Source organism: Terrabacter sp. R4-6, from assembly GCF_057529065.1.
Genome location: NZ_CP197224.1, coordinates 2,434,319 through 2,490,778, shown reverse-complemented (window position 1 = coordinate 2,490,778; position 56,460 = coordinate 2,434,319). Strand labels below are relative to the sequence as shown.

General features: G+C 70.8%; 50 protein-coding genes, 3 rRNA genes and 1 pseudogene (2 of these 54 only partly in view). 24 read left to right on the top strand and 30 right to left on the bottom strand.

The window, feature by feature from the left end; translation table 11 throughout:
• Positions 1-102 carry the end of an alpha/beta fold hydrolase gene (locus tag ACSSS0_RS11645; RefSeq protein ID WP_487228078.1) on the top strand. The gene continues 750 nt to the left of window position 1, outside the view, so 102 of the gene's 852 nt are visible here — the last part of the coding sequence; the start codon falls outside the window, past its left edge; it ends in the stop codon at positions 100-102.
• Positions 103-203: 101 nt separating this feature from the next.
• Here the strand turns inward: ACSSS0_RS11645 and ACSSS0_RS11640 are convergent, their stop codons facing one another.
• Positions 204-419, bottom strand: coding sequence for a hypothetical protein (locus tag ACSSS0_RS11640; protein ID WP_487228077.1), 216 nt, complete (start codon positions 417-419; stop codon positions 204-206).
• 128 nt (positions 420-547) lie between these two features.
• Here ACSSS0_RS11640 and ACSSS0_RS11635 point away from each other — a divergent pair, with 128 nt between their 5' ends.
• Positions 548-1,837 (top strand): threonine/serine exporter family protein, encoded by a 1,290-nt coding sequence (locus ACSSS0_RS11635; RefSeq protein ID WP_487228076.1) that lies wholly within the window; start codon positions 548-550, stop codon positions 1,835-1,837.
• A 137-nt stretch (positions 1,838-1,974) separates the two neighbouring features.
• A complete protein-coding gene (locus ACSSS0_RS11630) occupies positions 1,975-2,781 on the top strand; it encodes a hypothetical protein (RefSeq protein WP_487228075.1) in 807 nt (268 codons plus the stop codon).
• 30 nt (positions 2,782-2,811) lie between these two features.
• On the opposite strand, the gene ACSSS0_RS11625 is transcribed toward ACSSS0_RS11630, so the two are convergent.
• The 4 genes from ACSSS0_RS11625 to ACSSS0_RS11610 form a co-directional block, all read right to left on the bottom strand.
• Positions 2,812-3,738 (bottom strand): NAD-dependent epimerase/dehydratase family protein, encoded by a 927-nt coding sequence (locus ACSSS0_RS11625; RefSeq protein WP_487228074.1) that lies wholly within the window; start codon positions 3,736-3,738, stop codon positions 2,812-2,814.
• Between the two features lie 43 nt (positions 3,739-3,781).
• The gene (locus tag ACSSS0_RS11620; RefSeq protein WP_487228073.1) at positions 3,782-5,359 is read right to left on the bottom strand and encodes a phospholipase D family protein; all 1,578 of its coding nucleotides are present in this window, start codon (positions 5,357-5,359) and stop codon (positions 3,782-3,784) included.
• 87 nt (positions 5,360-5,446) lie between these two features.
• Positions 5,447-6,325, bottom strand: coding sequence for an RNA polymerase sigma-70 factor (locus ACSSS0_RS11615; protein ID WP_487228072.1), 879 nt, complete (start codon positions 6,323-6,325; stop codon positions 5,447-5,449).
• Positions 6,322-6,906 carry a carboxymuconolactone decarboxylase family protein gene (locus ACSSS0_RS11610; RefSeq protein ID WP_487228071.1) on the bottom strand — a complete coding sequence of 195 codons (585 nt, stop codon included), beginning with the start codon at positions 6,904-6,906 and terminating at the stop codon, positions 6,322-6,324. Before ACSSS0_RS11610 ends, ACSSS0_RS11615 begins: the two co-directional genes overlap by 4 nt.
• A gap of 144 nt (positions 6,907-7,050) precedes the next feature.
• Between ACSSS0_RS11610 and arr the strand changes: the two genes are divergently transcribed.
• From arr to ACSSS0_RS11595, 3 genes are read left to right on the top strand one after another with little or no spacing between them, the layout of a single operon-like run.
• Entirely contained in the window at positions 7,051-7,998 is a 948-nt protein-coding gene (gene arr, locus ACSSS0_RS11605) for an NAD(+)--rifampin ADP-ribosyltransferase (RefSeq protein WP_487228070.1), read from the top strand.
• Positions 7,999-8,031: 33 nt separating this feature from the next.
• Positions 8,032-8,595, top strand: coding sequence for a GNAT family N-acetyltransferase (locus tag ACSSS0_RS11600; protein ID WP_487228069.1), 564 nt, complete (start codon positions 8,032-8,034; stop codon positions 8,593-8,595).
• Positions 8,592-9,407 carry an isocitrate lyase/PEP mutase family protein gene (locus tag ACSSS0_RS11595; RefSeq protein ID WP_487228068.1) on the top strand — a complete coding sequence of 272 codons (816 nt, stop codon included), beginning with the start codon at positions 8,592-8,594 and terminating at the stop codon, positions 9,405-9,407. The genes ACSSS0_RS11600 and ACSSS0_RS11595 overlap by 4 nt, the downstream gene beginning before the upstream one ends.
• Positions 9,408-9,518: 111 nt before the next feature.
• Here ACSSS0_RS11595 and ACSSS0_RS11590 read toward each other — a convergent pair whose 3' ends face one another.
• Entirely contained in the window at positions 9,519-9,863 is a 345-nt protein-coding gene (locus ACSSS0_RS11590; protein WP_487228067.1) for a DUF2200 domain-containing protein, read from the bottom strand.
• Between the two features lie 107 nt (positions 9,864-9,970).
• Between ACSSS0_RS11590 and ACSSS0_RS11585 the strand changes: the two genes are divergently transcribed.
• Positions 9,971-10,330 carry a VOC family protein gene (locus tag ACSSS0_RS11585; RefSeq protein WP_487228066.1) on the top strand — a complete coding sequence of 120 codons (360 nt, stop codon included), beginning with the start codon at positions 9,971-9,973 and terminating at the stop codon, positions 10,328-10,330.
• Positions 10,331-10,365: 35 nt separating this feature from the next.
• Here ACSSS0_RS11585 and xylA read toward each other — a convergent pair whose 3' ends face one another.
• The gene (xylA, locus tag ACSSS0_RS11580; protein WP_487228065.1) at positions 10,366-11,544 is read right to left on the bottom strand and encodes a xylose isomerase; all 1,179 of its coding nucleotides are present in this window, start codon (positions 11,542-11,544) and stop codon (positions 10,366-10,368) included.
• Between the two features lie 66 nt (positions 11,545-11,610).
• On the opposite strand from xylA, the gene ACSSS0_RS11575 reads away from it, so the two are divergent.
• On the top strand, positions 11,611-12,801 hold the full coding sequence (locus ACSSS0_RS11575; RefSeq protein WP_487228064.1) for an ROK family protein: 1,191 nt from the start codon (positions 11,611-11,613) through the stop codon (positions 12,799-12,801).
• 21 nt (positions 12,802-12,822) lie between these two features.
• Here ACSSS0_RS11575 and ACSSS0_RS11570 read toward each other — a convergent pair.
• The 16 genes and pseudogenes from ACSSS0_RS11570 to ACSSS0_RS11495 form a co-directional block, all read right to left on the bottom strand.
• Positions 12,823-13,400 (bottom strand): annotated as a pseudogene (locus ACSSS0_RS11570) (dihydrofolate reductase family protein).
• Between the two features lie 158 nt (positions 13,401-13,558).
• Positions 13,559-13,675: ribosomal RNA gene (gene rrf, locus ACSSS0_RS11565) — 5S ribosomal RNA — on the bottom strand.
• A gap of 82 nt (positions 13,676-13,757) precedes the next feature.
• A 23S ribosomal RNA gene (locus tag ACSSS0_RS11560) occupies positions 13,758-16,889 on the bottom strand.
• Between the two features lie 394 nt (positions 16,890-17,283).
• Positions 17,284-18,805 (bottom strand): 16S ribosomal RNA (locus ACSSS0_RS11555).
• The 16S, 23S and 5S rRNA genes sit together here, the layout of an rRNA operon.
• 638 nt (positions 18,806-19,443) lie before the next feature.
• A complete protein-coding gene (locus tag ACSSS0_RS11550) occupies positions 19,444-21,282 on the bottom strand; it encodes an ABC transporter substrate-binding protein (RefSeq protein ID WP_487228063.1) in 1,839 nt (612 codons plus the stop codon).
• Positions 21,283-21,401: 119 nt separating this feature from the next.
• Positions 21,402-21,815, bottom strand: a complete 414-nt coding sequence (locus ACSSS0_RS11545; protein ID WP_435988017.1) for a hypothetical protein — start codon at positions 21,813-21,815, stop codon at positions 21,402-21,404.
• Positions 21,816-21,912: 97 nt separating this feature from the next.
• Positions 21,913-23,160 (bottom strand): Gfo/Idh/MocA family protein, encoded by a 1,248-nt coding sequence (locus ACSSS0_RS11540; protein ID WP_487228062.1) that lies wholly within the window; start codon positions 23,158-23,160, stop codon positions 21,913-21,915.
• A 41-nt stretch (positions 23,161-23,201) separates the two neighbouring features.
• Positions 23,202-24,065, bottom strand: a complete 864-nt coding sequence (locus ACSSS0_RS11535; protein ID WP_487228061.1) for a carbohydrate ABC transporter permease — start codon at positions 24,063-24,065, stop codon at positions 23,202-23,204.
• The gene (locus ACSSS0_RS11530) at positions 24,058-25,089 is read right to left on the bottom strand and encodes a carbohydrate ABC transporter permease (RefSeq protein ID WP_487228060.1); all 1,032 of its coding nucleotides are present in this window, start codon (positions 25,087-25,089) and stop codon (positions 24,058-24,060) included. The genes ACSSS0_RS11535 and ACSSS0_RS11530 overlap by 8 nt, the downstream gene beginning before the upstream one ends.
• Before the next feature lie 11 nt (positions 25,090-25,100).
• Positions 25,101-26,390 (bottom strand): ABC transporter substrate-binding protein, encoded by a 1,290-nt coding sequence (locus tag ACSSS0_RS11525; protein WP_487228059.1) that lies wholly within the window; start codon positions 26,388-26,390, stop codon positions 25,101-25,103.
• 279 nt (positions 26,391-26,669) lie between these two features.
• Complete coding sequence (locus tag ACSSS0_RS11520; protein WP_487228058.1) at positions 26,670-27,674, bottom strand: serine hydrolase domain-containing protein; 1,005 nt, start codon at positions 27,672-27,674, stop codon at positions 26,670-26,672.
• A 13-nt stretch (positions 27,675-27,687) separates the two neighbouring features.
• Positions 27,688-30,090 carry an ATP-binding cassette domain-containing protein gene (locus tag ACSSS0_RS11515; protein ID WP_487228057.1) on the bottom strand — a complete coding sequence of 801 codons (2,403 nt, stop codon included), beginning with the start codon at positions 30,088-30,090 and terminating at the stop codon, positions 27,688-27,690.
• Between the two features lie 167 nt (positions 30,091-30,257).
• Positions 30,258-30,986 (bottom strand): esterase family protein, encoded by a 729-nt coding sequence (locus ACSSS0_RS11510; protein ID WP_435988010.1) that lies wholly within the window; start codon positions 30,984-30,986, stop codon positions 30,258-30,260.
• A gap of 28 nt (positions 30,987-31,014) precedes the next feature.
• Entirely contained in the window at positions 31,015-32,166 is a 1,152-nt protein-coding gene (locus ACSSS0_RS11505; protein ID WP_435988009.1) for an alpha/beta hydrolase-fold protein, read from the bottom strand.
• Positions 32,163-33,089 (bottom strand): type 1 glutamine amidotransferase family protein, encoded by a 927-nt coding sequence (locus ACSSS0_RS11500; RefSeq protein ID WP_487228056.1) that lies wholly within the window; start codon positions 33,087-33,089, stop codon positions 32,163-32,165. Before ACSSS0_RS11500 ends, ACSSS0_RS11505 begins: the two co-directional genes overlap by 4 nt.
• 21 nt (positions 33,090-33,110) lie before the next feature.
• Positions 33,111-34,340 (bottom strand): ATP-grasp domain-containing protein, encoded by a 1,230-nt coding sequence (locus tag ACSSS0_RS11495; protein WP_435988007.1) that lies wholly within the window; start codon positions 34,338-34,340, stop codon positions 33,111-33,113.
• A 151-nt stretch (positions 34,341-34,491) separates the two neighbouring features.
• Between ACSSS0_RS11495 and ACSSS0_RS11490 the strand changes: the two genes are divergently transcribed.
• Entirely contained in the window at positions 34,492-35,163 is a 672-nt protein-coding gene (locus tag ACSSS0_RS11490; RefSeq protein WP_435988006.1) for an HdeD family acid-resistance protein, read from the top strand.
• Between the two features lie 114 nt (positions 35,164-35,277).
• On the opposite strand, the gene ACSSS0_RS11485 is transcribed toward ACSSS0_RS11490, so the two are convergent.
• Entirely contained in the window at positions 35,278-35,646 is a 369-nt protein-coding gene (locus ACSSS0_RS11485) for a YciI family protein (protein WP_435988005.1), read from the bottom strand.
• A gap of 118 nt (positions 35,647-35,764) precedes the next feature.
• On the opposite strand from ACSSS0_RS11485, the gene ACSSS0_RS11480 reads away from it, so the two are divergent.
• On the top strand, positions 35,765-36,274 hold the full coding sequence (locus tag ACSSS0_RS11480) for a class I SAM-dependent methyltransferase (protein ID WP_487228055.1): 510 nt from the start codon (positions 35,765-35,767) through the stop codon (positions 36,272-36,274).
• Here ACSSS0_RS11480 and ACSSS0_RS11475 read toward each other — a convergent pair whose 3' ends face one another.
• The 4 genes from ACSSS0_RS11475 to ACSSS0_RS11460 are packed head-to-tail and all read right to left on the bottom strand — an operon-like array spanning position 36,275 to position 39,733.
• A complete protein-coding gene (locus tag ACSSS0_RS11475) occupies positions 36,275-36,889 on the bottom strand; it encodes a response regulator transcription factor (protein ID WP_487228054.1) in 615 nt (204 codons plus the stop codon).
• Complete coding sequence (locus tag ACSSS0_RS11470; RefSeq protein WP_487228053.1) at positions 36,886-37,986, bottom strand: sensor histidine kinase; 1,101 nt, start codon at positions 37,984-37,986, stop codon at positions 36,886-36,888. Before ACSSS0_RS11470 ends, ACSSS0_RS11475 begins: the two co-directional genes overlap by 4 nt.
• Entirely contained in the window at positions 37,983-38,729 is a 747-nt protein-coding gene (locus ACSSS0_RS11465) for an ABC transporter permease (protein ID WP_487228052.1), read from the bottom strand. Before ACSSS0_RS11465 ends, ACSSS0_RS11470 begins: the two co-directional genes overlap by 4 nt.
• Positions 38,726-39,733: an ABC transporter ATP-binding protein gene (locus tag ACSSS0_RS11460; protein WP_487228051.1), complete on the bottom strand. Its 1,008-nt coding sequence runs from the start codon at positions 39,731-39,733 to the stop codon at positions 38,726-38,728. Before ACSSS0_RS11460 ends, ACSSS0_RS11465 begins: the two co-directional genes overlap by 4 nt.
• A gap of 100 nt (positions 39,734-39,833) precedes the next feature.
• Between ACSSS0_RS11460 and ACSSS0_RS11455 the strand changes: the two genes are divergently transcribed.
• Positions 39,834-40,277 (top strand): SRPBCC family protein, encoded by a 444-nt coding sequence (locus ACSSS0_RS11455; protein WP_487228050.1) that lies wholly within the window; start codon positions 39,834-39,836, stop codon positions 40,275-40,277.
• 108 nt (positions 40,278-40,385) lie between these two features.
• Here ACSSS0_RS11455 and ACSSS0_RS11450 read toward each other — a convergent pair whose 3' ends face one another.
• A complete protein-coding gene (locus ACSSS0_RS11450) occupies positions 40,386-41,402 on the bottom strand; it encodes an LLM class flavin-dependent oxidoreductase (RefSeq protein ID WP_487228049.1) in 1,017 nt (338 codons plus the stop codon).
• Positions 41,403-41,518: 116 nt separating this feature from the next.
• Between ACSSS0_RS11450 and ACSSS0_RS11445 the strand changes: the two genes are divergently transcribed.
• From ACSSS0_RS11445 to ACSSS0_RS11395, 11 genes are all read left to right on the top strand, one after another.
• Positions 41,519-43,093, top strand: coding sequence for a molybdopterin-dependent oxidoreductase (locus ACSSS0_RS11445; RefSeq protein ID WP_487228048.1), 1,575 nt, complete (start codon positions 41,519-41,521; stop codon positions 43,091-43,093).
• A 111-nt stretch (positions 43,094-43,204) separates the two neighbouring features.
• Positions 43,205-43,870: a fasciclin domain-containing protein gene (locus ACSSS0_RS11440; protein WP_435987996.1), complete on the top strand. Its 666-nt coding sequence runs from the start codon at positions 43,205-43,207 to the stop codon at positions 43,868-43,870.
• Between the two features lie 55 nt (positions 43,871-43,925).
• Positions 43,926-44,528, top strand: a complete 603-nt coding sequence (sigK, locus tag ACSSS0_RS11435; protein WP_435987995.1) for an ECF RNA polymerase sigma factor SigK — start codon at positions 43,926-43,928, stop codon at positions 44,526-44,528.
• Positions 44,525-45,349: an anti-sigma factor gene (locus ACSSS0_RS11430; RefSeq protein WP_487228047.1), complete on the top strand. Its 825-nt coding sequence runs from the start codon at positions 44,525-44,527 to the stop codon at positions 45,347-45,349. Before sigK ends, ACSSS0_RS11430 begins: the two co-directional genes overlap by 4 nt.
• Positions 45,350-45,461: 112 nt before the next feature.
• On the top strand, positions 45,462-46,130 hold the full coding sequence (pnuC, locus tag ACSSS0_RS11425; protein ID WP_487228046.1) for a nicotinamide riboside transporter PnuC: 669 nt from the start codon (positions 45,462-45,464) through the stop codon (positions 46,128-46,130).
• Positions 46,127-47,149, top strand: a complete 1,023-nt coding sequence (locus tag ACSSS0_RS11420) for an AAA family ATPase (RefSeq protein ID WP_435987992.1) — start codon at positions 46,127-46,129, stop codon at positions 47,147-47,149. The genes pnuC and ACSSS0_RS11420 overlap by 4 nt, the downstream gene beginning before the upstream one ends.
• A gap of 34 nt (positions 47,150-47,183) precedes the next feature.
• Entirely contained in the window at positions 47,184-48,776 is a 1,593-nt protein-coding gene (locus tag ACSSS0_RS11415; RefSeq protein ID WP_487228045.1) for a MoxR family ATPase, read from the top strand.
• Positions 48,773-49,780 carry a hypothetical protein gene (locus tag ACSSS0_RS11410; RefSeq protein WP_487228044.1) on the top strand — a complete coding sequence of 336 codons (1,008 nt, stop codon included), beginning with the start codon at positions 48,773-48,775 and terminating at the stop codon, positions 49,778-49,780. The genes ACSSS0_RS11415 and ACSSS0_RS11410 overlap by 4 nt, the downstream gene beginning before the upstream one ends.
• Positions 49,777-51,594, top strand: coding sequence for a hypothetical protein (locus tag ACSSS0_RS11405; protein WP_487228043.1), 1,818 nt, complete (start codon positions 49,777-49,779; stop codon positions 51,592-51,594). The genes ACSSS0_RS11410 and ACSSS0_RS11405 overlap by 4 nt, the downstream gene beginning before the upstream one ends.
• Positions 51,591-52,193: a hypothetical protein gene (locus tag ACSSS0_RS11400; protein WP_487228042.1), complete on the top strand. Its 603-nt coding sequence runs from the start codon at positions 51,591-51,593 to the stop codon at positions 52,191-52,193. Before ACSSS0_RS11405 ends, ACSSS0_RS11400 begins: the two co-directional genes overlap by 4 nt.
• On the top strand, positions 52,186-53,565 hold the full coding sequence (locus tag ACSSS0_RS11395) for a hypothetical protein (RefSeq protein WP_487228041.1): 1,380 nt from the start codon (positions 52,186-52,188) through the stop codon (positions 53,563-53,565). Before ACSSS0_RS11400 ends, ACSSS0_RS11395 begins: the two co-directional genes overlap by 8 nt.
• Positions 53,566-53,622: 57 nt before the next feature.
• Here ACSSS0_RS11395 and ACSSS0_RS11390 read toward each other — a convergent pair whose 3' ends face one another.
• Complete coding sequence (locus ACSSS0_RS11390) at positions 53,623-54,738, bottom strand: Lrp/AsnC family transcriptional regulator (RefSeq protein WP_487228040.1); 1,116 nt, start codon at positions 54,736-54,738, stop codon at positions 53,623-53,625.
• Positions 54,739-54,853: 115 nt separating this feature from the next.
• On the opposite strand from ACSSS0_RS11390, the gene argE reads away from it, so the two are divergent.
• Together argE and ACSSS0_RS11380 are read left to right on the top strand one after the other, a co-directional pair.
• Positions 54,854-56,053 (top strand): acetylornithine deacetylase, encoded by a 1,200-nt coding sequence (gene argE / locus ACSSS0_RS11385; RefSeq protein WP_487228039.1) that lies wholly within the window; start codon positions 54,854-54,856, stop codon positions 56,051-56,053.
• Between the two features lie 38 nt (positions 56,054-56,091).
• Positions 56,092-56,460, top strand: the 5' portion of a protein-coding gene (locus ACSSS0_RS11380) for an MFS transporter (protein ID WP_487228038.1). It continues 915 nt past the right edge of the window; the window shows 369 of its 1,284 coding nt (coding positions 1-369); it begins with the start codon at positions 56,092-56,094; the stop codon falls past the right edge of the window.

Genomic DNA, 56,460 nt, shown 5'->3' with positions numbered 1-56,460 from the left:
ACGGCGGTGACGGTGGAGCAGGCCCGCACCTTGGTCCCACTCGAGCAGCCGGAGGCCTTGGCCTCGCACATCCGCCAGTTCTGGGCGCGGCTCGCCGCGTGACGTGACGCCCACCAGCGCGGGGCACGCGAAGCGGCGGCTCGGGTCCGAGGGTGTCAGGATCCGAGCCGCCGCTGTCATTCACCTGGTGAGGAGCCGGCCTCTCAGCAGAGAGACTCCGCGACTGCGTTCTTGGCCTGGCCCCCGCCGACGGCCTGAACGAGCTGCCCCACGTTGTCCACGCCGGGGACTCCGCCGCTGTTCACCGTCTTGTGCACCTGGCCGAAGCACGCCGAGCCGGACGGTGCTGCGTTGGCGCTGCCGGCGAAGCCGACCATGGCGAGAACGGCGATGGACCCCGTGGCGAGAATGCGCTTCATGAGACATCCCTTTCTGTTGGTGGGTGCGAGTCACCCATCAACACCTCTTCCGCACGGGGGATGCGTCCGGATGCAGCCCGGCCCGACTTTTTCTTCAGGGCGCCTCGTCCGCTGACATGATGACGACCATGCAGGACGACGCGGACCGGCAGACCGAGACCCGCGCCCTGCTGGCCGAGCTCGGCACCGCCATGATCGCCACCGGACAGCCGGTGCAGGAGATCGAGGAGGAGCTGACCGAGGTGAGCGCCCGCCTCGGCTACCCCGAGGTCCAGACCGCCGTCGGCCCGACCGGCCTCATGGTCAGCCTCACCCCGGGCGGCCCCTCGACCTTCCGCTCGGCTCCTCCCGGCCTGCGCCTGCACCAGTCGGCGAGCGTGCGCCTCATCCGCCACCAGCTCGTCCACGGCGAGCTCAGCCCAGCCGCCGCCCGCGACGAGCTCGCCGCCACGGCCAGGCGCCCGGTCCAACAGCCGGCCTGGCTCGTCGCCCTCGCGTGGCCCGTGCTCGCCGTCGGCATCGCCCTGATCCTCCAGCCCGGCTGGGCCAACATCGCTGCAGCGGCAGCCGGGGCCCTCATCGTCCTCGCGCTCGTCCAGCTCGCCGAGCGCTACGAGGTCGTCAAGGCGCTGCTCCCGACGCTCGCCGCCTTCGCCGTGTCCCTCGCCGTCTTCGGCGCCGCCAACGCCGGACTGCTCGAGGGGCCGCTCCGCACCGTCCTGCCACCGCTCGCCGTCCTGCTCCCCGGAGCGCTCGTCGTCAACGGCATGTCCGAGCTCGCGTCGGGGCACATGCAGGCCGGCTCGGCCCGCCTGACCTACGGCCTCGCGCAGCTCGGCCTCTTCGCCCTCGGCCTGCTCATGGCCACCGCCTTGCTCCGCGTGCCGACCTCGACCCTCGTCAACCTCCGCGTCGACGAGATCGGCTGGGTCGGTGCGGTAGTCGGCCTCATCCTCATCGGCGCGAGCATCTGCCTCATGGAGGGCGTCCCGCTGCGCATGCAGGGCTGGGTCCTGCTCGTGCTCAGCCTCGCCTTCGGCGCCCAGGTCGCCGGGCAGGAGCTCGGCTCGATCGCCCTCGGCGGCTTCCTCGGCGCCATCGCGGCGAGCCTCGGCGCGAGCGTCGTCGAGCTGCGCCGCCCGCAGCTGCCGCGCCTCGTGCTCTTCCTCCCCGCCTTCTGGCTGCTCGTCCCCGGCAGCCTCGGCCTCGTCGGCGTCACCGAGCTTGCCGCCGGACGCGAGTCGGCCACCGACGTCGCGCTCGGCCTGCTCGGCGTGGCCATCGCCATCTCGCTCGGCCTGCTCGTCGGCTCCGCCGTCGGCCGCGCCCTGCGCGGCCGGCTCGCCGCCGACCCCGCACCGCCACCCGCGCCCGCACCACCCACGGCCCCGTCACCACACCCGGCGGCATCGGACTAGAGTCGGAGACGCAACACCCTGTCCTCTCGCCAGGACGGGGTGTTGTTCGTTGCCCACGGTGCGGGCACCGCCGGCATGGGTACGGAACGTAGGCTCTAGGGTCAACTGGCCCCAGCCCAGCACGCCGAGGAGGCACCGTGTCTCAGACTTCATCCCGGATCAGGACGATCCTGCCGACGTCGAGTCGCACCGCATTGGGCGCGACCGTCGCCACCGGTCTGCTGACCGCTCTCGCCCAGGCCCCCGAGCGTCTGAGCCGGCTGCTGCGCGACCGCTACCCGATGGTCGCCGTGACCGGCATGACGGGCGTCGGCAAGAGCCAGCTCGTCGACCGGCTCTCGCGCCGCTCCACCGACGACGCCGCCGCCGGGGTCGGCTCGGCCACCATGGAGCGTCGCACCCGCAAGGGCGCCAAGCTGCACGGCTTCCGCTTCCTCGTCGTCCCGGGCGACAACGCCGCCACGCGCCTCGCGGCCCTCGACGAGGTCTTCCACGACGAGCCGGTCGACGGGCTCATCCACGTCGTCGCCAACGGCTACGCCACCCCGCGCCGCGCAGGCGGCACGAGCGGGGTCGCCACCTCGACCCGCGAGGAGCAGCTCGCCGCCGAGCTCGAGGACTGGACCATCACCTCGCACCGCATCGCCTCGCTGGCCGTGCGCCGCAGCAAGCCGATCTGGCTCATCATCGCCGTGACGAAGACCGACCTCTACCCCGACGGCGTCGACGAGGCCGTGCGCTACTACTCGCCCGGCAGCGGCACGCCCTTCGGCGACAAGGTCGACGCCCTGCGCGCCCTGGCCGGCGGCGCCAAGCTCTCGATCGACGTGCTGCCCGTCTCCAGCCAGGGCGGCGACCGCAAGTCCGCCCTCCCGGAGAAGCGCGCCGGCGCCATGGTCGACGCCCTCGCCACCCGCCTGGGTCAGCTCAGCGGCCACGCCTGAGCGGCCCCAGCTCCCGGCGTACCCCCACTCCTAGCGGGACGCCACCCACGCGTCGACGGCTTCGAGGACCGTGTCGGTGACGCTGTGCCGCGGGACGAAGCCGAGCAGGTCGCGAGCCTTCTCCATCGAGAACATCGGCGACCGGCCCAGGTGGTCCTCGGTCAGCGCGACCTGCTCGGGGTCGAGACCGTCGACGAAGTCGGCCCACGGCACGAAGTCGATCCGGGGCTCGTGGCCGAAGTGGCGGGCGAGCAGCTCGGCGTAGCCCCGGAGGGTCAGGGCCTGCGTGCAGACGCTGTTGAAGCTCTCGCCCGCAGCGACGTCCGGCTGCTCGAGGCAGGCCTGGTGCAGCGCCGCGACGTCCTCGGCGTGGACGTGGTGGATGGTCTCGCCGCCCCGGTCGGGCAGCGTGCACGAGCCGTCGGCGCGCAGCGACTCGATGACCGCGGGGTCGAGGTTGCCGGCCGGCCCGATGGGCATCCAGCCGGGACCGCTGATGTGGCCGGGGTGCACGACGCTGGCCCGCACCCGGTCCTGGCCCATGAGGTACTGCTCGACCGCACGCTTGCCGATGCCGTAGTCACCGTAGGGGCGCTTGGGGGCGGCCTCGGTCGTCGGCACGAGCGTGCTGGGACCGTAGGACCAGATGCTGCCGGTGTGGACCACGTGCTGGCCGTCGAGGGCCTCGACGAGCTGCTCGGCCTGGGCGGTCGTGAAGCACGTGAGGTCCACGACCGCGTCGGGCCCGAGGTCGGCGACGAACGTGCCGAACCGGCCCTCGCGCTCCGCGGCCTCCCGGTCGCGCGTGACCATCTCGACCCGGTCCCAGAGCGGGTCGTCGCGGTAGGGGCGGCTCGTCCCCCGGCTGACGACGACGGTCTCGTGCCCGGCCCTGACGAGGCTCGGGACGAGGTAGGTGCCGATGTGACCAGTCCCGCCGATGACGACCGTACGCATGCCGGCAACACTAACCAGCGCGCAGGTCGGTCCCCGACGACCATCAGTAGCGGTCGGCCTCGCGCAGCACCTTCGGTCGTCCGTCGGGGTCGTGGACCAGGTCGAGTGGCAGCGCCGCCCATCTGCGCTGGCGAGCCGTGAGCTGCGGCATCGGCAGCGGACGCAACCGCCCCGGAGGCCGCTCGCCGTACCTGCCGCCCGCGTGCCAGGCCTCGAGCTCCGCGGCACGGGTCGCGTAGGCCTCGAACATCCCCGCGGGATCGAGGCAGTCGCCCATCGCCGCCTCGAGACCGCGGTCGCCCACCGCCTTCAGCCGGTCGAGGTGCTCGGCCGCGAGCGTGAGCCGCAGGTCGCGGGCATACGCCTCGTCGAGCACGACGGCCGACAGCTCCGAGTCGTGCGTCCACGAGCGGCGGCTGAAGTTGTCCGAGCCGATCCCGGCCCACGTGTCGTCGATGACGCAGACCTTGGCGTGGACGTAGACGGGGACCCCGGCACGGTTCTCGATCCCGTATGCCGCCACGCGCCCGGGAGCGACCGCGGTGAGCCGGGCGATCGCCCGGTCACGACCGAGCAGCTGCGGCACGCGGTTGGCCCCGTCGAGGTCGGGGACGAGCGGGATGACGACGACGAGGTGCAGGCCGGGCTGCGTCCGCAGCTGCTCCTCGAAGACGCGCGCCACGTCGTGCCCCCAGAAGTACTGGTCCTCGACGTAGACGAGGCGCTCCGCCCGCTGCACCGCCTTGGCGTAGCCGCGCGCCACGCTGCGCTCGCCACCCCTGGCGAAGGGATAGTCCCGGCCGTGCCGGAGGTCGGGATAGGTCCGGAGGAGCTGCACCGTGTGGTCCCCGGCGGGCGGCGGAGGTGGCCACTGCTCGGGGAGCGGCGCCGGCGAGCTGGCCAGACCGCGGGCCCTGTCGGCCGCGCGTCGCCATGGAGCGCGGGACAACGGCGTCGGGTCCTCCCACCGCTCCCGGAACACCGTCTCGACGTCGTGGACCGCGGGCCCCTGGATCGCCGTCTGGACGTCGTGCCACGGCGGGTGCGCGCCGTACTCGTCGGTGAGGCGCTGGGACTGCGGGTCACCCTCGTGCGTCGCGTCGTCCCGCCGGTTGTGCGCGAGGTCGATCCCGCCGACGAACGCCACGTCGCGGGTCGGGTCGTCACGGTGCCGGATGACGACGAACTTCTGGTGGTGCGAGCCGCCGGTGCGCACCCGCATGTCGAGCAGCACCTTCACGCCCCGCCGCTCCAGCTGCTCCCCGAGGTGACGGTTCTCCGTGGCGGAGAAGCCGGTCCGGTCGAGGTGCGAGCGCCACACGAGCCCGCAGACGACGACGCCGCGCTGGTCCGCGCGGGAGAGCACCTCGACCACCTCGCTGCCGGGCTCGCCGGTCAGCCGCTCGTCGCCGTCGCCCTGCCAGTCGGTGAAGAGCACGAGGTCGCCCGGTCCCGTCGCCTCGAGCGCGTCGTGGAGCACGCGGAAGTACGTCGCGCCGTGGATGAGCGGACGCACGTGGTTGCCCTCGGACCACGCCCGGTAACCGTGGAGCTCGTCGACCCGGGTCGTCGGGTTGCCGCGCTCGGCCCGGGTCAGCAACCAGTCAGCAGGCTCGACCATCCGTCGAGCATGCCGCATCCGCCACCGCGGCGAGCGCTCCCGACGGCATACATGGCCGTCACCGATCGCGTATGCCGTGAGGCGGAGTCAGCGGCTCAGCTCGGCCTCCTGCCCCAGCCGCTCGAGCTTCGTCGGGTTGCGCATCGCGTAGACGTGGGTGATCCGGCCGTCCTCGACGTCCACGCTCACGACCGTCGTGCCGAAGACCGGCAGGTCGATCCGCACCGCGCGTCCACCGTTGAGCGACAGCGTCGCGATCTGCGCGCCTTCGCTGACGCGGGGGAAGGCCGCGAGGAAGTTCGCCACCCGCTTGGCGCCGGTGACCGGATGCCGCGCGGCCTGCACCAGCCCTCCGCCGTCGGCGACGAGGACGACGTCGGGGGCGAGCACGTCGAGCAGGCCCTGCACGTCACCGGTCGTCACCGCGGCCATGAAGCGCTCGAGCACCTGCTCCTGCTCCGACCGGTCGACCGCCACCCGGGGACGACGGGCCGCGACGTGCTCGCGGGCGCGGTGGGCCACCTGGCGCACCGCCGCCGTCCCCTTGCCGACGGCCTCGGCGATCTCGTCGTAGGGCACGTCGAAGACCTCGCGCAGCACGAAGACCGCCCGCTCGGTCGGGGTCAGTGTCTCGAGCACCGTGAGCATCGCGATCGACACGCTCTCGGCGAGCTCGACGTCCTCGGCGACGTCGGGGCTGGTCAGCAGCGGCTCCGGCAGCCACTCGCCGACGTAGTCCTCTCGTCGCCGGGCGAGGGTCCGCAGCCGGTTGAGCGCCTGCCGGGTGACGATCCGCACGAGGTAGGCCCGCGGGTCGCGCACCTCGGCGCGCGCCTCGTCACCGAGGTCGGCCCACCGCAGCCACGTCTCCTGCACGACGTCCTCGGCGTCGGCGGCAGACCCGAGCATCTCGTAGGCCACCGTGAAGAGCAGGCTGCGGTGGTCGAGGAACGGGTCCCGGCTCATGCCGTCGAGCGTACGGCGGAGCGCTCCGCCATCGGCTTGAGCCCGCACGCCGATGCGAAGCCCTCCGACTCGATCCCGAGCGCGACGTTCGAGCGCGTCGTGAGGTTGGCGTAGCCGATGACCGTCGTCAGCTCGACGAGCCCTGCGGAGCCGAGCTGCCCCTCGAGGCTCTCGACCATCTCGTCGGTGACGGTGGGCGGCGTCTGGCTCATCGCCTCGGAGTACCCCATGACCTCCCGCTCGAGCGGCGTGAAGACGTCGGACTCTCGCCACCGCGGGATCTCGCGCGCCCGCTCGACGTCGAGCCCGTGGTTCTTGGCCATGAAGTAGTTGAAGTCGAGGCACCACGTGCAGCCGACGAGCGAGGCCACGGCCATGTGCGCGAAGGACTTGAGGCCCTCGTCGCACGCGTCCCACTTCTGCAGCTGCTGCCCGAAGCGCATGCCTGCCTTGAGCGCCGGGACGTGGTGCCACATGACGCCGAGAGACTCCGGCACCTGGCCGAACATCTTGCGGCTGAACGCTTTCACGACTGCGCCGTACGCGCCGGTGATCGGCTTCGGCTGGATCCTGGTGGTCATGGTTCCTCCTCGGGGGAACGTCGGGGGCTGCGTCGACATGAAGACACCGGCCACGCCCCGGATGTGACATCCCGTCGCGACACAGTTCGAGAACGGCGGCTCGCCCGACTGCTGCCGGGCCGCCTTCGTGGAAAACTCCGAAGGATGCAGACCGGTGACCTCGAGCTGACGACGGATGACCTCCGAGCCGTGGTGGCGTATGCCGTGTCGTGCGCCGAGCCCTCCCTTGTGCTCTTCGAGCGGGCTGAGCCCGACGACCCCCGCCCGGCGGCCGCGCTCGCCGCAGCCCGTGCCTTCGTCGACGGCGCACCCCGCTCACGCCTGCAGAGGACGGCCGCCACGGATGCCCACCGTGCCGGCAAGGAGGCGTCGACGGAGCCCGCCCGGTACGCGGCGACGGCTGCCGGCGATGCAGCCGCGGCGGCATACCTCCACCCGCTCGCGAAGGCGACGCAGGTGCGCCACATCCTCGGCGCGGCGGCGCATGCCGCCCGGGCGGCCGAGCTCGCGCGGGGTGACGACCCGGTCGTCGCGGAGTACGTCATTACCGCCGCGGCGAAGCGGGCGACGCCGGAGCTGCTCGACGTGCTCGGTCGCTACCCGCGAGCGCCGCACGGGCGCACCCGGGTGGCCGCCCTCATGACGCGGCTCGACAGCCTGCTCCGTGACCCACCGCCGACGCCCCGCGTCGTCGACGACCCGGGCCCCTTCTTCCACGGGACGCGTGCCGACGTGGCCGTCGGCGAGCTGCTCACCCCGGGGTGGCGCTCCAACTACGGCTCGGGGCGGCAGTCGAAGCACATCTACCTCACGGCCACGCGCGAGGGCGCCCCGCTCGCGGCCGAGCTCGCCCGCGGCGACGGGCCACCGCGCGTCTACCGGGTCGAGCCGGTCGGCACGATCGAGGACGACCCGAACGTCACCGACAAGCGCTTCCCCGGCAACCCGACCCGCTCCTACCGCACGACCGAGCCGCTGCGCGTCGTCGAGGAGATCGTCGGCTGGGAGCCGCCGCCGCCGGCGATGGTCGAGCACATCCGCTCCAGCATGGGCGAGCTGGCCGAGCTCGGCATCGAGGCCATGGACGACTAGGGACCGACCGAGGAGCAGGGCGAGGAGGGGACGATGACGGACTACGAGGTCACGGCGCTGACGCCGGACACCTGGGACGCGTACGCCGCGATGATCGAGCGGCACGGCGGGGTCTTCGGTGGCTGCTGGTGCACGTGGTTCCACACGATGAGCTGGGAGAAGGAGCGCGAGTACGACGCCAACCGGGACCTCAAGAAGCGCCTCGTCGAGGAGGGCCGGGCGCACGCCGCGCTCGTCTTCGACGGCGACGAGGCCGTCGCGTGGGCGCAGTACGGCTCGCCCGCCGAGCTGCCCAACATCCGCCACCGCAAGCAGTACGAGGCCGAGACGGACGTCCTGCCCGACTACCGCGTCACGTGCATCTTCGTCGACAAGCGCTATCGCCGGAAGCACCTGTCGGACCTCGCCCTCCAGGGCGTCGTCGACCTCATCGCGGCGTCCGGCGGCGGCACCGTCGAGGGCTACCCGCACGACAAGGGCGGCAAGCGGGAGGCCGTGCTCTACAGCGGCACCCGCACCCTCTTCGAGCGCACCGGCTTCGACTATGTCCGACCCAAGGGCACGACGAACTGCGTCATGCGCCGGACCGTGCCATGACGGCAATGTCCCGGTCCGACAAGGCCGCTGCGCTCCTCGCGCTGCACGACGGCCCCGGCTTCGTGCTGCCCAACGCCTGGGACGCCGGCTCGGCGCGGATCCTCGAGCAGGTCGGGTTTCCGGCGATCGCGACGACCAGCGCCGGGATCGCTTGGGCGTCAGGGGTCCCCGACGGCGGTGCGATGGACCGTGACGCGATGCTCGGCCACATCGCCCGGATCGTCGGCGCCGTGGACGTGCCCGTGACCGCCGACCTCGAGGCCGGCTACGGCGACAGCGCCGAGCAGGTCGGCCGCACCGTGGCCCTCGCCGCCGAGACCGGCGCCGTCGGGGCCAACCTCGAGGACATCGTCGACGGGCGCCTCTTCCCGGTCGACGAGGCGGCCGACCGCATCGCCGCCGCCCGGGCCGCGGCACCCCGCGGCACCTTCGTCCTCAACGCCCGCACCGACACGTACTTCGCCGGTGTCGACGGCGACGTCTTCGCCCAGACGGTCGAGCGCACGAGCCGCTACCTCGAGGCCGGAGCCGACTGCGTCTTCGTGCCCGGCCTCGTCGACGAGGACTCGATCCGCCGGCTCGCCGCGGCGATCCCGGGCCCGCTCAACATCGTGGCCGGCCTCGCCAACACCATCGACGCGCGCACGCTCTTCGCCCTCGGCGTCAGGCGAGTCAGCCTGGGCGGCAGTCTCGCCCGCGCGTCGCTCAGCCTGCTCGAGCGCGCCGGCCGGGAGCTGCTCGACACCGGCACCCTCGGCTTCCTCGACGGCGCGATCGGCTACGCCGACCTGCAGGAGCGCTTCCGCCCGTAGTCACCCGTCGCCTCCCGGCGAGACGGCGTATGCGTGTCGCCGGGCCCGCGGTCAGCCGCGGTCAGCCGCGGTCAGCCGCGGTCAGCCGCGGTCAGCTGCGGTCAGCTGCGGTCAGCTGCGCAGGACCTTCTCCATCTTCCTGCCCTTGGCGAGCTCGTCGACGAGCTTGTCGAGGTAGCGGATCTTCTGCATGAGCGGGTCCTCGACCTCCTCGACCCGGATGCCGCAGACCGTGCCCGTGATCGCGGATGCGTTGGGGTTGAGGTGCGCCTGGTCGAAGAAGTCCTCGAAGGTCGTCTCCGCGGCGAGCTGCTGGGCCAAGGCCTTGTCGTCGAAGCCGGTCAGCCACTCGATGACCTCGTCGAGCTCGGCCTGGGTGCGGCCCTTGCGCTCGAGCTTCTTGACGTAGAGCGGGTAGACCGACGCGAAGGACGTCGTGAAGATCCGGTGAGCCATGCCTCGAGGATAGCGAGACGCGCCGATGCCACACCGCGCTCGGGACGGGAAGGAAGCCCACGGCATACGGACGCCTTTCGTCCGGGAGACGCCCTAGCGTTCTCGCCATGGCTATCGCTCGTTACCCCAGCTTCGTCCTCGACTGCCCCGACGCGGAGGCACTGGCGACCTTCTACGGCACCCTGCTCGGCTGGACGGTCAAGACGTCCGACGGGTGGGGTGAGATCCGCGACGAGAGCGGGCAGCAGTGCATCTGCTTCCAGCAGGTCGAGGACTTCACCGCGCCCCAGTGGCCCGGCCAGGCCGTGCCGCAGCAGATGCACCTCGACGTCATGGTCGAGGACCTCGACGCGGCCGAGCCCGAGGTGCTCGCGCTCGGTGCGACGAAGCACGAGCACCAGCCGGGCACGTCGTTCCGCGTCTTCCTCGACCCGGCCGGCCACCCCTTCTGCCTCTGCGTCGACTGACGCGAGAACCGGCCGGCCGGCCGCGCTCGGGTGCCTCAGCCGACGAGGTGCTCGAGCGCGAGCTGGTTGAGCCGGACGAAGCCGTAGTCGCGCTCGGCGGCCTTCTCGGCGTCGAAGCCGTCGTCGGTCGCGAGGAAGTCGTCGAGCGACTCCCCGGCACCCAGGGTCGGCTCGGCGAGGTCGAGCACCCCGGCATACGCCCACGCCTCCGCGGTGCGCGGGTCGGCGCGGAAGGCGGCGGCCTTGTCGGCGAGCAGGAGGTACATCGACATGCACGCCTTGGCCGACTCCCACACGCCGTCCATGAACTCGGTGCGCGACGGCTTGTAGTCGAAGTGCCGGGGCCCGGTGTAGCGCGGCCCGTCGGGCACGCCGGGGAAGCCGTTCTCGATGAGGTCGACCGTGAAGAAGGCCGACACGAGGTCACCGTGGCCGAAGACGAGGTCCTGGTCGTACTTGATGCCGCGCTGGCCGTTGAGGTCGATGTGGAAGAGCTTGTCGCTCCACAGCGCCTGGCCGAGCGCGTGCGTGTAGTTGAGACCGGCCATCTGCTCGTGCCCCGTCTCGGGGTTGAGGCCGACGATGTCGCCGTGGTCGAGCTCGGCGATGAGCGCGAGCGCGTGCCCGACCGTCGGCAGGAAGATGTCGCCGCGCGGCTCGTTCGGCTTGGGCTCCAACGCGATCCGCAGGTCGTAGCCTTGGCTCTTGATGTAGCCGGCGACGGTGTCGAGCCCCTCCTTGTAGCGGTCGAAGGCGGCGTGGAGGTCCTTCGACCCGTCGTACTCGCTGCCCTCGCGCCCACCCCACATGACGAACGTCGACGCGCCCATCTCGGCGGCGAGGTCGACGGCGCGCAGCACCTTGCGCAGCCCGAATCGGCGCACGCCGCGGTCGTTGGCCGTGAGGCCGCCGTCCTTGAAGACGGGGTGGCTGAACGTGTTGGTCGTGACCATCTCGATGGTCAGGCCGGCACGGTCGGTCGCGTCCTTGAGCTGGCCGGTGATGCGCGCGCGGGTCGCGTCGTCGGCGTCGAAGGGGAAGACGTCGTTGTCGTGGAAGGTGATGCCCCAGGCGCCGAGCTCGGCGAGCTTGTCGGAGTACTCCCACGGGTCGAGGACGGGTCGCGTCGGGCCGCCGAAGGGGTCGGTGCCGGTCCATCCGACGGTCCAGAGACCGAAGGAGAACTTGTCGTCGGGGGTGGGCTGGCGCGTCATTGCGACTCCTCGAGATGGATTAGTTTTGTCATGCAACTTACGTCGTGGACCGGCTAGGGTCAAGGCATGGCCAACCTGCGCCAGGCGAGCCTGCGCCACGCGAACCTCGCCCTCGTCGCGCGCACCGTCCTCGCCGCCGAGACCCCACCGTCGCGCGCGGACGTCGCGGTGGCCACGTCGCTGACCCGTTCGACGGTGTCGCGGCTCGTCGACGAGCTCGTCGCGGGCGGCATCCTCGACGAGGTCGAGTCCGTCGTCGGCGGGCCGGGTCGGCCCGGGCGGCCGGCCACTCCGCTGCGGGCTTCGACGGGTCGCTTCGCCGCGCTCGGCCTGCAGGTCGGTGTCGGCCACCTCGCGGCCAGGCTCGTCGACCTCTCGGGGGCGGTGCTCGCCGAGCACCTCGTCATCGCCGACCTCGCCGGGTCACGGCCCGGCGCCACGCTCCGCCGCCTGGCGACGGTGGCCACCCGCGTGCTGGACGCCACCCCTGACGGCTGTCGCGTCGTCGGCGCGGGACTGGCGCTGCCCGGCATCGTCGACGCCGAGGCCGGCCGTCTGCTCAGCGCTCCCAATCTCGGCTGGGACGACGTCGACCCCCGCGGTGCGCTCGAGGCCGTCCTCGGCGACCTCACCCTCCGGGTCGGCAACGAGGCCGACCTGGCGGCCCACGCCTACGCCCATCCGGCGCCCGGGCGCGACAGCACGCCGCAGGACTTCGTCTACCTCAGCGGCGAGGTCGGCATCGGTGGCGCGGTCGTCGTCGACGGAGAGGTCATGACCGGACGTCACGGCTGGGCCGGGGAGATCGGCCACGTCTGCGTCGACCCCGACGGGCCCGCCTGCCGCTGCGGCTCAACCGGCTGTCTCGAGCAGTATGCCGGCCGGCTCGCCATGCTCGACGCCGCGGGACTGGGCGCCTCCACCCCGCCGGCCGAGCTCGCGGCGCAGGCACGTGGCGGCGACGGGCCGGCGCTGGGGGCCATGCGATCAGCGGCCCGGGCGCTCGGCATCGCCCTCGCAGGTGTCGTCAACGTGCTCGACATCCCCACGGTCGTCCTCGGCGGCCACCTGGCGCAGGTCGGGGACCTGCTCACCCCGGACGTCGAGGAGATCCTCGGCCGACGGGTGCTGTCGGCGCGCTGGGTCAGCCCCACGGTCGACGTCGCCTCGGACGACCCGGCCCCCGGCGCCACGGGCGCAGCGCTGCTCGCCCTCGACGGGCTCGTCCGCGATCCCGCCGGGGTGCTCGGACACTGAGTCGCGCGGCGGCCGGGGCGGTCAGCGGCGCACCCGGTAGCGCAGATGAAGCACGCGGTCGCCCTGAAGCACCACGTCAGGGTCCTCCAGGAGGTGCTGCGCGTCGACCGACCCGAAGTAGCGCTTGCCCGACCCGAGCACGACGGGTGCGACGTCCATGCGCACCTCGTCGACCAGACCCGCCGCGAGCACCTGGCCACCGACGTCGCCGGCGGCGACCTCGACCAGGCGGTCACCCGCCAGCTCCTGCGCCGTGGCCACGGCCGCCTCGATGCCGTCGACGAAGTGGAACGGCGCCTCGGAGTCCCAGCCCTCGGGCGCCCGCCGGTGCGTCACGACGACGACGTGGTCGATCCCGCCGGGAGGCGTCCCGTCCCAGCCGTGAGGTCGAAGACGTGACGGCCGACGACGGTCACCCCGATCTCGTCCCAGTAGGGGCGGATGTAGTCGTAGGACGTCTGCGACACCTTCAGCACCCCGCTCTCGTCCAACGGGACATCACCGCAGGTCAACCAGTCGAACAGCGGTCCGGGCTGGTCGTTCTCGTCGGCGATGAAGCCGTCGACCGACACCGAGGCATACATGACCACCGTGCCCACGACGCTCTCCTCATGCTTGGGGTCTCCCCAAACTAGCGTCGTGAGCACCGCCTGTGAACGTCAGCGGATCGGCGCTGCCGAAGCAACGGTTGGCGCGAAAAGGGTGTGGGAATGCGACAACCCCGCCAGGAATCCTGGCGGGGTTGTCGTGAATGGTTGTCCGGCTGCGTCCTACTCTCCCACACCGTCACCAGTGCAGTACCATCGGCGCTGAAGGGCTTAGCTTCCGGGTTCGGAATGGAGCCGGGCGTTTCCCCTTCGCTATGACAGCCGAAACTCTATGGAGATATCAATTCAGTGGGTGTTGGTGTCCCGTTTGTATCTCGGGAACCGCACAGTGGACGCGTAGCATCTTTGTAAGTCAAGTTATCGGCTTATTAGTACCGGTCAGCTCCACACATTGCTGTGCTTCCACATCCGGCCTATCAACCCAGTAGTCTAGCTGGGAGCCTCTCGCCCTCGCGGGCCTGGAAACCTCATCTTGAAACGTGCTTCCCGCTTAGATGCTTTCAGCGGTTATCACTTCCGAACGTAGCTAATCAGCGGTGCTCTTGGCAGAACAACTGACACACCAGAGGTTCGTCCATCCCGGTCCTCTCGTACTAGGGACAGCCTTTCTCAAGTTTCCTACGCGCACAGCGGATAGGGACCGAACTGTCTCACGACGTTCTAAACCCAGCTCGCGTACCGCTTTAATGGGCGAACAGCCCAACCCTTGGGACCTACTCCAGCCCCAGGATGCGACGAGCCGACATCGAGGTGCCAAACCATGCCGTCGATATGGACTCTTGGGCAAGATCAGCCTGTTATCCCCGGGGTACCTTTTATCCGTTGAGCGACGGCGCTTCCACAAGCCACCGCCGGATCACTAGTCCCGACTTTCGTCCCTGCTCGACATGTCTGTCTCACAGTCAAGCTCCCTTGTGCACTTACACTCGAAACCTGATTACCAACCAGGCTGAGGGAACCTTTGGGCGCCTCCGTTACCTTTTAGGAGGCAACCGCCCCAGTTAAACTACCCACCAGGCACTGTCCCTGATCCGGATCACGGACCGAGGTTAGATATCCAGAACGACCAGAGTGGTATTTCAACGTTGACTCCACCATCACTGACGTGACGGCTTCACAGTCTCCCACCTATCCTACACAAGCCGTACCGAACACCAATACCAAGCTGTAGTAAAGGTCCCGGGGTCTTTCCGTCCTGCTGCGCGTAACGAGCATCTTTACTCGTAGTGCAATTTCGCCGAGTTCGTGGTTGAGACAGTGGAGAAGTCGTTACGCCATTCGTGCAGGTCGGAACTTACCCGACAAGGAATTTCGCTACCTTAGGATGGTTATAGTTACCACCGCCGTTTACTGGCGCTTAAGTTCTCAGCTTCGCCGTGAGGCTAACCGGTCCCCTTAACGTTCCAGCACCGGGCAGGCGTCAGTCCGTATACATCGTCTTGCGACTTGGCACGGACCTGTGTTTTTAGTAAACAGTCGCTTCTCCCTGGTCTCTGCGGCCGATCACGCTCAGGAAGCAAGTTCCGTCACGATCAGGGCCCCCCTTCTCCCGAAGTTACGGGGGTATTTTGCCGAATTCCTTAACCACGATTCACTCGATCGCCTTGGTATTCTCTACCTAACCACCTGAGTCGGTTTGGGGTACGGGCGGCTCGAACCTCGCTAGAAGTTTTTCTCGGCAGCATAGGATCACCCTCTTCCCGCATTCGCGGTCACTATCAGGTCTCAGGCTTGTGTGCGATCCGGATTTGCCTGGATCGCGCCCTACACCCTTGGACGTGGACAACCATCGCCACGCGGAGGCTACCTTCCTGCGTCACTCCATCGCTTGACTACTACCAGATCGGGTCGTGCGCTCCACGCGCCCTGTGGACCCGAAGGTCCGGTGGGCGTGCTTCAGGCACTGAGCATCACTGGGTTCATCATGGGCGGTCCTTCGCCGGTTCCGGAATATCAACCGGATGTCCATCGACTACGCCTGTCGGCCTCGCCTTAGGTCCCGACTTACCCAGGGCAGATTAGCTTGACCCTGGAACCCTTGGTTATTCGGCGGACGGGTTTCTCGCCCGTCATTCGCTACTCATGCCTGCATTCTCACTCGTGTGGCCTCCACGGCTGGTTCACACCGCCGCTTCCCTGGCCACACGACGCTCCCCTACCCATCAACACGCCTGGACACCGAACCCGCAGGTGTCGGTGCCGAGCAGTATGTCAATGCCACAGCTTCGGTGGTGTGCTTGAGCCCCGCTACATTGTCGGCGCGGAATCACTTGACCAGTGAGCTATTACGCACTCTTTAAAGGGTGGCTGCTTCTAAGCCAACCTCCTGGTTGTCACAGCAACTCCACATCCTTTCCCACTTAGCACACGCTTAGGGACCTTAGCTGGTGATCTGGGCTGTTTCCCTCTCGACTACGGAGCTTATCCCCCGCAGTCTCACTGCCACGCTCTCACTTACCGGCATTCGGAGTTTGGCTAACGTCAGTAACCTGGTGAGGCCCATTAGCTATCCAGTAGCTCTACCTCCGGCAAGAAACACGTGACGCTGCACCTAAATGCATTTCGGGGAGAACCAGCTATCACGGAGTTTGATTGGCCTTTCACCCCTACCCACAGCTCATCCCCTCAGTTTTCAACCTAAGTGGGTTCGGTCCTCCACGCAGTCTTACCTGCGCTTCAACCTGGCCATGGGTAGATCACTCCGCTTCGGGTCTAGACCCAGCGACTATGGGCGCCCTGTTCGGACTCGCTTTCGCTACGGCTTCCCCACACGGGTTAACCTCGCCACTGAGCACTAACTCGCAGGCTCATTCTTCAAAAGGCACGCTGTCACCCCACACGCCCAACGGCGGGAGGCTCCAACGGATTGTAGGCACACGGTTTCAGGATCTATTTCACTCCCCTCCCGGGGTACTTTTCACCTTTCCCTCACGGTACTTGTCCGCTATCGGTCACCAGGGAATATTTAGGCTTAGCAGGTGGTCCTGCCAGATTCACACGGGATTTCTCGGGCCCCGTGCTACTTGGGAAATCCACCGGGAGTCCACACCATTTCGTCTACGGGGGTCGCACCCTCTATGCCGAGCCATTCAATGCTCTTCGACTATGACGCAGATTTCTTACTCCCCGACGACCTGTCAGAGCCGGCTGGTGGGTCCCACGACCCCGAACGTGCAACGCCTGACAGCTATCACACACGCCCGGTTTAGCCTCATCCGCTTTCGCTCGCCACTACTCACGGAATCACATGTTGTTTTCTCTTCCTGTGGGTACTGAGATGTTTCACTTCCCCACGTTCCCTCCACACACCCTATATATTCAGGTGCGGGTGACTGGACTTGCCTCCAGCCGGGTTTCCCCATTCGGAAATCCTCGGATCACAGTCTGGTTATCGACTACCCGAGGCTTATCGCAGATTCCTACGTCCTTCTTCGGTTCCTGGTGCCAAGGCATCCACCGTGTGCCCTTAAAAACTTGACACTACAAAGATGCTCGCGTCCACTGTGAAGTTCTCAAAATACAACCGGCACCCCACACCCACCACAAGCACAGCTCGCGATCTCGGCAGGGCCCACAACCAGAAGAACCAGCCCACACACACCACCCGAACCGTCCCGACCCCGCAAGGCCAAGACCGGCTCGAGCCGGCATGCGTCGTCCGATCCTTCAGGACCCAACAACGTGTCAAGCACCGCCCTGCCCAGACCCCCTCGTTCCACTGCTGTCTCCAGCTTGTACTTGAGGAAGGCCGACCAGGTCGGTGCCAAAATCGATGTTCCACCCTTGAGCACCCGCTGCCCCACATTCGGGGACAGACCGGGCTCTGGCACCACACCCGGATCCACGAGGGACCGGTGTGGGCAGTGCTCCTTAGAAAGGAGGTGATCCAGCCGCACCTTCCGGTACGGCTACCTTGTTACGACTTAGTCCCAATCGCCAGTCCCACCTTCGACGGCTCCCCCCACAAGGGTTGGGCCACCGGCTTCGGGTGTTACCGACTTTCGTGACTTGACGGGCGGTGTGTACAAGGCCCGGGAACGTATTCACCGCAGCGTTGCTGATCTGCGATTACTAGCGACTCCGACTTCATGGGGTCGAGTTGCAGACCCCAATCCGAACTGAGACCGGTTTTTTGGGATTCGCTCCACCTCGCGGTTTCGCAGCCCTTTGTACCGGCCATTGTAGCATGCGTGAAGCCCAAGACATAAGGGGCATGATGATTTGACGTCATCCCCACCTTCCTCCGAGTTGACCCCGGCAGTCTCCTATGAGTCCCCACCATGACGTGCTGGCAACATAGAACGAGGGTTGCGCTCGTTGCGGGACTTAACCCAACATCTCACGACACGAGCTGACGACAACCATGCACCACCTGTACACCAGTCCGAAGACGCACCCATCTCTGAGTGATTCCGGTGTATGTCAAGCCTTGGTAAGGTTCTTCGCGTTGCATCGAATTAATCCGCATGCTCCGCCGCTTGTGCGGGCCCCCGTCAATTCCTTTGAGTTTTAGCCTTGCGGCCGTACTCCCCAGGCGGGGAACTTAATGCGTTAGCTGCGGCACGGATCTCGTGGAATGAGACCCACACCTAGTTCCCAACGTTTACGGCATGGACTACCAGGGTATCTAATCCTGTTCGCTCCCCATGCTTTCGCTTCTCAGTGTCAGTAATGGCCCAGAGACCTGCCTTCGCCATCGGTGTTCCTCCTGATATCTGCGCATTCCACCGCTACACCAGGAATTCCAGTCTCCCCTACCACACTCTAGTCTGCCCGTACCCACTGCAAGTCCGAGGTTGAGCCTCGGATTTTCACAGCAGACGCGACAAACCACCTACAAGCTCTTTACGCCCAATAATTCCGGACAACGCTCGCACCCTACGTATTACCGCGGCTGCTGGCACGTAGTTAGCCGGTGCTTCTTCTGCAGGTACCGTCACTTGCGCTTCTTCCCTGCTGAAAGAGGTTTACAACCCGAAGGCCGTCATCCCTCACGCGGCGTCGCTGCATCAGGCTTCCGCCCATTGTGCAATATTCCCCACTGCTGCCTCCCGTAGGAGTCTGGGCCGTGTCTCAGTCCCAGTGTGGCCGGTCGCCCTCTCAGGCCGGCTACCCGTCGTCGCCTTGGTGAGCCACTACCTCACCAACAAGCTGATAGGCCGCGAGTCCATCCCAGACCGAAAAACTTTCCACACCATGGTCATGCGACCTGGTGTCATATCCGGTATTAGCTCCGGTTTCCCGGGGTTATCCCAGAGTCTGGGGCAGGTTACTCACGTGTTACTCACCCGTTCGCCACTGATCAGACCAAGCAAGCTTGATCATCACCGTTCGACTTGCATGTGTTAAGCACGCCGCCAGCGTTCGTCCTGAGCCAGGATCAAACTCTCCGTTGATGTTCAAACACCCACCACCAGGCCCGAAGACCCAAACAGTGAGCAAACTTTGAACCCGTTGAAGGGCTCGAAAACCCGACTGAAGTCGAACAACCAGCTCAAAAAGAGTTGATCATTCAGTTTCAACCAAAGGATAATTCGTTCCGAAACAGACACAGACACCACCAAACAGTGGCACCGCGCCAGCCCCGAGACGAGGTAATTGGCATCGATTTTTGACACGCTGTTGAGTTCTCAAGAATCGGACACACACCATCAACCACCTCAACGAGGAGGCCTCCGGGGCAACCCTTCAAACTTACCCGCCTCGATGCGCTGGTCCAAATCAGCTCCTGCTCCGAGGAGCAGACCCAACCGGCCACGCCAGACACGCGGGCTTCCACGTCGATCGGACCGAACGAACGGCCTGTCTCGCTGTGGTGCCAACCCCGGGACCGGCCTACTTCGCGAGCGAAGACTCGCTCAGCGGTGGCGTCCGGTGCTCCCTGTCGGGCTGACGAAGAGAACGTTACAGGGCATCCCCCGAGATCTCATAATCGAGCCTCCGGACCCTCGTCCGGGGCCCTCCGGAGGGCCACCCCGAGCGCCTCCGAGACCCCTCGGCGAGGCCCTCGGCGACCCCCTTGTGACAGCTCGGCTCAGCTGAGTCGCGCGAGGTCGACGGTCCATACCGGGTTGCCCGGCAGGACCTTGACCCGGTCGCCGCTCGCGAAGCGCGTCGCCGGCTGGATGAGGGGGACGAACGGGCTGCGCTGGTTCATCGCGAGCTGCCACGCGGCATACGCCCCCGCCCGGTTGTCACCGACGGACGCGCGCGCGGCCTCCGTGAGGTCGTCGACGAGCGGGTCGGTGCCACGCGCCCAGCCGGCGCGCGAGCCGACGAGCTCACCCGGCGCGAAGGCGAGGTAGTTCTCGGGGTCCGGGTAGTCGGGGTTCCAGCTCCACAGGCTGAACGCGGTGCGCCCCTCCCGGTAGGCGGCGATCGCCTGCGCCGCGGGCGCCGGGTTGAGCCGCACCTTGATGCCGACCTGCGCGAGCTGGGCGCGCACGGCGACCGCGAGTGCGCTCGTCGGGATGCCCTGGATCGGGAGGTCGGCGGCATACGACAGGGGGATCGGCTGGCCCGTGTAGCCCGAGCGGCGCAGCGCCGCCCTGGCGGCCGCGAGGTCCCGCTCGGGGACGACGGGCAGCGTCACGACGGGCGTCGGTGTGCCGTCCGCCCCGGTCGTGAGGATGCCGTCGGGTGTCGCCGTGGTGCCCGACGACGACGGGGCCGCCGTGGGACTGGTCGGTGACGTCGTGGTCGGGGTCGGCGTCCCGGTGCCGTCGGTCCCCGTGCCGTCGGCTCCGGCGCCGTCGGTCGGGGTCGGCGCGGGCGACGGCGCGAGGTCCTCGAGCGCGCCGACGATCCCGGCGGGGATGAGCCCCGCGGCGGGCATCGACCCGGGGGCAGCCGTGCCGAGCGCCTCACGGTCGAGCCCGCGGCGCACCGCCTCGGCGAAGTCGGGGTTGCCGGTCCACGCGTTGAGGGCCTTGTCACGACCGAGCGCGAGGTAGACGAGCGAGCTCGAGCGCATCGTCGTCACCGTGACCGCCGACGTCTGCGGCCGGCCGGTCGCGGCGTCGGCCTGGCTCGGCGAGAGGTCGAGCACGACGTCGGCGCTGCCCGACCCGATGGCGGCCAGCTGCTGGCGCGCGTCGAGGTTGCGCACGACGATCTCGGGGAAGGCGGGGGCCGCCCCCGACCACATCGGGTTGGCGGCGAGGCGCACCTCCGAGGTGCCCCGGACGCTCTCGATGACGTACGGGCCCGAGCCCGCGGAGTGCTGCGAGAGGTAGGAGCTCGCCTCGTCGCCCGGGCCGATGGTGCCGCCGTGCGCCTTCACCGCCGTGGCGTTGAGGATGCCGAAGGCCGGGTTGGCGAGGATCGCCGGCAGGGCGAAGTTCGAGCCGGGAGAGCTGAGCGTGAAGGTGCGGTCGTCGACCTTGAGCGCCGAGACGGTGCCGAGGATCGAGCCGGCCGGACCGGACAGGCCACGCGCGCGCTGGAGGGTGAAGAGGACGTCGTCGGTCGTGACGGGCGTGCCGTCGGAGAAGACGAGCCCCTTGCGCAGCCGCAGCGTCAGCCACCGGCCCTCGGGGGAGAGGGTGTACTCGGCCATGCCGGGCACGACCTTCGTCGGGTCGTCGGGGTCGAGCGTCGTCAGCGTCTCGTAGAGCGCGTGCGTCAGCATCGCGCCGCTGCGGTCGAACTGGCGCGTCGGGTCGAGCGTCGTGTGGTCGAACACCGCTCCGACGACGAGGGGCGGGGCCGTGGTCGTCGGGGTCGCGGTGGAGGTCGCGCCCGGCGTCGCGCCCGGCGTCGTGCCCCGGGAGGGGGCCGGCGTCGCCGTGCTGCTCGTGCACGCGGCACCCGAGGCCAGCGCGAGCACGCCGAGGGTCGCCACCACGGTGGGGCGGACGAGACGTCGACGCATGGACTTCCTTCGGGGGCGCCCGGACCGGAGACCGGACCCGGGACTTCGGCGGGCACGGAGAGCACGGCGGCAGGTGGCACCGACGGCGACCCGGAGCACCCCTGTCCGTGCTCGGAAGTCTAGCCGCCGGAGCCCGCCGAGGCGCTGACCTGCTCAGCGGTCGGCGCGAGCACGAGATAGGCCTGCGCGACGAGCACGACGCCGATGGCCACCCACTTGCCGGTGGGCAGCTCCACGCCGTAGCGCCAGCGGTCGATGAGGACGAGCCCGACCTGGAGCATGACGACCCAGCCCATCGTCACGAGGGCCAGCTCGGCGTACCTCAGCGACGACGCATACACCCAGAAGAGGACGAGGAAGGCGCCCGCGCCGAGCACGAGCGCCCGCACGCTGCCGTTCTCGGCCCACTCCTTGGCGAAGACCGCACCGAGCAGGTCGAGCCCGGCGAGGCAGACCATCGCGACCGTCGCGACGACCGGCACCGGCCAGGCCTCGGGTGCCTTGATCAGCGGGAAGACGTCGGTGACGCTCATGGCTCGTCCTTCGGGGAACGGGCCCGCTCGACCAACGGACCCCTTCACCCCAGAGGACGCCACCGACGCCGGTGATACCGCCTCGCGGTGATCTCCCTCAGGCCTGGCCGCCCTCGAACCACGCGACGAGGTCCGAGTCGAGTGCCGGCACGTCGACCGCGCCACCGCCCGAGCGCAGGGACGTCGTCGCCGACGCCCCGGCCGCCACGGCCTCACGGGCGGCGACGGGCGAGGTCATCGTCGGGCCGCCGTCGCGGGCGAAGCGGACGAACTCGGCGATGAGGAGCGGGTCGGCGCCGCCGTGACCCGTCGTGTCGGCCGCCGGGATCTCGATGACCTCGTCGGCGTCGTCGCGGTAGGTGTCGGTGCGGCGGGTCCACACCTTGACGAGGGCGCCCGGGCCGTCGCCGAAGTTCTCGAGCCGACCCTTCGTGCCGATGACCGTGTAGTTGCGCCAGTAGTCCGGCGTGAAGTGGCACTGCTGGTAGCTGGCGAGCACGCCGCCCTCGAGCACGAGGTTGGCCATCGAGATGTCCTCGATGTCGACGACCGGGTTGAGCTCGCGCTGCTCGGTGGGTGGCCAGTTGTCGAGGGAGTACCAGTCGGCCATCCGCCGGTCGGAGTTGTCGCGGTGGTCGGTGATGTCGCCGTAGACCGCGAGGTCGCCGACCGCGCTGACCCGGCGCGTGTAGGCGCCGGCGAGCCAGTGGATGACGTCGATGTCGTGGGCGCCCTTCTGCAGGAGCAGGCCCGTCGTGTTGCGACGGTCGGCGTGCCAGTCCTTGAAGTAGTAGTCACCGCCCGCCGACACGAAGTGCCGGCACCAGACCGCCTTGACCTCGCCGATCGTGCCCGCCTCGATGACGTCACGCATCGCCCGGACCACCGGCATGTGCCGCATGTTGTGCCCGACGTAGAGCCGCGTGCCGGTGCGGTGCGCGGCCTCGAGGACGCGGTCGGCGTCGGCGACGCTCGTCGCGAGCGGCTTCTCGACGAACGTCGGTATGCCGGCCTCGAGGGTGCGCACGGCGTGCTCGGCGTGCGCGTGGTCGGGGGTCAGGACGAGCACCGCGTCGATGTCGGAGCGCACGTCGGGAGCGAGCAGCTCGTCGAGACCGTCGACGAGGCGTACGCCCTCGATGCGCTCCGCCGCGTCCGCGCGGCCCCGTTCGGCCGGGTCGCAGACGACCGTGACGCGACTGCCCTCGCCGGGGCGGTGGGCGTACCTCGCGAGGCTGGCGCGCAGGCCGAAGCCGATGATCGCGATGCGGAGGTCGGGCTGGGTGGCCTGGTCGGCCTGGGGCGCCTGGGTGGCCTGGGGCGCCTGGGTGGCCTGGTCGGTCATGAGTGCGTGGGCACCTTCCGTGTGGTGGTGGTTCGAGGGTCTCAGCCCTTGGAGCCGCTGAACGCGATCCCCTGGATGAACTGCTTCTGGAGCACGACGAAGAGGATCAGGACCGGCAGCGTCGCGAGGACCGAGCCGGCCATGAGCGTCGTCGTGTCGACGGAGAACTGGCCGATGAGCGAGGCGAGCCCGACCGACAGCGGCATCTTCGACGGGTCGTTGTTGACCACGAGCGGCCACATGAGGTCGTTCCACGACCACAGCACGTCGAGGACGGCGAGCGCGATGAGACCGGGCTTGGCGAGCGGCAGCATGATCCGGGTGAAGATCTGCCAGTGGTTCGCGCCGTCGAGCTTGGCGGCCTCCTCGAGCTCGCGCGGCAGGCTGAGGAAGAACTGGCGCAGCAGGAACGTGCCGAAGGCGCTGAAGAGCCCGGGCACGATGAGGGCCTGGAGCGAGTTGAGCCAGCCCAGGCCCGCGACGATCTCGTACTGCGGCAGCAGGAAGAGCTGGCTCGGGACCATGAGCACGGAGAGGAAGAGGCCGAAGAGCAGGCCTCGTCCCCGGAACTCGAAGCGGGCGAAGGCGTAGCCGGCCATCGAGCACAGGACCAGCTGACCGAGCACCCGACCGAGCGTCTGGATCGTGCTGTTCCAGAACATCTGGCCGAAGGGGAGCGTGTCGAAGACGTCGCCGTAGTTGCTCCACTGGGGCGATCGCGGGAAGACGGTCGGCGGCACGGACAACGTCTCGCCGAGGGTCTTGAGCGAGGTCATGACCTCCCAGAAGAACGGGCCGACCATGACGACGGAGCCGAGGATGAGCACGGCGTGGACACCGAGGTGCTTGCGGCGCAAGGGCTTCGGGCGCTGCCGGCGGGGGAGCCGGGTCGCGAGCTCAGACATAGTGCACCCACTTCTTCTGGAGCCGGAACTGCAGCGCGGTCACCGCGACGATGACGACGAGGATGACGAGAGCGATGGCGGCGGCATACCCCTGCTGGTTCTCGACGAAGCCCCGCTGGTAGAACTGCGCGACGATCGTCTCGGTCGCCGGGTACGCCGGGTTCGTCGGTCCCGTCATGACGAAGATGAGGTCGAACGTCTGCAGCGCGCCGATGACGGCGAGCACCGAGATGAAGAAGACGCTCGGGCTGATCTGCGGGAGCGTGATCGACCAGAACTGCCGGACGCGACCCGCGCCGTCGAGCGCGGCCGCCTCGTAGAGGTCCTTGGGCACGCCCTGGATCGCGGCGAGGAAGATGACGATCTGCGTGCCCAGGCCGAGCCAGATGCCCACTGCGGCAATGGCATACAGCGCCGTCGCGGGGTTGGAGAGCCAGTTCGTGCCCTGGATCCCGACGAGACCGAGCAGCGCGTTGATGACGCCGACGTCGCCGTTGTAGAGGGTGCGCCAGATGAGGCCGACGGCCGCCGGCATCGTCACGACGGGCAGGAAGTAGAGCACCCGGTAGATGCGGACCCCGCGCAGTCCCTCGGTGCTGAGCAGCGCCGCGATGACGAGCGCGACCGGGATGCCGAGCAGTGCGACGACCGTGAACTTCAGGGTGTTGAGCATCGTCTCCCACAGGCGCGCGTCTCCGAGGAGCACGCGGTAGTTGGCGAGCCCGACGAACTCCGACCCACCGAACGGTCCGGTCTCGGTGAAGGAGATGAGCAGGGTTCGCACGACCGGCCACAGGTAGAAGACGACGAGGCCGAGCAGCGTAGGGAGGATGAAGACCGCCGCCCAGAAGAGGTCGTTGCGCCGCATCCGCGACATCGGTCCACGGCGCCCGCGGCGCCCGCGGGGCAGCCGGGCCCGGCGGCCGGGGGCCGGGGTGTCGCCCCGGCTCCCCGACCCCGACGGGACGCCGTCCGGCGCGGTCGCGCCGACGGCCCCCTCCAGCCGGTCCGTGTCGGTGAGCACGCCCGGCACGGTCACTTCTCCTTGGCGAGCGCTGCGTTCATCTGGGTGGCGAGGTCCTTCAGGCCCGTCGCCGCGTCGACCTCGCCGTTCCACACCTTCGTGAGGATGTCGGTCTGGAGGGTCGTCCACGCCTTGGTGTTCTTCGAACCCGGGTAGGGCACGGCGGTCGCGACCTCGTCGACGTAGGCCTTGAGGTTGAACTGCGGCATCGACTTCACCCAGGCGTCCTGGGTGCCCTCGTAGGCGGGGATGACGGCGCCGGCGTCGGCCTGGATCTGCGCCGCACGCTCGCTGCCGAGGAAGCCGACGAACTTCTGGGCGGCGTCCTGGTGCTTCGTCTTGGCGTAGATGACGTTGCCGAGGCCGTGGATGACGGAGATCTGCCCCTTCGGGCCCGCGGGGACGGGCGCGACGTTGACGGCGTCCTTGAGCTCGGGGACGCCGTTGTACTCGACCGCGGCCCACGAGCCGTTCCAGTACATCGCGACCTTGCCGGCCTTGAACATGTCGCCGGGGCTCGTGTCGGTCATCTGCTGGACCGTCGGCGACGCACCGTCCTTGACGAGCGAGGTCCAGAACTCGATGCCCTTGAGCGCCTCCGGGGAGTCGAAGCCGCTCCTGGTGCCGGCGGCGTCGATGACCTGGCCACCGGCCGAGGGGATCGTGTCGTAGAAGCCGGCCTGGTCCTCGACCGGTGCGGCCGCGCCGTAGACGCCCTTGGTCCGGTCGGTGAGGGTGCGGGCGGCGGACTGGAAGTCGGCCCACGTCCAGTCGTCCTTGGGGTAGGCGAGCTTCTTCGCGTCGAAGAGCGCCTTGTTGTACCAGACGCCGATCGTGTCGAAGTCCTTCGGGATGCCGTACGTCTTGCCGTCGTAGGTGTAGAGGTCGACGAGCGCCTCGGGGTACTTCGCGAGGTCGAGCTTGGCTCGGCTGATCGTCTGCTCGAGCGGCAGCAGCTGCTGGTTGGCGGCATACAGCTTGACGTTCGGGCCGTTCATCCAGAAGACGTCGGGGGCGCCGCCGCCGGCCGCGGCCGTCTGCAGGGTCGTGAAGTACTGCTTGAACGGCGTCACCTGGATCTTGACCGTGACGTCGGGGTTCGCGGCGTGGAACTCGTCGGCGATCTTCTGCATGGCCGGCATCTGGTTCTTGTCCCAGATCCCGTAGGAGATCGTCACCGGCCCCGACTCGGGCTGGGCGTCGGCCGTGGCGCCGCCGGTCGACTGGCCGCACGCGGCGAGGCCGAGCACGAGCAGCGGGGTGAGCGCGGCCGTGAGGGCCAGCGTGGACGTTCTGCGCATTCGCGACTCCTTGGATGGGGGCCGCAGCTGGCTGGTGGGCCGCTGCGGTCCGGTGCACGTCATCGGGCAACCCAAGGCTGATCGCTCGTTTGTGCTTGGGCGGGACTACAATCGAGCACATTCGATCACCTGTCAATCCGTAGGGCGGGTCAGATCAAGGCCCGGGACACGCCGTCAGAGCAGGCCGCCGCGGGTCCCTGTGCGCTGCCCGAAGCGCTCGCGGCACGGGTCTCGCGCGCACCCCGGGACGTCCGCGATGCGGACTCTCCGGGGAGGGCGTCAGTCCCCGAGGACCTCGCGGAGGCGCCGCGAGACCGGCCAGGCGACGTCGCTCCGGTTGGACACGACCGACCACGTCAGGGCCCGCGACGGCTCGTGCCGCGTCACCGCCGAGACGCCGGCGTCGTAGCCGTTGAGAGCGACCCCGTCACCCGCCGCGTCGAGCCAGAGGCCGAGGCCGTAGCGCCGGCCGTCCGCCATGACGTCGGTGCGTGGGCGCAGCATCTCGGCCACCCAGCGCTCGTCGACGATGCGTCCGGCGTGGAACGCGTCCCACAGCGCGTGCAGGTCGGCGACGGTCGTGTGGACCCCGCCGTCACCGCTGCCGCGGACGGGCAGGTGCAGCACGTTGGTGCGCAGCCCGTCGGCGTCGAGGTAGCCGAGCGCGGCGCGCCCCGGCAGCTCGTCGGAGCGGAGGTATGCCGTGTCATCCATCCCGGCGCGGGCGCAGACCCGCTCCTCGACCGCCTCGTGGAAGCCCGTGCCGGTCAGGCGCTCGACGACGAGGGCGAGCACGACGAAGCCGCTGTTGCAGTACGAGAAGCGCTCTCCCGCAGCGAACTTCGCCGGTCGCCCGCGGAGTGCCGGCAGGTAGCCCTCGGTCGTCGCGAGCTGGTGGACGGGCAGGGTCATGACGTAGTCGGAGGCGTCGAGGTCGGCGTCCTCGTCGAGGTAGTCGCCGATGCCCGAACGGTGGGAGAGCAGGTGCTCGACCGTCACGTCACCGCCGATGTCGGGCAGGTCGTCGCCGACGACCGACCGCACCGGGGTGTCGAGGGCGATGCGCCCCTCGGCCACGAGGCTGACCACGGCGAGGGCGGTCAGGCCCTTCGCGATGCTCGCCACTCCGAACTGCGTGTCGAGCGTGTTGGGCAGGCCGTGCGCCCGGTCGGCGAGACCGTGCGCCGAGGCGTGCACGGTCCGGCCCTCGAGGTCGACCCGGACGACGCCGGAGAAGCCGTGCTCACGCACGACGTCGGCGACCGCGACGTCCAGGCCGTCCATGGCGGGTCGCCCGTCAGGCTCCGACGTAGGTGGCGAGGTGCTCGCCGGTGAGCGTCGACCGGCTGGCGACGAGGTCGGCGGGCGTCCCCTCGAAGACGACGTTGCCGCCGTCGTGGCCGGCACCGGGGCCGAGGTCGATGATCCAGTCGGCGTGCGCCATCACGGCCTGGTGGTGCTCGATGACGAGCACCGACTTGCCCGACTCGACGAGCCGGTCGAGCAGGCCGAGGAGGTTCTCGACGTCGGCGAGGTGCAGGCCGGTCGTCGGCTCGTCGAGGACGTAGACGTCGCCCTTCTCGGCCATCTGCGTGGCCAGCTTGAGGCGTTGCCGCTCGCCGCCCGACAGCGTGGTGAGGGGCTGGCCGAGCGTGAGGTAGCCGAGGCCGACGTCGGCGAGCCGCGCGAGGATCGTGTGCGCGGCGGGCGTGCGCGCCTCGCCGGTGTCGAAGAAGCCGAGGGCCTCGTTCACGGGCATCGCGAGGACGTCGGCGATGTTGCGCCCGCCCAGCTCGTACTCGAGCACCGCTGCCTGGAACCGGCGGCCCTCGCACTCCTCGCACGTCGACTCGACGGTCGCCATGACGCCGAGCTCGGTGTAGATGACACCGGCGCCGTTGCAGGCGGGGCAGGCCCCCTCGGAGTTGGAGCTGAAGAGGGCCGGCTTGACGCCGTTGGCCTTGGCGAAGGCCTTGCGGATCGGCTCGAGCAGGCCGGTGTAGGTCGCGGGGTTGCTCCGGCGCGAGCCGCGGATGGCGCCCTGGTCGACGACGACGACCCCGTCGCGCTTGGCGACGGAACCGTGGATCAGCGAGCTCTTGCCCGACCCGGCCACGCCGGTGACGACGCAGAGCACCCCGAGCGGGATGTCGACGTCGACGTCGCGCAGGTTGTGGGTCGAGGCGCCGCGGACCTCCATCGCGCCCGAGGCCGCACGGAGCGCGTCCTTGAGGCTGACCCGGTCGTCGAGGTGGTGGCCCGTGACCGTGTCGCTCTTGCGCAGCCCCTCGACGGTGCCCTCGAAGACGACCTCGCCGCCCGCGGTGCCGGCGCCCGGGCCGAGGTCGACGACGTGGTCGGCGATGGCGATCGTCTCGGGCTTGTGCTCGACGACGAGGACGGTGTTGCCCTTGTCGCGCAGCTGGAGCAGCAGCTGGTTCATCCGCGCGATGTCGTGCGGGTGCAGGCCGATCGTCGGCTCGTCGAAGACGTAGGTGACGTCGGTGAGCGACGAGCCGAGGTGACGGATCATCTTGGTGCGCTGCGCCTCACCACCGGAGAGGGTGCCGGCGGGCCGGTCGAGCGAGAGGTAGCCGAGACCGATCTCGGCGAAGGAGTCGAGCAGGTGCTGCAGACCGCGGAGCAGCGGTGCGACCGACGCGTCGTCGAGGTCGCGCAGCCACTCGGCGAGGTCGCTGATCTGCATGGCGCACAGCTCGGCGATGTTCTTGCCCGTGATCTTCGAGCTCAGCGCCTCCTGCGACAGGCGGGTGCCCTTGCACTCGGGGCAGGTCGTGAAGGTGACCGCGCGCTCGACGAAACGGCGCACGTGCGGCTGCATCGCGTCGAGGTCCTTGGACAGCATCGACTTCTGCACCTTCGACAGGACGCCCTCGTAGGTGAGGTTGACGCCGTCGACCTTGATCTTCTCGGGCTGGCCGTAGAGCAGCTTCTGGAGCTGGCGCTCGGTGAACTTTCCGACCGGCTTGTCCATGGGCAGGCCGGCGCCGCTGAAGATCCGGCCGTACCACCCGTCCATGCTGTAGCCCGGGACGAGCAGCGCGCCGTCGGAGAGCGACTTGCTCTCGTCGTAGATCGCGGTGAGGTCGAAGTCGTTGACCGAGCCCATGCCCTCGCACCGCGCGCACATGCCGCCCTGGTAGACGGCCTCACGGACGATCGAGGTCTCCTGCCGGTTGCCCTTGTCGGTCTTCATGACGCCGCTCGCGACCCGTGTCGGCACGTTGAAGGCGAACGCCGTCGGCGGCCCGATGTGCGGGGTCCCGATGCGGGAGAAGAGGATCCGGAGCATCGCGTTGGCGTCGGTCGCGGTGCCGACCGTCGAGCGCGGGTTGGCGCCCATCCGCTCCTGGTCGACGATGATCGCCGTCGTCAGGCCGTCGAGGTAGTCGACGTCGGGGCGCGCCAGCGACGGCATGAAGCCCTGGACGAAGGCGCTGTAGGTCTCGTTGATCATCCGCTGCGACTCCGCGGCGATCGTCGCGAAGACGAGGGAGCTCTTGCCCGAGCCCGAGACGCCGGTGAACGCCGTGAGACGGCGCTTCGGCAGGTCGAGGCTGACGTCCTTGAGGTTGTTCTCGCGCGCGCCCTGGACGCGGATCATGTCGTGGACGTCGGCCGGGTGGTGTCCGCCGGAGGGGCGCGACGCGGTCTTCGCAGCGGTGCTCTTCGACTCCATGCGACGTACGCTACGGCCCCGCACCCACCCCCGGCCTCCCGATTCCCGACGCGTCACGCGTACGGGAGTGACCACTCGACGGGAGAGTCACCTCGAGTGGTCGGTTCGGCACCCGCGGCACCGAACGGGAGTGACGACTCGACGGGAGTGGGGGGAGGCGTAGGCCGTCAGGGGAGGAGGTCGTCGAGGTAGAGCGGGAGCATGGCCCACCACGTCGGCCAGTCGTGGTCGTAGTCCGTGCCCCAGTCGTCGACGCGGTTGGGGATGCCCTTGCTCCCGAGGACGTGCGCGACGGCGCGCGACTCGCCGACGTCCTCCCAGCGGCCGCTGCCCGAGGCGAGCACGATCATCCGCGTGCGGAGCAGGTCGAGCGCCGGGCCCTCGAGCCCGGGCAGGAAGTGCAGCGGCGAGCTGAAGTAGAGGTCGTCGTTGACGTGGCCGCCGAGGAACTGCTCGATGGCGTACGTGCCGCTCATGCACACGGCCGACTGCACGAGCTCCGGGTAGCGGCAGGTGATGGCGAGGGCGTTGAAGGCACCGATCGACGCCCCCGCGACGGTGACCGGCATCGGCTGGCCGCCGAGGTCGGAGTGGATCGCCGGGATGACCTCGCGGGCGATCGCCTCGTGGAAGCCGTTGAACAGGGCGAGCTGGTAGTCGGGCGTGCCCCGACGCTCGGCCAGGGCCCGGCCCGCGACGCTGTCGACGGAGTAGACCTTGGCGCGGCCGGCCGCGATGAGCGGCTCGAGGTGGGCGATCATCTTGTGCCGCTCGACCTCCTCGGCATCACCGCCCGCGGTCGGGAAGAGCAGCACGGGCGCGCCGTAGGTGCCCCACCGCGCGACGCTGATGTCCTGGCCCAGACGGTCGGAGTACCACCGGTCGGTGACCTTCATGGGTGACCTGCCTTCTCACTCGCGCTCGTCACTCGTAGACGAACTTCTGGGGTCCGGGGAAGAGCCACGCCAGGCCGTCGCCGAGACGGTCGCGCCAGTTCTCCCAGTTGTGGCCGTCGCGCGACTCCGTGTAGCGCACCGTCATGCCCGCGTGCCGGAAGACCGGGACCATCGACCGGTTCGGGGTGATGAGCGGCTCGTAGACCCCGCACGACATGAAGAGCCGGTCGACGACCGCGGACGGCTTCTCGCGGAAGCGGTTGACGAACTTCACGACCGGGTCGAAGGCCGGGCCGCCGCCGTGGTCGAAGCCGATGTCGGTGAAGACGAGCGACGCGGACTGCAGCATGAGCGACCCGAAGAAGCCGGGGTAGCGCACCGCCGTCGACAGCGAGGCGACCCCGCCGAAGGAGCTGCCCATGAGGCAGCGGGCCTCCGGGGTGTCGATGAGGGGCAGGCGCTCGGTGAGCAGCGGCACGAGCTCCCGCGCGATGAACCGGGCGTGCGGGGCGTGGTTGGGGTACTCCTTGAGCCGGTCGCGCGGCGGCACGAAGACGGCGACGAGCGGGTCGACGTCGAGCCGGTGGATGAGGTTGTCGAGGACGGTCTTCATCGCCGCGAACTCGAGGTAGTCGGTGCCGTCGTGGACGATGAGGAGCGGGTAGCGCTGCGCCCGGTTGAAGCGCGCCGGCAGGTAGATCTGCACGGACTGGTCGCGCCGCAGGGCCTTGCTGCGGACCTGCTCCTCGACGAGGGTGCCCTGGCGGGCCTCGGGGTCGTACGCGACCCACTCGGGCACGCGGTAGCCGATCGCCGCGCACACCGACGACGACCCCATCGGACTGTGCGCGAGGCGCGGGTTGAGGGGGTCGTTGAAGCGCTCGTAGTGCTCGCCCTTGCGGATCTCGATCTGGTACTCGACCCGCGACCCCTCGGGCAGGACGGTCGTCACGGCCCAGAGGTCGGACTCGCCGATCCGCTTGAGCGGCAAGGGGTCCGGAAGGCCGACGACGCGGTGGCGCACCCATACCTCGTCGACGTCGCCACGGTAGAGGAAGGTCGCCCGCTCGCCCTCGATGATCGGGCAGCCGAAGCGCTCGACGAAGCGGTCGATCGTCGGCCCGTCGAGCGGCAGCCGCTCGCGCAGGCGGTTGACGGCGAGGCGTTCCATGGCGCTCATGCAACCCCCACCACCGAGACGCGGCCGGTGCGGTCGAGCACGCGGGCGCCGGCCGGCAGGTCGGTCGCGCCGTCGGGGAAGCGCACGACGGCACCGTCGTCGAGCAGGAGCAGCCGGTGCTCGGCGAAGCGCCGCGCCAGCACCGACATGCGCTCGCGGTCGTCGAGCAGCAGCCGACGCTTGGCGTGCGGCAGCGCGATGACGCCCGGCAGCCGCCCCAGCCCGCGGTCGTGCAGCTCGGCCGCCGCGACCCCGTGGGGCGTGAAGTCGTGGAAGAGGACGACCTCGTCGGTGAGCGCCATCGCCCCGGCCGACCACGCGACGACCGACTGCTCGGGCCGGAGCGCGACGTCGAAGACACGGAGCGTGCGCAGCAGCGTGCGCACGTTGCCGCCGGCGATGACGACCGCCTCGCACTCGTCGAGGATCGCTCCGATCTCACCCCGGTGCCAGCCGATGGTGCCGCTCTCGTCGAGCGGCGCGGTCGCGCGGACCGAGCGGTACAGCTCGTCGAGCTCGGCGGCATACCAGCGGTCGACCTCGCGGACGGCCTCCATGGCGGACTCCTCGGCGATGGGACCGACGGCGTGGATCGACGTGCGGTGCGCGACGGCGTGCACGGCGTCGATCGCCGCCTGGAGGCGTATGCCGTAGAAGGCGCGCAGCTCGTCCATCCGGTCGCGGAACGCGACCGCCGCCGCCGCGAAGTGCTCGTCCTTGGCCAGCACGTCCATCATCCGGTGGTGCAGCTGGAGGTTGACGCCGCGGCCGTCGAGGTGGCCGGCGAGCTCGGCGTCGTCGGACTCGCGCTCCTCCCAGCCGGAGTTGACCATGGCGATGCGCCCGGTCACCCCGAGGGAGCGCACGGTGGCCCCCACGGTCGTCGTGAACCGTTGGGGCCCGAGCAGGATCGTCGTCGACATGGAGGCAGGGCTCGGCCGCGCTCAGCCCGCGTGCACGTGGATCGTGCGGCCGATGTCGTCGAGCATGGCGCGAGCCGTGTCGAAGTCGGGGTGGCGCAGCCGCACCCAGGCGTTGGCCATGTAGCCGGCCTCGACGCCCTGGGTGCCGTGGCCGACCGGCGGGAAGTGGCCGTCGATGACCCACTCGCCGTAGCGGGACTGGATCTCGTCGATACCGGTGTAGCCGGTGATCGACCCGTCGCGGTCAGGGCGGAGCGCGACGATGCCGGCGGCATACGTGCGCTTCATCTGCTGCTCGGGCGCGCGGTGGGTGATGACGTGTGCCCACTCGCGGTAGACGTCGACCTCGTTGGCGGCGGAGTAGACGTCCCACGCGCCGACCCCCGGCGGGCGGGCACCGATCTCGCTGAACTTCAGGCCCTTCGGGCCGTAGAACCACTCCATGTGCGTGGCCGACGTCTCGATGCCGAGCGCCTCGATGACGCGGCGCCCGAGCTCGCGGACCTCGGCGTAGAAGGCGTTGCCCGGCTCGTCGATGCGGTTCGTCGTGATGAACTGCGGCGAGATCCAGCGCTGACGCATCGCCTCGAGGACGTTGGGGTAGTAGTGCGTCGCCCAGTCGTGCACGACCCGGCCGTCGAGGCTGATCGTGTCGTAGAAGCCCTCGTGGCCCTCGACGAACTCCTCGATCGCGATCGAGCTCGCCCCCTCGCGGGCGTAGCCCTGCAGCGCCTGCTCGAGCTCGTGGTCGCTGTCGACGCGCACCGTGCCCTGGGCGCCGGCGCCTGCGCGCGGCTTGAGGATGAGCGGGTAGCCCTCGCGCTCGGCGAAGGCCCGCGCCTCGGCGGCCGAGTCGACGGCCGCGCTCGCAGCGGTGGGGACGCCCGCCTGCCGCAGCGCCTCCTTCATCGACGGCTTGTCGCGGCACAGCCACGTCGTGCGCACGCTCGTGCCGGGGATGCCGCACGCCTCGCGGACCTGCGCCGCCGGCATCGTGTGGGCCTCGACGGTCGCCTCGAGCGCGTCGATCCAGACCTTGTCCTGGAAGTAGCGGACCGCCTCGACCATCTGGTCGACGTTCGTCACCGAGCCGACGCGGTAGTAGCCGCGGAGGGCGCCGAGCACGTCGTCGCCGAGGTGCGCCTCATCGGACTCGCCGATGCCGTAGACGTTCGCGCCCACCGATGCGAGGGCGTGCACGAAGCGACGCTGGTTCGCCGGGAACGACGGCTCCACGAAGATGATGTTCACGGCGTCGACGCTATCGGTCCACCGGGAGGCCCGCCACGGACCGCCGTGTGCCGCCGCGCGGGTCGCGGGGCAAAAGCGCGCGCCGGACCCCGTTGAGGACGAGACTGGTGGTGCCGCACCTCGGGCAGTACCTCACCCTCAGGAGGAAGCCATGTCGAGCACCGTCCCGAACGCAGCGTCACCCGACCCGACCGACCCCGCCCCGGACTCACCGAGGACGCGCCGGGAGGCCACGGCCACGTGGGAGGCACCCGTGAGCCCGTCCGGATGGTCGATGGCCCTCATCGTCATGGGCATCCTCTCGATCGTCCTCGGCATCCTCGTGCTCGTCTGGCCCAAGGCGACGCTGCTCATCGTGGCCATCATGTTCGGCCTGCAGCTCATCATCGCCGGGGCCGTCCGTCTCTCGGTGACGCGTGACCTGCCGAGCGACCCGGGCTGGATCAAGCCCGTCTCCATCGGTCTCGGCGCGCTCTCGATCGTCGCCGGCATCATCTGCCTCTTCCGGCCGAACGCGTCCCTCTTCGTCATCGCCCTCTTCATCGCGATCGGCTGGGTCGCCGAGGGCATCGCCGCGCTCGTCCAGGGCTTCGGCTCCGACCGGACGACCGGCACGCGCGTCTTCCTCATCGTCAGCGGCGTCGTGTCGATCCTCGGCGGCCTCATCGTCGCGATCTTCCCGGGCTCCTCGCTCGTCGTGCTGACGCGCATCGCCGGCATCGTGCTCATCGTCATCGGCATCGTCGAGCTCGTGACGGCCGTCATGGCCCGCCGCGCCGCCGGCAACAGCAGCGGGAGCACGACGACGCCGGCCACCGCCTGACCGGCCACCGCCCGCCCGAGCCTGCCTGACCCGCTCGGGCCACCGGACGGCATACGACATCGTGGAGGTTCGCACCCCACCCGAGGGGTGCGAGCCTCCACGACGCCCGCCGGCTCAGGACGGCTGGGGCAGGTCCTCGAACTCGTAGACGCGACGCACCTCGACCGAGACCTCCTCGAAGAGCGAGGCGAACCTCTCGGCCAGCTCGAGCGCCTGCTCCTTGCTCTCGACGTTGACGAGCGCGAAGCCGCCGATGACCTCGCGGGCCTCGCTGAACGGCCCGTCGGTCACCGTGACGCCGGCGCCCTCGGTCTTGCGGACGACGGCGCCATCCTTGCTCTGTGTGACGCCCTCGGCGGCGAGCAGGACGCCCGACTCGGCGTACTCGCCCATGAGCGCACCCATCGCGTCCTGGAACTCCTGGCTCGGGTTCCACGCCTCGGGGCGGGACTCGTCGATCTTGTGGATCATGAGGTAGCGCACGGTGCTCTCCTTCGGTGTCGTGCCGGGTCGGTCCCAGCCTTCACCACGACGTCGAACGGTGGCGGCCCGACTCGACACTTCGATCGTCGAAGGACCTGCGCTCGCTAGGTTGGCCGTCATGAGCGATGTCGCGGGGCGGCTGGTGGACTACTACGAGCGGGAGATGGCCGAGCGCGCCCACCGACCCCTCGGCGACGAGCGCGAGCGGCGACTGGCCGCCTTCGTCGACACTGCCCGCCGGGAGGAGCTCGCCTCGGTCGTCGAGGTCGGCTGCGGGGCCGGTCGCGACGGCGTCGTCCTCGCGGCGGCGGGGCTGGCCTACACCGGGCTCGACCTGACCCCGGCCGCCGTGGAGCTGTGCCGGGGCCTCGGGCTCGACGCGCACGTCGGGCCGGCGACCGAGCTGCGACGGGTCATGCGGCAGGGCGGCCTGCTCGAGGTCGGGGTCTGGGGCTCGGACACGAGCCACGAGTGGACCGACGACGGCGGGCGCTACTTCCGCAGCCGCACCGACGACGAGCTGGTCGGCCTGCTCGCCGCCGTGGGCGAGGTCGTCGCCTTCGACACGTGGTCGCGGTTCGCCGACGGCGGCCACTATCAGTGGGCCCGCGTCGTCGTCGGCGGCTGACTAGAGCCAGCCGCGCTCCTGGGCGACGCGGGCGGCCTCGGCGCGGGTCGACGTGCCGGTCTTGCCGATGGCCGAGCTGAGGTGGTTGCGCACCGTGCCCGGTGACAGGTGGACGACCCCGGCGATGGCGGCGACGGTGCCACCGCGCAGCGCGACCCCGAGCACCTCGCGCTCGCGCTCGGTCAGCGGGTTGGCGCCGTCGACGAGCGACTCGGTGGCGAGCGACGGGTCGACGACGCGCAGCCCGGCGTGCACGCGGCGCACCGCCTCGGCGAGCTGACGGGCCGGGGTGTCCTTGACGACGAAGCCCGACGCGCCCGCCTCGAGCGCCCGGCGCAGGTAGCCCGGTCGGCCGAAGGTCGTGACGACGAGGGTGCGCACGCCGGGGAGGGCGTCACGCACGGCGGCCGCCGCGGCGATGCCGTCGACGCCGGGCATCTCGATGTCGAGGAGGCACACGTCGGCGGCGGAGGCCCGCGCGGCGTCGACGACCTCGTCGCCGCGCCCCACCTCGGCCACGACCTCGAGGTCGGGCTCGAGCGCGAGCAGTGCCGCGAGCGCCCCTCGGACGAGGGCCTGGTCGTCGGCGAGCAGCACCTTGATCGTCGTGCTCACAGCGTCACCTCCAGCACGGTCCCGTGGCCCTGCGGGCCCGTCTCGATCGAGAGCCGACCTCCCGCGGCCTCGACCCTCTCACGCAGCCCGCGTATGCCGTTCCCCTCCGGGCGCTCGCCGAGGCCGCGTCCGTCGTCGCGGACCCTCAGGCGGTTCGTCTCGAGCTCGACCCAGCAGGCGTCCGCGTCGCTGTGGCGCACGACGTTGGTCGTCGCCTCGCGCAGCACCCAGGCGAGGACCGTGCGGTGGCGCGGGTCGACGGCGCCCGGGTCGTCGGGCACGTGGCCCTCGATGCCCGCACCGGAGAACGCGGTGCGCGCGGACGCCAGCTCGTCCCCGAGCCGGGCCACGCGCAGGCCGCCGACGGTCGCCCGGATCTCGGCCAGGGCCTGGCGGCTCAGGGACTGGATCTCGGCGAGCTCGGCCTTGGCCCGCTCGGGATCGAGGTCGACGAGACGCTCGGCGAGCTCGGCCTTGACCGTGACGACGGTGAGCGAGTGGCCGAGCACGTCGTGGACGTCGCGGGCCACGCGCTCGCGCTCCTCGACGATGGCGAGGTCGCGCGACATCCGCTCGTAGTCCTCGCCGCGGTCGGTCATGAGCCGCACCGCCCCGGTCATCGCGCCGACGGCGAAGACGATGATGGCCACGACCCACGTGCCCTCGTCCGGGTCGACGAAGACGGCCACCGCCGTCGCGATGGCGACGCACGCGATGCCGAGGGCGATCGACCAGACGAGCGGCAGGGCGAACATGCCGAACGACACGATGAAGGGCAGGAAGCTGAGGCTGCCGGCGCCGATGAGCGGGACGAGCCCGACGGTGCAGGCGGCGAGCACGAGCAGGTAGACGACCCCCCGGCGTTGCGTGGGCTCGCAGGCCCGGTCGAGGCGCTGGAGGTGCTGCGCCCCGAGGCCGTAGACGACCGCGAAGGCGAGCACGAGGGTGAGCCCGACGACGACCTGCCAGACCGGCAGCCCGCTCGACACGATCGCGATGACCGGGAAGACGAGGAAGACCAGCCACACCGACTGGACGACCCAGCCGAATCGTTCCCACGGGTTGCGTGCGGGCGAGCCCGACGGCTCCGGGGTCACTGGCGCTCCCGGCCGCGGCGGACGAGGAGCACGGCGCCGGCCCCGAAGATCGCGAGCCAGGCGAGCACGTTGACGATCGGCAGCCACAGCGGGTCCTGCGACCCGTCGGGCAGGTAGCCCTCGGTGAGCGGGTAGCGCGCCAGGGCGGCATACCCGTAGAGGGGCGTGAACTTGGCGAACGTCAGCAGGGCCCCCGACAGCGGGATGAAGAGGTTGCCGAGGAAGGCGAAGATCACCATGGTGCCGCTCGCGGCGCCGACCGCGGCCTCGGATCGGAACGCCGTGCCGACGAGCAGGCCGTAGACCGCGAAGACCGCCGACCCGACGAGGCAGAGGACCGCGCTGAGCGCCCACGCCTGCGCCGACCCCCGGGCACCGGTCGCGGCACCGAGGGCGAAGGTCAGCAGGATCGGCACGGCCGCCACGGTCATGGCGATGAGCGCCTTCATGGCGATGTAGGACGAGTCGGCGAGGGGCGTCAGGCCGAGCTGGCGACCCCACCCCTGCTGGCGCTCGACGGCCGCGTTGCCGCCGATGCTCGTCGTGGCCGTGACCGCGCCGTAGGCGGCCATGCTGATCATGACGTACATCGCGACGTTGCCGTTGCCGATGGTCGCGTCCTTGGCATCGACCGTCGCGCCGAAGATGAGGTAGAAGAAGGCGGGCAGGACGGCGGTGAAGAACATGCCCGCCCAGTCGCGGGTGATCCGGCGCATCTCGAGCAGCGTGAAGGTGGCGTTCATCGGACGAGCTCCTCGTCGGGGGTCCGGGCGTCGCGAGCGTCGCGACCGTCGCGACCGTCGCCGGTCAGGGTCATGAAGGCCTGCTCGAGGCCGGCGGTGACGATCTCGAGGTCGGTGCCGCCGAGGTCGAGCAGCAGCAGCCGCGCCACGGCGTCGGAGTCGCCGGCCGTGACGACGACCCGGCTCCCGCGCTCCTCGACCTCCCGAACACCCTCGACCGTCCGCAGCCTGGCCACGGACTCGGCGACCGAGCCCGGCGGCAGGGACGCGGAGACGGTGCGCCCGCTCGCCTGCGACCGGATCTCGGCCGTCGTGCCGTCGGCGACGATGCGCCCGCCGGCGATGAGGACGATGCGGTCGGCGAAGGCGTCGGCCTCCTCGAGGTAGTGCGTGGCGAAGACGACGGTGCGCCCGGTGCTCGCGTCGGCGTGCATCGTGTCCCAGAAGTCGCGCCGGGCCGTGACGTCCATGCCCGCGGTCGGCTCGTCGAGGACGAGCAGCCGCGGGTCGGGCAGCAGGGCCAGGGCGAAGCGCAGCCGCTGCTGCTCGCCGCCCGAGCACTTGGAGACACGGCGGTCGGCGAGCGTCCTCAGCCCGGCGCGGTCGATCACCTCGTCGACCGGGGAGTGGACGGCATACGTGGACGCGATCATCCGGACCGTCTCGCGGACGGTGAGGTCGCGCAGCAGCCCTCCCGTCTGGAGGACGGCGGACACGTGCCCGCCGACGACGGCCTCGCGCGGACGCCGGCCGAAGACGTGCGCCGTTCCGCTCGTCGGCTCGGTGAGGCCGAGCACCATGTCGAGGGTCGTCGTCTTGCCGGCGCCGTTGGGACCGAGGAAGGCGACGACCTCGCCCGGCTCGATGCGCAGGTCGATGCCGTCGACGGCACGGACCTCGGCGTCCTGGGAACCAGGCCGGGCAGGGAAGCTCTTGACGAGCGAACGCAGCTCGATCGCCGGCGCCCCCGAGGCGCCGGCGACCGAGAGAGGTGTTGTGGTCATGACCCAACTCTCCCGCTCGGCGGCGCACCGCGTCTGCAGCAGGCGTCACGAAGTGCCCGTGACAGGTGTCACGGCGCGCCCGACCGGACAGACTGGGCCCATGGCCGACTTCGAGGTGCACCTCGACTCACCCCTGCCCGCACCCGAGGCATGGCGGCGCATCCTCGACCTGCGCGCGCACACCGCCGTCATCCCGCTCACGACGGTGACGGGCACGGCGATGGCGGCGAGCGACCTCGTCGACGGGTCACGCTTCGTCGCGCGCACAGGGCTCGGGCCCGTCGGTTTCGACGACGTCATGGTCGTGCAGGCGATCGACCCGCCGACCCCGCACTCACCCGGGAGCGCCCGGATCCGCAAGGAGGGCAAGGTCGTCCGTGGTCGGATCGACCTGCTCGTGACGCCCACGGCCTCGGGCTCGACGGTCGTGTGGAGGCAGCGCATCGGGGTGCGCGGCGTACCCGCGCGCCTCGACCCCGTCGTCGCGAAGGTGGCCGGGGCGGCATACGGCTCGACGATCCGCAGGCTGCTCGCGCGCGGCTGAGGGCCTGGCGCGGGCCCGCGCGACACACGAAGTGCCGCGCGGGGACGGTGCCCGTGCGGGGCCACCCCGCGCCGGACCGGCTTGGTGTGTCGTGGGGGACCGAGGCGGTCAGCGCCAGCCGAGCTCCGGCGCGACGTGCGTCAGGAGGCTCTCGATGACGTGCGCGTTGTAGTCGACGCCGAGCTGGTTGGGCACGGTGAGCAGCAGCGTGTCGGCGGCGGCGATCGCCTCGTCCTCCGCGAGGTCACGGACGAGCTGGTCGGGCTCACCGGCATACGTCTTGCCGAAGCGCGCCGTCCCGCCGTCGAGGTGGCCGACCTGGTCCTGGCTGGCGGACTCGCGGCCGAAGTACGCGCGGTCCCGGTCGTCGACGATGGGGAACACGCTGCGGCTCACGGAGACCCGCGGCTCGCGCTCGTGCCCGGCCGCCGTCCACGCGTCGCGGAAGCGCTGGATCTGCTCGGCCTGCAGCTGGTGGAACGGCACGCCGGTGTCCTCGGTGAGGAGGGTCGAGCTCATGAGGTTCATCCCCTGCTCGGCCGTCCACTCGGCGGTGGCCCGGCTGCCGGCGCCCCACCAGATGCGCTCGCGCAGCCCCGGCGCGTGCGGCTCGATGCGGAGCAGACCGGGCGGGTTGGGGAACATCGGGCGCGGGTTCGGCTCGGCGAACCCCCGGCCGGAGAGGACGTCGAGGAAGACCTCGGTGTGCTGCCGGGCCATCGCGGCGTGGTCGCCGTCGACGGGCTCGTAGCCGAAGTAGCGGAAGCCGTCGACGACCTGCTCGGGTGAGCCACGGCTGATGCCGAGCTGGAGCCGGCCGCCGGAGATGAGGTCGGCCGCGCCCGCGTCCTCGGCCATGTAGAGCGGGTTCTCGTAGCGCATGTCGATGACGCCGGTCCCGATCTCGATCCGGCTCGTGCGGGCGCCCACCGCGGCGAGGAGCGGGAACGGCGAGGCGAGCTGGCGGGCGAAGTGGTGGATCCGGAAGTAGGCGCCGTCCGCGCCGAGCTCCTCGGCAGCGACGGCGAGGTCGATGGACTGGAGCAGGGCGTCAGAGGCCGACCGCGTCCCCGAGTGCGGGGAGGGGTTCCAGTGCCCGAACGAGAGGAATCCGATGTTCTTCACGTGGGGTGAACAACGCCGACTGCGGCGCTCTTCCCGCACGGTCCACGGACGCCCGCGCGGGCCGGTGCGCACCGGTCGGACAATCCGGAAACCCCTGTCGCGCCGAACGACAAGGCATGACGCGCCTACGATTTGCCCTCAGCGGGATCCTCGCCGCGGTCGCCGGGATCGCAGCCGGCCACCTCGTCGCGGGCTTTCTCGCTCCCGCATCGTCGCCGGTGCTCGCCGTCGGGTCGACCGTGATCGACCTGACCCCCACGCCCGTCAAGGAGTGGGCGATCGCGACCTTCGGCACGAACGACAAGCTGATCCTCCAGGGGTCGGTGCTCGTCGTGACGCTCGTCCTCGCCGCCGTGGCCGGCCTGCTCGCCCGACGCCGGATGCCCCTCGCCGTCGGCTTCATCGTGCTGCTCACCGGCCTCGCCGGGGCCGCCGCGCTGCTGCGTCCCGCCGCCCGTCCGCTCGACGCCCTGCCCGCCCTCGCGGCGATGGCCGCCGGCGTCGCGACCCTCGTCTGGCTCGCCGGCCTCGCCCGCACCGCCTCCGGAGACGTCGCCGGGGAGACGACCGGGCCGCGTGGCTCGGTCATGACGAACGCCACCGAACCCGGCACCCGCTCGGCCACGGCACGCTCGACCGCCGGACGTCGCGGATTCCTCGGCGGGGCGCTCGGCGTCACCGCCCTCGCGGTGCTCGCCGCCGTCGGTGGCCAGCTGCGCGCCGGCGCCCAGTCGGTCAAGAAGGTCGCCCTGCCCGCCGCGGCCGACAAGGCGAAGGCGCTGCCGAAGGGCCTCGAGTCCACCGTCACCGGGATCTCGCCGCTGCGCACGCCGACCGACACGTTCTACCGCGTCGACACCAACCTCGTCGTGCCGCAGGTGGACGTCGACACGTGGACGCTCGAGGTCGACGGCATGGTCGAGAAGCCCTTCACGATGACCTTCGCCGAGCTCGCCGCCATGCCGCTCATCGAGCGCGACATCACCATGACGTGCGTCTCCAACGAGGTCGGCGGCGGCTACATCGGCGCCGCCCGCTGGCTCGGGGTCAGGCTCACCGACGTCCTCGACCGCGCAGGCATCACGGGCAGCCCCGACCAGGTGCTGAGCACCGCCGTCGACGGCTTCACCATCAGCACGCCGCTCGCCGTCGTCCGCGACGGGCGCGACGCGATGATCGCCATCGGCATGAACGGCGCCCAGCTCAGCGCCACCCACGGCTTCCCCGCCCGCCTCATCACGCCCGGCCTCTACGGCTTCGTCGGCGCGACGAAGTGGCTGACCAAGCTCACCCTGACGACGTATGCCGCCGACCAGGCCTACTGGACGAAGCGGCAGTGGGCGACGGACGCCCCGATCAAGACGAGCGCGCGCATCGACACGCCCGCGCCGCTGTCGACGATCAAGGCCGGCACGACCGCCATCGGTGGCGTCGCCTGGGCCCAGCACCGCGGCGTCGGCACCGTCGAGGTCAAGGTCGACGACGGCCAGTGGCAGAAGACGAAGCTCGGACCGGACGTCGGCATCGACTACTGGCGCCAGTGGTACCTCGAGTGGGACGCCAAGCCAGGACTCCACCGCATCGCGGTGCGCGCCACCGACCTCAAGGGTCAGGCGCAGATCACCGAACGCGCCACGCCGTTCCCCAGCGGGTCGAGCGGCATCCAGGAGGTGGTGGTGACCGTCGCGTGAACGCATACGGCCCAAGATCCGCGAAAAAACTTCTCCGACAAGCAATCCGGAGCCACAACGGCACCGAATCCCCCATGACCGTGCACCACACAGCCACAAGGAGTGACTGACATGAAGAGCATGAAGACCCGTACCGGCCTCGTCGCCCTCGCCATCGCCCTGCCCCTGAGCCTCGCGGCCTGTGGCAGCTCGAGCGACAACACCGCCTCCGCCGGTGCCGGCAGCACGCCCGCCGCGACGTCCTCGGACGCCATGACGAGCACGCCCTCCGACACGATGACCTCGTCCGAGTCGATGGACGCTGCCGCGGCCGTCTTCGGTGAGGGCTGCGCCGCCGTGCCGAAGGACGGTGCCGGCTCGTTCAACGGCATGGCCACCGAGCCCGTCGCGACCGCCGCGAGCGCCAACCCGCTGCTCTCGACGCTCGTCACCGCCGTCAAGACGGCCGGCCTCGTCGACACCCTGAACTCGGCTCCCGAGATCACCGTCTTCGCGCCCGTCAACGACGCGTTCGCCAAGATCCCGGCCGCCGACCTCAAGAAGGTCCTCGCCGACAAGCCGACCCTCACCAAGATCCTCACGAACCACGTCGTGGCCGGCAAGCTCTCGCCGGACCAGCTCGCGGGCGACCACAAGACGCTCGCCGGCACCACGATCACGGTCAAGGGCTCTGGCGAGAACTTCACCGTGGGCAAGGCCGACGCGAAGGTCATCTGCGGCAACGTCCCGACCGCCAACGCCACGGTGTACATCATCGACGGCGTCCTGATGCCCTGATCGTCTCCTGACCAGGCTGACGCAGACCACGACGACGGGCGACACAATGGACCCCATGTCACGGTTCTCGGTGGTTCCCTCCGGCGATGACTCGCCGGAGGGACCCGCCCGCCCAGTCACCCCGGAGCAGCTGCTCCGCCGAGCGGCGACGGGAGACGAGACGGCGTTCGCAGAGCTGTACGACGCCGTCTCCCCCCGCCTCTTCGGTCTCGTCCGCCGGGTCGTGCGCGACCCGGCCCAGTCCGAGGAAGTCACCCAGGAGGTCTTCCTCGAGATCTGGCGACACAGCGCACGCTTCGACCCGAGCAAAGGTGGTGCTCTCTCGTGGATGCTCACCATCGCTCACCGCAAGGCCGTCGACCGGGTCCGGTCGGCGGAGGCAGCCCGCCACCGCGACGAGGGATACGGCGCCAGCAACCAGGACGTCACCCACGACTCCACAGCGGAGGCCGTCGTCGAACGGCTCGATGCGGAGCGGGTTCATCGGGCGTTAGAGACGCTCACTCCGGTTCAGCGGCAGGCCCTCGAGCTGGCCTACCTCTCGGGATACACCCATACGGAGGTGGCCACCATGCTCGATCTGCCACTCGGGACCGCCAAGACACGCATCCGTGATGGACTGATCAGACTACGAGACACGTTGGGGGTGACACTGTGAGCGAGGACATCCACGCACTGTCGGGTGCCTACGCCGTGGACGCCCTCGACGACGTCGAGCGGGCGCGCTTCGAGCGTCACCTCGCCGGCTGCACCGCCTGCCAGGCCGAGGTCGAGAGCCTCGTCGCCGCCGCGTCGGAGCTGTCGGTGCTGACCGAGGTCGCCCCGCCGGCCTCGCTCCGGGCCAAGGTGCTCGCCGAGATCGCGACCGTCCGTCCCCTGCCGCCGCTCACCGCGCAGCAGGGCGACGCCGCCGACGAGGACGTCACGTCCACGCCGCCGGCCCCCGTCCAGGCTCCGGCCGCTGCCGCCCCCGAGACCCGCATCGAGCACGGCGACGACCTCGCCGGCCGACGCCGGTCCCGCTCGGCCCGTGGGCTCGCCCGCGGCTGGCGCGTCGTCGTCGCGGCCGCCACGGTGGCCGTGCTCGCCATCGGCGGGTTCACCGTGTGGAAGCAGATCGACAAGGACCCGTCCCGGGCCATCGCCGACCAGGTGCTCGCAGCACCTGACGCCACGCGCTACGGGGCGCGGCTCGCCGGGGGCGCGACGGCCACGGTCGTCCGCTCGAACTCGCTCCAGAAGGCCGTCATCGTCACCTCCGGCATGTCGCAGCCGCCCTCGGGCAAGGTCTTCCAGCTGTGGCTCCAGGACGCGACGGGTCACATGACCTCGGCGGGCCTCATGCCCGGCGGCGGCGACCAGGTGGTCGTGCTGAGCGGCGACGCCAGCCACTCCAAGGGCGCCGGCATCACGGTCGAGCCCGAGGGCGGTTCCGACCAGCCGACCTCCAACCCCGTGGCCTTCATCGCCTTCGCCTGAGACGACCGGTCGCTCGCACGTCGGGCGGTCACGAGCTCGCTCCCGGCTTCCCCAGCTGGAGCTCGTGACCGCCCGACTTCGCGTCGCCCTCGCGCGTGTACGTTGACGCCTCATGGACTGGACCGAGGTGGCGGGCTTCGTGACGGGCGCCGCGTGCGTGGCCCTCGTCGTGCGCCGCAGCGTGTGGAACTTCCCCGTCGGCATCGCCAACAACGTCCTCTTCCTCGTGCTGTTCACCGGCGCCGGCCTCTACGGCGACGCCGCCCTCCAGGTGCTCTACATCGCGCTCGCGGTCCTCGGCTGGTGGGCCTGGCTGCGTGGCGGTCCCGACCGCGGGCCGCTGACGGTGCGCCGCACGCCGCGCTGGTTCTGGCCGGTCGCGGTGGTGCTCGTCGCCGTCGCGACGTGGGCGGTGTGGTCGCTGCTGACCCGGCACACCGACTCCGACGTGCCGACGTGGGACGCCCTGACGACCTCCCTCAGCCTCGTGGCGCAGCTGATGCTGAGCTTCAAGTGGATCGGCAACTGGGTGCTGTGGATCGCCGCGGACCTGCTCTACGTCCCCCTCTACCTCCACAAGGGGCTCACGCTCACCGCCGTGCTGTATGCCGGCTTCCTCGTCCTCTGCGCCGTCGGCCTCTGGCAGTGGTGGCGGCTGCGCGACACGCCCGCGGACGTGGCCGGGACCCGCGACGCGGCCTTCCGGAGTGAAGGCTCGCTCGCTCGCACGCTCGCGAGCGACCCTTCCCGGGCTCCAGCAGGCGAGGTGGGCGGACGGTGAGCGGGCGCCACGGGCACGGGCTCGTCATCGGCAAGTTCTACCCCTTCCACGCCGGCCACCAGGCCCTCGTGCGGGCCGCGACGAGCACCTGCGACCGGGTCACCGTCGAGGTCATGGCGCACGCCGTCGAATCGATCCCCGTCGACGTCCGCGTCGGCTGGGTGCAGGCCGAGCACCCGACGGCTCGCGTCGTCGCGGCCCCCGACGACCACGACGTCGACTTCGACTCGCCGGAGGTCTGGGACCTGCACATGGAGGTCATCGAGTCGCACCTCGACGGTCCCGTCGACGCGGTCTTCACGAGCGACGCCTACGGCGAGGAGATGGCCCGCAGGCTCGGCGCGACGTGGGTGCAGGTCGACCCGGGACGGGCCTCGACCCCGATCTCGGGCACCGCGGTGCGCGCCGACGTCGCCGGGTCGTGGTGGGCGCTCCCGTCGCCGGTGCGGGCATGGTTCGCCAAGCGCGTCGTCGTCGTCGGCGCCGAGTCGACCGGCACCACGACGCTGGCCGAGGCCCTCGGCGAGCACTACGGCACGACGGTCGTCCCCGAGTTCGGCCGGGAGTGGACCGAGCGGCGACCCGGCGGGCTCACCGCGCCCTGGCACACCGCCGAGTTCGACCTCGTCGCGCGCGAGCAGGCAGCACAGGAGGACGCCGCGGCCGCCGCCGCGCCCCGACCACTGCTCGTCTGCGACACCGACGCCTTCGCGACGACGCTCTGGCACGAGCGCTACGTCGGCTCGCCGTCGCCGACCGTGCGCGCCCTCGCCGACGCGCGGCCGGCACCCGCCCTCTACGTCCTCACCGGCGACGAGATCCCGTTCGTCCAGGACGGCATGCGCGACGGCGAGCACGTGCGGGCGTGGATGCAGGGCCGGTTCCGCGAGGAGCTCGCTGCGCGAGGCGTGCCGTGGGTCGAGGTGCGCGGCAGCCACGAGGAGCGGCTGGCCGCGGCCACCGCGGCCGTCGACGACGTCATCGCCGCGGGCTGGCAGCTCGCCGACCCCGTGGGCTGAGGCCCGCCGCGGTCCGGCTGGCACAATCACGAGCGTGACCACGTCAGGGGAGCAGGCACACACGGGGCTCGGCCACGTCTCGAACGCACCGACGCGCCCCGGCGCGGCCGGACGGCACACGGACGAGCTCGACCTCACTGACCTCTACGGCACGTCCCGGGAGGCCGGCGGCGACGCGGGCCCGCCCCTCGACGAGAAGCTGCGGCAGGCGTACTTCTGGATCACGAACCACGCCATCATCAGCCCCCACTACGACGTCGAGTTCCACGACGGCCCGAGCGAGCGGATCCCGTTGGGCGACAGTCGCGGCGAGCTGACGCTGCCGAGCGGGCAGTCCTACTCGAGCTTCGTCCTCATGCCGCTGCTGACCTTCATGGTGCGCGGCCGCTGCCTCATGGTCGGCGGCCCGGGGCGCGGCAAGACCGCGAGCGCCCTGCTCATGGGCGTCCTCGCCGGCTACACCCCGACCGAGATGCGACGGGGCATGCAGCACGGCCACCCGCAGCTGACCGTCGCCGACCTCTTCGGCACGCCGCTGCCGCGCGACCTCGTCGAGGCCGAGAGGCTCTCGGACGTCGAGGTGGCGTGGCGCTCGTGGCTCGGCATGCGCGTCAAGATCGTCGACGAGTACAACCGCATCCCGACGCGGACGCAGTCGGCGCTGCTCACCGTGCTCGCCGACGGCTACGTCGAGACCTTCGACCAGGTCTACGAGACGGGCCACAGCGCGTGGTACCTCACGGCCAACGACGACGCCGGCGGCGGCACCTACCAGGTCATCGACGCGCTCCGGGACCGCATCGACGTCGTCGTCGCGGCGCTGCCCTTCAACAACCGCTTCCTCTCGGCGCTCGTCTCGCGCGCCGAGCGGAGCGTGCGCCCCGAGGACGTCGTCCCCGACTCCATCGTCTTCTCCGAGGCCGAGCACGACCGGCTGCACCGGGCGGTGCTCGAGGTGCCGATCCCGCGGCCGGTGCTGCGCCGGATCGAGCACTTCGCCGGGCAGTTCGAGTACCTCGAGCGCGCGGGCAGCCAGTTCGAGTACCGCACCAAGGACACGGCGCGGCTCGCCGGCGTCGACCCCCACCTCGTGCAGCAGGAGGACACCGGCCGCGACGCCCTGAGCGACGTCGGCACCCAGACGACCGCGGGCCTGTCGGTGCGCGCGCTCCAGTCGCTCGTGCTCTACAGCAAGGCGATGGCGCTCTTCCGCGGCGACGACGCGGTCGGCGTCGACCACGTGCGCGCCGTGCTGCCCTTCGTCCTCTTCCAGAAGCTGCCGATGGACACCGAGGCGCGCGTCTTCGAGCAGGACGACACCGCGGCGCTGCGCCTCGACCGGGTGTCGTGGCTGCACGCGATGTTCGACACGACGTGCCGGCAGTTCGACGCCGAGGGGCTCGACCGTGACGACCCGGTCGGCGACGCACTCGCGCTCTTCGACCGCGGCCTCGACGGGCTGGGCGCCGACGAGGTGCGTGCCAGGATCACCCACGTCGGGCGGCTCCTCACGTCCCTCGCCGCGCAGCGCAAGGTCTACGGTCACACCTTCGACGACGCGCTGACGCTCAAGTACCTCCACCAGCGCTACACGAACTACCTCTCCTGGCTGCGCTGGTCGTCATGAGTGCGTATGCCGCCGGGCCGGGCTCGCCGGTCGAGGCAGCCCCGCTGTGGGCGGCTGCGCTCCGGCGGGTGGCGGACGACCTGCGCCGCGACCTCGACGTGGCGCGAGCCGGTGGGGCCTCGGACGCCGCGCTGGCGGGAGCCCTGCGGGCGGCGGGCCCCGGCTTCGAGCGGTTCGTCGCCCGCCAGGGAGCCCCGGCCGGGTCCGTCCCGGAGCCGGTCGTCGACCGGTGGGCCACGCACTGGGCGCGGTCCGTCGTCGCGCTCACCGCGGCGGGCCGCTACGGCGAGGGTTCGGTCGCGCGGTGGGTGCTCGAGTGGGTCGTCCCTGCGCTGCGGCTCGACCTGCGCACCGTGACCCCGCTCGTCGTCGACGACCTCGTGACGGCGGCTGCGCAGGTGTCGGGGCGAGCCGATGCCACCGGCTGGGCGCGAGGCATCGAGGCGGGCCTCGCCGTCTGGCCGGCCGACGTGCCGCTCACCGACGATCGCGTGCGCGAGCTCGGCGCGGTGTCGGCCTGGCGCGCCGGGCACGTGCGGCTCCGCGCCGCGGCCCGGTCGGTGGCGGCGAGCCTGCCCGACCCTGTGGCACATGCGGTGCTCCGGCTCGAGGAGGGCCAGCAGGTCGGCGACCTGCTGGCGCGCAACGCCGCCGTGCCGTGCGCGTGGGGTGCAGCGGTCGAGAAGCGGCCCGTCGGCGCCTTCCAGGGCTTCGGCGGCGCGTGGCTCCTGCCGCCGGTCGTCACCGGCGGGGACGGGCACCGCTGGAGCGTCGTGTCGGGCCCCACCCGGTGGACGGTCCTCACGGACGCGTTCGGCGACGCGGTCCTGCCCGACGAGGGCGAGCCGACCACCGAGGACCCGGCGCCGCTCGTCCGTGAGGAGTGGTGGGACCGCTACGGCGACGACATCACGGGCGCCGTGCGGGCCGGGGGCACGGTGCTTGTGAGCCGGCGCTCGAGCCACCGGCTCAGGCTCGTGCCCGACCCCGGGGTCGCTCCATGACCGACGCGACCACGGCGGCGGCGGTCGACTGGAACGGGCTCGAGCAGCGCTGGCGCGCAGCCTGGCCCACGGCCCTCGCCTGCTGGGGGCCGTCGCTGCGGCTCGGCGAGCCCCGCTTCCTGACCCCTGCGGACGCACCGGGCACGACGAGCTTCGCGTGGTTCGACCTGGACGACGTCGGCGCGACCATCGACCTGCGCGCCGTCGTGCGGCTCGGCATCGAGGACGTCGCCGTCCCGGTGCTCGCCCACGAGATCGGCCACCACGTGCTCGCTCCTGCCGACGCGACCGGGCGGGCCCGCATCGTCGAGCGCTGCCGCCGTGGTCTCGTCGACCGCGACGCGGACGCGCCCATGGTCTCCAACCTGTGGACCGACCTGCTCATCAACGACCGCCTGACCCGGCTCGCCGGGCTCGACATGACCGCGCCCTACCGCGCGTCCCGGCGCACCGTCGCCGCCCAGCACCCCGAGCCGGCCCCTGACGCGACGCAGCGCGCAGGCACCGCGCGCCGCGACGCCACGGCGCCGGACACGTACTTCGACGTCTACCTCCGTGCGTACGAGCTCATGTGGTCGCTGCCGAGCGGGAGCCTCGTGCCGCCGCTCGGCACCGCGGCCGAGGTCGACGCCGGCTTCCTCGCGCGGCACGCCCGTGTCTTCGCCCGCGACGCGGTCGGTGGGGCCGGCGGGTTCGCGGCGCTGATGCGGCACTGGCTGCCCGAGCCGACGCCGTCCGGCCTCCAGGCCCCGTGCCACGTCACCGGCGGCAGCGCGACGGCCCCGGACGTCGCCGAGGACGACTCGCTCGCGGGGCTGCCGACGCACCCGGCGCTCGACCCGCGCGTCAACAGCCAGGCCCCCGGGCCGAATGGCCCGGACAGCGACGGCTCCGGCACGGCGGAGGGCGCGGTCGACGGGACCGGGAGCGGGTCCGGCCAGGTCTTCGGGCCGGCCGACCTCGCCACGCTCTACGCGACGCTCGGCGTCACCCGCGACGCCGCGGCCGACTGGTACGTCGCCCGCGCGCGGCGCCACCTCGTCCCCTTCCCCGTCGACCACGAGCAGCCCGTCAGCGAGCCCGAGCTGCAGGGCCTCGAGACGTGGGAGCTCGGCGACGACCTGACCGACCTCGACTGGACCGGCACGACGCTGCGCTCGGCGACCGTGCTGCCCGGGATGACGACGCAGCGCCGCGTCGTCGAAGAGGCGGAGGGGCTCGACCCGGTCGAGCGCCCCGTCGACCTCGACCTCTACGTCGACTCGAGCGGCTCGATGCCGGACCCACGCGCCCTCGTGTCGCCAGCCGTCCTCGGCGGTGCGGTGCTCGTGCTCTCCGCACTTCGGGTGGGCGCTCGTGTCCGGGTGACGAGCTGGTCGAGCCCCGGACAGGTGACCTCGAGCGGTGACCTCGGCACGGACCGCGACCGGCTCGTCGCGGCGCTGCTGACCTACCACGGGGGCGGCACGAGCTTCCCGCTGCACGACCTCGCCACCGCCCACGACGGGCGAGCAGCCGACCGTGCCACCCGCCGGCGCTGCCACGTCGCGGTCATCTCCGACGACGGCGTCGAGTCGATGTTCGGCCGGGGCCAGGAGCCGGGCCTCGAGTCCGCGGCCGCTCGCGCCCTCGACCGTGCCGGTGGCGGTGGCACGCTCGTGCTCCGCGTCGCACCGGAGACCGCCGAGCGCACGCGCACCATGTCCGGCGACTACGCCGTGGAGGCGGTCGACAGCCTCGACGACGTCGTGTCGCTGGCGCGGCACTTCGCGCGCCGACACTGGGACACCGGCCCGAGGAGGACCCTGCGATGAGCACCCGCCCCTACGAGCAGCCACTCGACCACTCGGACGAGGGACCGTGGCTGCGCACCCTCACCGACCGCCTCGTCACGATGCCCCCGGTCTTCCTCCGTCCCGAGGTCGTCACCGAGGCCGTGCTGCGCGACGGTCTCGAGCTGGTGCGGACGGAGCGGCTCACGCCCGGAGCGCTCGCCGCGCTGCGGCGCATGGCGTCAGCCGCCCTGCCCGAGCGCCTCGCCGCCCACGTCGCCGCCCACCTGCTCACCGAGCCGGCGCTGCGGCCGGCGCTGGCCTCGCGCACCATCGCGGACCTCGTCGAGGCGATCTGGCACTTCACCTCCCTCCCCTCGGCGGTGCCCCTGCGCCAGTGGTTCGGCGACGACCCGGAGCGGCACGAGGAGGTCGCACGAGCCCTGCTGCGCTGCGTCGAGATCCGTCCCCGCGGCGAGACCCACGCGCAGTCCGAGGACCGGTGGCAGGCGGTGAGCACCGTCCTGCGCTCCGACGCCCTCCGCCTCGCCGCCATCGAGCAGCAGCGCGCCGACGAGCTCGCCAAGGCCCTCGCCAGCAGGCGGGCCCGGGAGGCTGCGGCCCAGTACACCCATGTCTGACGCGGTCGCCCGGCCCACCGCCCTCCCCGGCTACGAGCCGATGGGCGCCGCCGTGCGCACGGACGCCGAGCGCTTCCCCGCCCTCGACCCGAGCGGACGCGAGCGCCTCGACGCCCTCCGGCAGCACGCACACGCCCCCGCCTGGAGCCACGCCTGCGGCGACCTGCTCACCGACGCCGACCACCTGACGCTGGAGGCCTGGCGGCGCGAGGTGCCGTCGCTCGCGGCCGCAGCGAGCGCCGAGCCGCCCGCCTGGCTGGTCGCCGAGACGGAGCGGCTCGCACGCGTCGTGCCGCACCTGCGCCGACTCGGGGTGCATGCGTGGGCCGACGTGCCCACCATCTCGCGCGCGGACCTCGCCCGTGGCGTGGCCGACTTCGTGCCCCTCGACGTGCCCCTCGACCGTGTCGTGCAGGGCACGAGCTCGGGGTCGAGCGGGTCGGCGCTCGTCGTCCCGTGGCACCCCGTCGACATCGCCAAGGACCTCGCCCTGCTCGACCTCCTGCTCACGGGTGTCGGGGTCGACTGGCGCGAGGACCCTTCTCGGATGGGGCTGCTCAGCGTCGTCGACCAGGAGCAGGCCTTCACGTACGCGTCCGCGATGACGCTGCGCGGCGGCCAGTCGATGTCGCGCGTCAGCCTCCACGCCTCCGCGTGGGCGGACGCCGGAGCCCGACGCGCCTTCCTCACGGCCGCCGACCCGCAGGTCGTCACGGGCTCCGCCCTCACCCTGCAGACGTATGCCGCCCTCGACCTCCCGTGCTCACCGCTCGCCCTCGTCTCGGGGGCCGTCGACCTCGCGACCCCGGCCCGGGCCCACCTCGAGACGACGCTCGGGGTGCCCGTCCTCGACCTCTACGGGCTGCGTGAGGTGGGCCCGGTGGCGTGCGAGACGGCGACCGGGGCCGGGCACGTGCTCGTGCCGCGACGCGCGTGGGTCGAGGTCGTCGACGAGGCCGGCGACCGCGTGGCCGACGGGACGGCGGGTGAGATCACCGTGTCGTCGCTCGAGAACCCCTACCTGCCGTTGCTGCGCTACCGGACCGGCGACCACGGCGCCCTCGTCGGCACGGGGACGGAGCGCCGCATCATCGGGCTCGAGGGCCGGTCGGCGGTGACGTTCGCGGCCGGGGACGGGCGGCGGGTCCAGTCGGTCGAGCTGACCCAGCAGCTCCAGCGCTTCGGCGTCCGTGCCTGGGCGGTCGTGCAGGACGCGGACGGGTCGGTCACCACGCGCTGCCTCGGCGGGGACGCGGACGGCCTCCGGAAGTCACTCGAGGCGCTGCTCGACCGTCCGGTCACCGTCGAGACGGTCGCCGCTGCGGCCGACCTCGGCCCGGGCAAGCCACGACGCTTCACGAGCGCCCCCTGAGCCGCGGCGGCGCGCCCGGGGGAGCGGACGGCATACGCCATCGGTCGGCGACGAGCGTCAGTGGGGCCGGCCGGCCGCGTCGGCCCAGATGTCGAGCGGCACCGAGCGGATGCTGCGGCCGTCGAGGTCGAGCTCGCGGCCCATCCGCTTGATCGAGCGGAGCACCATCGACCGGTCGTGGATGGTCATCTGCGGCACCTCGGCGGCGAGCCGCGCCTCGACGTGCGACAGCTCGTGGAGCGAGTGGGTCGTGAGCGCGATCATGAGGTTGGGGCGACCACCGGAGATGCGCCAGCACACCCGGATGCCTGGCAGGCGCCGGAGGGTCGTCGCCACGGCGTCGATGTCGCCGGCGTCGGCGTAGGCCCAGAGCCAGCTGATGACGGGCCAGCCCGAGTCGGGCAGCGCCATGTCGCAGCGGAGGACGACGCGACCGTTGCCGACGAGGTCGGCGAGACGCCGCCGGACGGTGCTCTCGCTGAGGCCGGCGCGGGCGGCCATGGTGGCCACCGGCATGCGGCCGTCCTCGCCGAGCAGCAGGACCAGCTGCCGCTCGACGGCGTCGTAGCCGCGGGCGAGGTCGGTCTGCTCGGACGTCAGGCCGTCCAGACGCGGCTGCGGCGCCCGCATCATGACGGCGCGCTGCGAGGCGTCGAGCACGTGCAGCTGCCAGTGGTCGCCCATCGAGTAGACCTTCGTCACCGCGTGGCTGCTCGTCGCGACGACGCCCGGGATCGTGCCGACCGACTCGAGGAGGAAGCGGGAGAGGAACGCGAGGTCACGCACCTCGACGAGGATCGTCAGCGACCGCGGCCCGCTCGTGTGCTCGACGCTGAGCACGTGGGGCAGCTCGGTGACGCGCCGGGCGATGGCGAGCGTCTGGGCGGCGCTGCAGCTCAGCTCGACGACGGCGAGGCACGACTCGGGGCGCCCCTGACCCGTCGCCCGCCCGGCCACCCAGGCGATGCCTGCCCCGGAGAGGCGCTGCCAGCGCCGCGCCACCGTCACCGGGTCGACGTCGAGCGCCTCGCCGACGAGCGTCCACGACGCGCGGGGGTGCAGCTGGAGGCAGTTGACGATCGCCAGGTCCAGCTCATCGGCACGTGCGGCGGAATCCTGCGGAATCTCAGCACTCGTCGCGCCATCCTGCGCATTCCGGGCTCCTCGTGGCATGGCTGCCATTCTCGTCCCCGGGCGCGGCCGGCTCAAGGCCGGCTCCGCACCGACGAACAGACGACCACCAGACGACGAACCGACGACGAACCCACGACGAACACAGGAGCGACGGATGCCTCCCGAAGGCGCGACCCGCGAGATGACGCGACCCACCCAGCCGGCCGGCCTCGACTGGGCGACGCGGCTCATGGAGATCGACACGACGAGCCGCGACAGCAACCTGCCGCTCATCGACCTCGTCGCCGCGTACCTCCGGGAGCACGGCGTCGAGCCGGTCCTCGTCACGAACGACGACGGCACCAAGGCCAACCTGCTCGCGACCTTCCCGGCCGCGGACGGCGCGACCACCGGTGGCGTCGTCCTGTCGGGGCACACCGACGTCGTGCCGGTCGACGGGCAGGACTGGGCCAGTGAGCCGTTCGTCCCCGAGATCCGCGACGGCCGGCTCTACGGCCGCGGCTCCTGCGACATGAAGGCCTTCATCGGGTCCGTCCTCGCCACCGTGCCGGCCCTGGGCAGCACGCCGCTCCGGGAGCCGGTGCACCTGGCCCTGTCCTACGACGAGGAGGTCGGCTGCGTCGGCGCCGTCTCGCTCGTCGACGCGATCGTCGAGCGCGGGCTGAGCCCCCGCGCCTGCATCGTGGGCGAGCCGACGAGCATGCGGGTGATCCGCGGCCACAAGTCGCTGACGATGCTGCAGGTGACCTTCCACGGCGTCGCGGCCCACTCCTCGCGGACGCCCTTCGGCGTCAACGCGATCGAGTATGCCGCCCAGCTCGTCCGCTTCGTCCGTGGCGTCGCCGACGGCTTCCGCACCGACGGCCCGTTCGACGAGCACTACGACGTGCCCTTCACGACGGCGACCGTCAACCAGATCGAGGGCGGGATCGCCGTCAACACCGTCCCGGCCGAGTGCGCGCTCACCTTCGAGTTCCGCGCCGTCGGCGCGGTGGACGTCGACGCGACCGTCGAGACGTTCCGGGCCGAGGCGCGTCGCATCGAGGCCGAGATGCGTCACGAGAACCCCGACGCCCGCGTCGAGGTGTCCATCGGCGCCCAGGCCCCCGGCCTCGACACCCCGGACGACGAGGACGTCATCGACCTCGTGACCCGGCTCGGCGGCGAGGCCTCCACCGAGAAGGTGGCCTACGGCACCGAGGCCGGCCTCTTCCAGAGGGCCGGCATCCCGACCGTCGTCTGCGGCCCCGGCGACATCGCGCAGGCCCACGCGCCGGACGAGTTCGTCGCGATCGACCAGATCGAGCGCTGCGACGCGTTCCTCGCCAACCTCCTGACCCACCTCAGCGCGTGACCTCCGCCCCACCTCCCACGCCGTCCCGAAGGAAAACCATGACCCTGACCGCCACACCGACAGACGTGACTCCCGAGCGCCTGGCCGAAGCCCGCAAGGCCGTGCTGAGCAGCTCCATCGGCGCCGCGCTCGAGTGGTTCGACATCATCGTCTACGCCTCGTTCGCCATCGTCATCGCCGAGAACTTCTTCCCCGAGGGGGACCAGACCCTGGGCCTGATCCTCACGTTCGCGACGTTCGCCATCTCCTACCTCGTCCGGCCGCTCGGCGGGATGCTCATCGGCGGCTACGGCGACCGGCACGGACGCAAGAAGGCGCTGACCCTGACCCTCCTGCTCATGATGGTGGGGACCGTCCTCATGGCGGCCGCGCCCACCCACGCCATGGTCGGCGCCTGGGCCGGGGTC

Bases quoted from the DNA above. Each gene is read 5' to 3' on its own strand.
- ACSSS0_RS11640 (WP_487228077.1), bottom strand. From the start codon at position 419: ATGAAGCGCATTCTCGCCACGGGGTCCATCGCCGTTCTCGCCATGGTC.
- ACSSS0_RS11635 (WP_487228076.1), top strand. From the start codon at position 548: ATGCAGGACGACGCGGACCGGCAGACCGAGACCCGCGCCCTGCTGGCC.
- ACSSS0_RS11625 (WP_487228074.1), bottom strand. From the start codon at position 3,738: ATGCGTACGGTCGTCATCGGCGGGACTGGTCACATCGGCACCTACCTC.
- ACSSS0_RS11620 (WP_487228073.1), bottom strand. From the start codon at position 5,359: ATGGTCGAGCCTGCTGACTGGTTGCTGACCCGGGCCGAGCGCGGCAAC.
- ACSSS0_RS11615 (WP_487228072.1), bottom strand. From the start codon at position 6,325: ATGAGCCGGGACCCGTTCCTCGACCACCGCAGCCTGCTCTTCACGGTG.
- ACSSS0_RS11610 (WP_487228071.1), bottom strand. From the start codon at position 6,906: ATGACCACCAGGATCCAGCCGAAGCCGATCACCGGCGCGTACGGCGCA.
- arr (WP_487228070.1), top strand. From the start codon at position 7,051: ATGCAGACCGGTGACCTCGAGCTGACGACGGATGACCTCCGAGCCGTG.
- ACSSS0_RS11600 (WP_487228069.1), top strand. From the start codon at position 8,032: ATGACGGACTACGAGGTCACGGCGCTGACGCCGGACACCTGGGACGCG.
- ACSSS0_RS11595 (WP_487228068.1), top strand. From the start codon at position 8,592: ATGACGGCAATGTCCCGGTCCGACAAGGCCGCTGCGCTCCTCGCGCTG.
- ACSSS0_RS11590 (WP_487228067.1), bottom strand. From the start codon at position 9,863: ATGGCTCACCGGATCTTCACGACGTCCTTCGCGTCGGTCTACCCGCTC.
- ACSSS0_RS11585 (WP_487228066.1), top strand. From the start codon at position 9,971: ATGGCTATCGCTCGTTACCCCAGCTTCGTCCTCGACTGCCCCGACGCG.
- xylA (WP_487228065.1), bottom strand. From the start codon at position 11,544: ATGACGCGCCAGCCCACCCCCGACGACAAGTTCTCCTTCGGTCTCTGG.
- ACSSS0_RS11575 (WP_487228064.1), top strand. From the start codon at position 11,611: ATGGCCAACCTGCGCCAGGCGAGCCTGCGCCACGCGAACCTCGCCCTC.
- ACSSS0_RS11550 (WP_487228063.1), bottom strand. From the start codon at position 21,282: ATGCGTCGACGTCTCGTCCGCCCCACCGTGGTGGCGACCCTCGGCGTG.
- ACSSS0_RS11545 (WP_435988017.1), bottom strand. From the start codon at position 21,815: ATGAGCGTCACCGACGTCTTCCCGCTGATCAAGGCACCCGAGGCCTGG.
- ACSSS0_RS11540 (WP_487228062.1), bottom strand. From the start codon at position 23,160: ATGACCGACCAGGCCACCCAGGCGCCCCAGGCCACCCAGGCGCCCCAG.
- ACSSS0_RS11535 (WP_487228061.1), bottom strand. From the start codon at position 24,065: ATGTCTGAGCTCGCGACCCGGCTCCCCCGCCGGCAGCGCCCGAAGCCC.
- ACSSS0_RS11525 (WP_487228059.1), bottom strand. From the start codon at position 26,390: ATGCGCAGAACGTCCACGCTGGCCCTCACGGCCGCGCTCACCCCGCTG.
- ACSSS0_RS11520 (WP_487228058.1), bottom strand. From the start codon at position 27,674: ATGGACGGCCTGGACGTCGCGGTCGCCGACGTCGTGCGTGAGCACGGC.
- ACSSS0_RS11515 (WP_487228057.1), bottom strand. From the start codon at position 30,090: ATGGAGTCGAAGAGCACCGCTGCGAAGACCGCGTCGCGCCCCTCCGGC.
- ACSSS0_RS11510 (WP_435988010.1), bottom strand. From the start codon at position 30,986: ATGAAGGTCACCGACCGGTGGTACTCCGACCGTCTGGGCCAGGACATC.
- ACSSS0_RS11505 (WP_435988009.1), bottom strand. From the start codon at position 32,166: ATGAGCGCCATGGAACGCCTCGCCGTCAACCGCCTGCGCGAGCGGCTG.
- ACSSS0_RS11500 (WP_487228056.1), bottom strand. From the start codon at position 33,089: ATGTCGACGACGATCCTGCTCGGGCCCCAACGGTTCACGACGACCGTG.
- ACSSS0_RS11490 (WP_435988006.1), top strand. From the start codon at position 34,492: ATGTCGAGCACCGTCCCGAACGCAGCGTCACCCGACCCGACCGACCCC.
- ACSSS0_RS11480 (WP_487228055.1), top strand. From the start codon at position 35,765: ATGAGCGATGTCGCGGGGCGGCTGGTGGACTACTACGAGCGGGAGATG.
- ACSSS0_RS11465 (WP_487228052.1), bottom strand. From the start codon at position 38,729: ATGAACGCCACCTTCACGCTGCTCGAGATGCGCCGGATCACCCGCGAC.
- ACSSS0_RS11460 (WP_487228051.1), bottom strand. From the start codon at position 39,733: ATGACCACAACACCTCTCTCGGTCGCCGGCGCCTCGGGGGCGCCGGCG.
- ACSSS0_RS11455 (WP_487228050.1), top strand. From the start codon at position 39,834: ATGGCCGACTTCGAGGTGCACCTCGACTCACCCCTGCCCGCACCCGAG.
- ACSSS0_RS11445 (WP_487228048.1), top strand. From the start codon at position 41,519: ATGACGCGCCTACGATTTGCCCTCAGCGGGATCCTCGCCGCGGTCGCC.
- ACSSS0_RS11440 (WP_435987996.1), top strand. From the start codon at position 43,205: ATGAAGAGCATGAAGACCCGTACCGGCCTCGTCGCCCTCGCCATCGCC.
- sigK (WP_435987995.1), top strand. From the start codon at position 43,926: ATGTCACGGTTCTCGGTGGTTCCCTCCGGCGATGACTCGCCGGAGGGA.
- pnuC (WP_487228046.1), top strand. From the start codon at position 45,462: ATGGACTGGACCGAGGTGGCGGGCTTCGTGACGGGCGCCGCGTGCGTG.
- ACSSS0_RS11410 (WP_487228044.1), top strand. From the start codon at position 48,773: ATGAGTGCGTATGCCGCCGGGCCGGGCTCGCCGGTCGAGGCAGCCCCG.
- ACSSS0_RS11405 (WP_487228043.1), top strand. From the start codon at position 49,777: ATGACCGACGCGACCACGGCGGCGGCGGTCGACTGGAACGGGCTCGAG.
- ACSSS0_RS11400 (WP_487228042.1), top strand. From the start codon at position 51,591: ATGAGCACCCGCCCCTACGAGCAGCCACTCGACCACTCGGACGAGGGA.
- ACSSS0_RS11395 (WP_487228041.1), top strand. From the start codon at position 52,186: ATGTCTGACGCGGTCGCCCGGCCCACCGCCCTCCCCGGCTACGAGCCG.
- ACSSS0_RS11390 (WP_487228040.1), bottom strand. From the start codon at position 54,738: ATGCCACGAGGAGCCCGGAATGCGCAGGATGGCGCGACGAGTGCTGAG.
- argE (WP_487228039.1), top strand. From the start codon at position 54,854: ATGCCTCCCGAAGGCGCGACCCGCGAGATGACGCGACCCACCCAGCCG.